Below are 56906 nucleotides of genomic sequence, written 5' to 3' on the forward strand. Positions count from 1 at the left end.
GGGCAGCACCACCGTGCGCACGCCGGCCGGCAAGGAGGCGATCCGGGCGGCGTACCCGCGCACCAGCTCCTGCCCCTCGGGGCTCGCGGCGTCCGGCGCCCACTGGTACCGCGTGGCGGCGAGCACCGCCACCCGCCGCAGCACCGCGTCGCCGGCGCCGGCCAGCCGCCAGGCCCCGAACGCGAGCGTCAGCGCGCAGATCACGCCCGCCACCACCCCGACCCGCAGCCGTGCCCGCGTGGACAGCAGCGCCGCCACCGCGCACGGCACCATGAGCACCAGGAACTCCACGCCCCACGCCCCGGTCACCGACGCGATCTGGGTCACCACCGGCACCTCGGCCTGGTTGGTGGCCAGCGGCCAGATGATGCCCGACGGGTTGGCCAGCGTGGTCAGGTGCATCGCCGCCACCCACGCCGCCGGCGCCGCGAGCACCGCCGTCAGCGCCCGGCCCCGCCGCAGCAACGCGCGGAAGAACGCCACCACGAGGCCGAACAGCAGCGAGCTGCCCGCCACGATCGCGATCCCGATCGGCAGCGGCACCGACGGCGTGCGCAGGAAGAACTCGAACTGCCCCGCCTGCCCGAGCAGGTAGGCGGCGGACGCCGCGCCGAACGCGGCCCGCCCGCTCACGCGTGGCGCGAGCCACAGCACCGGCAGAGGCGCGAGCCAGGTCAGCGCGGGGATCGGGGCGAACCCGGTGCCGAGCAGGAACAGCACCGCCGACGCGAGCAGCGCCGCTGGGATCTTGACCATGTATACACCGTAAACGTGCATTGTTTACGGCGTCAACAACGAATTCCAGGGTTACGATCACGGGATGGCACGCCTGCGCAGGACACCCCCGCACGAGCTGGACCCGGAGGCCAGGGCGCTCTACGACAAGATCACCTCAGGGCCGCGCGGCCGGTTCATGGTGGACGGGCAGGGCGGGCTCACGGGGCCGTTCAACGCCATGCTGCTCAGCCCGCCCCTCGGCGATCCGCTCCAGGAGCTGGGGGCCGCCGTCCGCTACCGCTCCACGCTCACCGACCGGGCGCGGGAGCTGGCGATCCTCGTGGTGGCCGGGCACCACGACAGCGCCTTCGAGCGGGCCGCCCACGAGCCGATCGCCCGGGAGCTGGGCTTCAGCGAGGAGCAGCTCCAGGCGTTGCGCGACGGCGCGCCCCTGACGCTCGACGACCCGGCCGAGTCGGCGGTGCTCGGCGTGGCCCGCGCGCTGGTCGCGAAGGGGGATCTGGACGACGAGGAGTACGCGGCGCTGGGGGAGCGGGTGCTGTTCGAGCTGACCACGCTGGTCGGCTACTACTCGACGCTCGCCCTCCAGCTCCGCGTCTTCCGCGTGTAGCGCCGCGACCAGCGGGTCATGCCGATGGCGCGGGATCAGCGCGTCATGCCGCTCGGGTCGCGCAGCCACGTCTCCAGCACCGCGCGGGCCTCGCCCGCCCGTTCGGGGAAGCGCAGCGCCCTGGCCAGCACCCACAGCGTGCCCTGCAGCCCCCGGGCCGCCACGAACGCCCGCAGCGCCGGATCGCCCGGATCGGCCCCGTAGGCCCGCACGGCGGCGCGCCCGTCCAGCCGGGTCGTCCGCAGCAGGACCGCCAGGTCCCACGCGGCGGGCGCCGCCATGCACTCCTCGAAGTCGTTCCACAGGAGCCCGGCAGGGGTGGCGAGCAGGTTGCCGGGATGCGCGTCACCGTGCACGGCCTGCACCCCGGCCGGCCCGTCCAGCCGCTCCCGCAGGGCGGCGTGCGCCTCCCGCAGGCGCGCCAGCTCACCGGCCCCGACCAACTCGGGGCCCGCCCCCGCCAGCAGGTCCAGCAGCCGCGCCGGCTCGTCCAGCACCGGCCCCAGGTACGGCAGCTCGCCCGGGAAGCCGCGCAGCGCCGCGTGCAGCTCCGCCAGCATCCGCCCGGCCTCGCCGGGCGTCACCACGCGGGCGGGATCGTGCCGGACGTGCGCCCAGAACGTCACCGCGATCCCGTCGTGCACGTGCGGCCCGGCGGGCAGCAGGTCGCTGGGCGGCACCACCGGCGCCCCCGCCGCGCGCAGGAACGACACGACCGCCATCTCGCGCCCCAGCGCGTCGGCGGGGCGCGGCCGGCCGAGGGCCGTGGTGGTGGGCACCCGCGCCACGACCGGCGCGGGCCGCAGCAGGACCCGGAGGCTGAACGAGTCGTGCAGCACCTCAGGCTCCGCCACGCGCACCCCGTGCTCCTCGGCCACCGCGACGGCGGCGGCCACGGCGGCGCTCCGCGACGGCATGGGCTAGGCCGACTCCCTGATCACCAGCTCGGTGGGCAGGATGATCGGCTCGGTGGGCCCGCCCTCGAACAGGTTGAGCAGCAGCCTGACCATGGCCGCCGCCTGCTCGGCGATCGGGTGCCGCAGCGTCGTCAGCGGCGGCTCGGTGTACTTGGCCGCCTCGACGTCGTCGAACCCGACCACCGCCACGTCGTCGGGCACCCGCCGCCCGGCCTGCCGCAGCGACTGCAGCGCCCCGACCGCCATCATGTCGTTGGCCACGAACACGGCGTCGAGCCCCGGGTCGTCGCCGAGGAGCTGCCGCATCGCGATCGCGCCCGACTCGCGGGTGAAGTCGCCCACCGCGACGATGGAGCGGCGGTCGGAGTCGCGCAGCACGTTGCGGTAGCCGGCCAGCCGGTCCTGGCCGGCGATCATGTCTTGTGGGCCGGCGATGGTGGCGATCCGGCGCCGCCCCGTCTCCACCAGGTGCCGCACCCCGGCCTCGGCCCCGCCGACGTTGTCGTTGTCGACGTACGGGATGTCGACCGGCACGGCCGGCCGCCCGTAGGAGACGACCGGCACGCGTAGCCGTGAGAGCGCGGACGGCAGCGGGTCGGCGCCGTGCATGGACAGCAGCATGACGCCGTCGACGTGCCCGCCGGCGATGTAACGCTCCACCCTGGCGTGACTCTTGGGCGAGGACGCCAGCATGAGCACGACCTGCTTGTTGATCGCCTCCAGCTCCACCGAGGCGGACCGGATCGCCGTGGAGAACAGCGGGTCCTCGGAGAAGACCCGGGTGCCGGGCTCGCTGACGACCAGGGCCACCGAGTCGGTGCGCTGGGTGACGAGGCTGCGCGCGGCGGAGTTGGGGACGTAGCCCAGCTCGTCGATCGCGCGCAGCACGGCGTCGCGGATGTGCGGCGCCACCGTCGTCTGCCCGTTGACCACCCGGGAGGCGGTGGCGCGCGACACGCCGGCGCGGGCGGCGACCGCCTCAAGGGTCGGGCGTCTCATGTCTGCACCAGGAGGGAGAGCACGTCCAAGAATCTACAGGCCGTTCCTGCCGATCACGTCCCGGTACCACAGCGCGCTGTCCTTGAGCACCCGCTCCTGCGTCGAGTAGTCCACGTGCACGATGCCGAAGCGGCGCCGGTAGCCCTCGGCCCACTCGAAGTTGTCCAGCAGCGACCACACCAGGTAGCCCCGCAGGTCGGCGCCCGCCTCGATGGCGCGGTGCACCTCGCGCAGGTGCCCGTCCAGGTACGCCACCCGCTCGTCGTCGTGCACGCGGCCGTCCTGGACGACGTCGTCGAAGGCGGCGCCGTTCTCCGTGACCATGAGGCCGACCTGCGGATAGTCCTGCGAGAGCCGCACGAGCAGCCGCGACAGGCCGTCGGGCACGATCGGCCAGCCCATCGCGGTGGTGGGCGCGTCCGCGGTGGCGAACCTGACGTCCTCGGATCCCGGCCAGGCGGCGTCGGCCGGCAGGCCGGGGCCCGACTCGACGACGCACGGGTTGTAGTAGTTGACGCCGATCAGGTCGAGCGGCGCGTTGATCAGCTCCAGGTCGCCGTCCTGGATGTGCTCCGTCCCGCCGTTGCGGGCCGCCGCCTCCAGCACCTCCCGCGGGTACGTCCCGTACACGGCCGGGTCGAGGAACTGCCGGGTCAGCAGCGCGTGGATGCGGTGCGCCGCGGCCGCGTCCGCCTCGTCCGGCACCGCCGAAGGGTCGTTGACCTGGGCGGGGGTCAGGACGGGCGCGGAGTTGACGACCAGCATGAGGGTGCGGGCGCCGGCCGCGCGCAGCCGCCGGGCCGCCAGGCCGTGGCCGAGCAGCAGGTGGTGGGCGGAGCGCAGGGCGTCGGCGGGGCTGCGGCGGCCGGGCGCGTGCACGCCGTTGCCGTAGCCGAGGAAGGCGGCCACCCAGGGCTCGTTCAGCGTGGCCCAGTTGTCGACGCGGTCGCCGAGCCGGGCGTGCACGGCTTCGGCGTAGTCGGCGAAGCGGGCGGCGGTGTCGCGGTCGGTCCAGCCGCCGCGGTCTTCGAGCGCTTGGGGAAGATCCCAATGATAGAGCGTGACATAAGGCGAGATTCCGGCGGCTAGCAGCTCGTCCACGAGCTGGTCGTAGAACGCCAGGCCGCGCGGGTTGACCGGGCCCGCGCCGTCCGGCTGGATGCGCGGCCACGCCACCGAGAACCGGTAGGCCGCCAGCCGCAGCTCGCGCATCAGGGCGATGTCGTCGCGGAAGCGGTGGTAGTGGTCGCAGGCGACGTCGCCGGTGTCGTCGCCCGCCACGTTCCCGGGGGTGTGGGAGAAGGTGTCCCAGATCGACTGGCCCCGCCCGTCCTCCTTGACCGCCCCCTCGATCTGGTAGGAGGCCGTGGCGGCGCCCCAGACGAAGTCCTCGGGAAACATCATCCCTTAACAGCTCCTTGCATGATTCCACCGATGATTTGCTTGCCGAACAGGGCGAAGACGGCCACGAGCGGCAGCGTCCCGATCGCCGTCCCGGCCAGGCCGAGGACGTAGTCGTTGACGTACCCGCTGGCCAGGGTCGAGAGCGCCACCTGGACGGTCGGATTGTCCGGGTTGAGCACGACCAGCGGCCAGAAGTAGTCGTTCCAGGCCGACATGAACGTCAGCATGCCCAGCACCGCCGCCGCGGGCCGCGCGGCGGGCAGCACGACGTGCCAGAACAGACCCCACGTGGAGCAGCCGTCCACCCGCCCGGCCTCCAGCAGCTCCGTGGGCAGGGCGCGTGAGAGGTACTGGGTCATGAAGAACACGCCGAACGCGTTGACCAGCGCCGGCACGATCAGCGCGTAGGTGGTGCCGGTCCACTCCAGCTTCACCATGAGCATGTAGAGCGGGATGATGCCGAGCTGGGCGGGGACCATCATGGTCGCGACCGTGATCACCAGCATGACGTTCCTGCCCCTGAACGCCAGCTTGGCGAAGGCGAACCCGGCCAGCGTCGAGAAGAACATCACCGCGATCGAGATCGACCCCGCCACGATGACCGAGTTGACCAGCGCGAGCCCGAACGGCACCGTGTCGAAGACCCGGGCGACGTTGGCGAAGAAGTTCCCGCCGGGGATCAGCGGCGGCGGCACCTCGGCCAGCGCCGAGTTGTGCCGGGAGGCCACCACGACGCTGTAGTACAGCGGGAACGCCGAGAAGAACGCCACCGCGGTCAGGGTCAGATAACGCAGTCTCACACCAGGCCGCCCTTCACCCTGCGCGTGATCAGGAAGTTGATCCCGGCCACGACCACCACGGCCACGAACATCAGCCACGACGCCGCCGAGGCGTAGCCGAAGTCGAACGTCGAGTTCGCGAAGCCCTGCTCGTAGACGAACAGCGCCAGCGTCTGGAACTGCCGGTCGGGGCCGCCCGTGGCGATGCCGCCACCGCCGCCGCTGCTCTGCCCGAACAGCATCGGCTCGGCGATGATCTGCATGGCGCCGATCGTGGAGACGATGACCACGAAGATGATCGTCGGGCGGATCATCGGGATCGTGATCCGGCGCAGCTGGGTGAGGTTGCTCGCGCCGTCCAGGGTGGCGGCCTCGTACAGCTCGCGCGGGACGGCCTGCATGGCGGCCAGGAAGATGAGCGCGTTGTAGCCCGTCCAGCGCCACATGATCATGACCGAGAGCGCGACGTGCGAGGTGGCCGTGCCCGCCGCCCAGTCGATGTGGCCGACCCCGAACCACGACAGCATCCAGTTGATCAGGCCGAAGTCCCGGCCGAAGAGCTGACTGAAGATCACCACGACCGCCACGACGCTCGTGACGTTCGGCAGCAGCAGGGAGATCCGGAACAGGGTCTGGAAGCGCAGCCGCCGGTTCAGCAGGTGCGCCAGCCAGATGGCCAGCGCCAGTTGCGGCACCGTCGACAGCACGCCGATCGACAGGGTGTTGAAGGTGGCGTTCCAGAAGTACTCGTCGGCGAGCAACGTGGAGTAGTTGCCCAGGCCGACGAACTCCTGGGTGTCGGACAGCAGCGTCCACTCGTGCAGGCTCACCCAGGCCGTGTAGACCAGCGGGAACAGCCCGAAGGCGCAGAACAGCAGGAAGAACGGGGCCACGTAGGCGTACGGCGACACCCTCACGTCGAGGGTGTGCCGCACGCTGCGCCTACGCCGTCGCGTGACCGCGAGGGGAAGGGTGCTCATTTGATCTTCTTGACGTCCTCGAGCACCTGCGCCCACGCCTCGTCCGGCGTCTGCTTGCCCTGCTCGACCCGGCCGAGCCCGTTGCCGATGGCCGTGCGCACGTCGGCCTCCTTGGGGCCGAGGTGCTGCGGCTTGAGCGCCTTTGCGGCGTCGGAGTAGATCTTGCCGATGGGGGCGTCGCCGAAGAACGGCTTGGTGAAGTTCTGGATCGACGGGTCGTCGTACAGGGCCGGGATCGACGGGAACGTGCCCTCCTCCTTGAAGACCTTGGCCTGGTTCTCCTTGGAGGTGAGGAAGTCGATCAGCTCGGCCGCCTCCTTCGGGTGTTTGCTCTGCTTGGGCACCATCAGGTGCGAGCCGCCGCTGTTGCCGGAGCCGCCGGGCACGGAGGCGATGTCCCACTTGCCGGCCGAGTCCTTGGCCTGCTCCTGGATGAAGCCGGTCATCCAGGCCGGACAGATGATCGTGGCGAACGAGCCCTTGGCGAAGCCGGTGTTCCACGGCGGCGAGAAGGCGGCCAGCTTGGCGGTCAGGCCGTCGGCGGTGAGCTGGTTCGACAGGTCCCACGCCTTCTTCACGTCGGGGTTGGAGGCGACGATGATGTTGTCCTGGGCGTCGTACAGGCCGACGGGCGCCTGGTTGACCATCGCGCGGAAGATCTCACCGGGGGAGTCCACGAACTTCGCGCCGGCCACGTTCGCCGCGGCGAACTTCTTGCCCGTCTCGATGTACTGCTCCCACGTCGGCCACAGCGCCGACACCTCGTCGCGCTTGTCGGGCAGGCCGGCCTTCTTGAACAGGTCCTTGCGGTAGCACATGGCCAGGCCGCCCACGTCGGTGCCGAGGCCGAGGACCTGCGTGCCGTCCTTGCTGAGGCCCTGCTGCCACTTCCAGTCGAGGTAGTCGGCCTGGCGCTTGTCGAGCCCGTACTGCTTGAGGTCGACGAACTTGTTCGGCTGGGCGGTGAACGTGCTGATGTAGCCCACCTCGACCGCCGCGACGTCCCCCGCGCCGGCGTTGGTGGCCAGCCGCTTGACCAGGTTGCTGTGGTGGTCGTTGAACTGCGTGACGTTCTCGACGATCTCGATGTTCGGGTGGGTCTTCTTGTACTCCTCGTAGAGCGGCTTGAAGCCGAAGTCGCCGAACAGGTCGACGGTCAGCTTGATCTTCTCTCCGGGCTTGGCGCTCGACTCGGTGGTGGTGCCGCCTGCGCCGCCACCTCCTCCGCCGCACGCCGTCGCCAGGGCGAGGACGGACGCGGTGAGCAACGGCAGGCCGAGCCGCCGGATGCGAGGGGCCATGGGAAACCCTCCTGGGTCGTGCTTGGGGGATGACTGAGAGAGCGCTCTCTCACGAGAGTCGTGGTGCTCCCCTCCTGCTGTCAACGGGGGTCAAATAACGATCAGCGTTATCTAAGAGAGCGATCTCTCAACGCGCGGTCGCACGGGGAGGCGTCAGCCGGTGAGGGCGCGGCCGGCCATCCGGGCGTACATACGGCCCGGGCTCGGCTCCCGCGTCAGGAAACCCGGCAGCATCGGCAGGTTCACCGCGAACGGGTCGAGCCGCTCGTACAGCTCGTCGGCGTCGGCGGGCCGGTCGTCCGGCTGCTTCTCCAGCAACTGCGCCAGCAACGCGCTCAGCGGCTCCGGCAGCCCCGGAATCTCCGGCGGGCGCTCCTTGACCTGCTTCTCGAAGACCACGTAGTCGGTCGGGCCGGTGAAGAGCTGCCGGCCGCTCAGCATCTCGTGCAGCACGCAGCCCAGCGCGTACAGGTCGCTGCGCGGCTCCGCCACGCCGTGCTGGATCTGCTCCGGAGCCATGTACGCCGGAGTGCCCAGGATCTGGCCGATCCTCGTGAACGTCGTGACCTCCGACTCCCGGAGCATGGCCAGCCCGAAGTCGAGCACCTTCACGCTGCCGTCGGGGCAGAGCATGAGGTTCGTCGGTTTGAGGTCCCGATGGCAGATCGCCAGCGCGTGCGCCGCCGACAGCACCGCGCACGCCTGCGCCGCGATCGCCGCCGCCCACGGCACCGGCAGCGGGCCGTGCTCGTGCACCAGGTCGGCCACCGTGACGCCCTCGATGAACTGCATCACCTGGTAGAGCCGCTGCTCGTGGGTGCCGAAGTCGTACAGGACGGGCGCCCCCGGATGCTCCAGCCGGGCCAGGATCCGCGCCTCCCTGATGAACCGGCGCTCCAGCTCGTGATCCGGCCCGCTGGGCAGCCGCAGCAGCTTCACCGCCACCCGCCGGTCGAGGTGGCGGTCGTGGCCCGCGTAGACCGCTCCCATGCCGCCCTGCCCAAGAGGAAGGTCGTCGAGCTCATAGCGGTCACCGATGACCATCAACGCCCCTCCCGCAGCCTTTCGGGGAAAAACTACACCGTCAGGACTGCGGGTGCAGGTGGCCGTCCGCGAGGCCGTCGAGGCCCAGCCGGATCAGCGTCTGCCCCAGCGTCGAGGTCTCCCGGATGGCGTCCTCCAGCACGGCCAGTTGCCTGAACGCCTCGCCGTACGCCTTCTGCTCCTTCAACGACAGCCGCGGCAGGCGGGTGCGCCGCACGTCGAACCTGCTGGAGCCGGTCGTCACCCGCCCGCCGGCCGCCCGCAGGAAGCCGGCCAGGAAGTCGGGGTCGAGCCGGCGCGCGTCCACTCGGTAGAGCGTCAGGTGCGGCCCCAGCACGGCCCCGCCGCCGTCCTCCACCACCCGCACGGCCGAGTACGAGGCCACCACGTCACCGGGCTGGACCGGCACCAGCCCCTGCTGCATGGTCGTCAGCCCGGACGGCGCGCCGCCCGACAGCACGTCGTCGGAGGTCAGGACCGGCACGTCGCCGCCGTCGGCGGCCATCTTCGGCGGAGCCTGCGACGTCGTCACCAGCCCCTCCTTGATCAGGTCGCCCAGCGTCGTGGCCGGCTGGTCGAGCGGCTGCTCCAGCACCTTCAGGTCGGGCGGCACGGCCGCCGCCGCCAGGAACCGGTCGCGGGCCTCGGCGAACGCCCGGCCCACATCGTCGCGCCGCTGGTGTCGCGCCGGGGTCATGTCGACCTCGTCGGCCAGCAGGTCGATGATGCGTACGGTCTGGTCGGAACGGTCCTCCAGGTACGCCTGCCAGGCCGGCTCGACCACCGACAGGTCGGCCGTCGCGTCGAGGATCAGCACCTCCGACGGCGGCCGCTCCCCGGCCGCCGGGCGGCGCAGCAGCCACAGGTCGGAGCCGGGCAGCGCGACGACCGCCCGGAGCGCGCCCGCGCGCAGCAGGTTCGCGCGGATGCGGCGGCCCGCCTTGCGGCTCGCGGCGGCCGGCGGCATCAGGATCGCGACCAGGCCGCGCGGCTTGACGTGCGTGAGGCAGTGCTGCACCCAGGCCAGCTCCGGCTCGCCGCGCGGCGGCAGGCCGTACTCCCAGCGCGGGTCGCCGGTCAGCTCCTCGTAGCCCCAGGCCCGCTCGTTGAACGGCGGATCGCACACGACCGCGTCGGCCCGCTCGCCCGCGAAGCCGTCGTTCCTCATGGAATCGCCCGCCACGATCCTGGCCTCCACGCCGCGCAGCACCAGCCTGGAGGCGGTGATGGCGGCGGAGGTCTCGCTGAGCTCCTGCCCGAGCACCCTGGCGCCCTGCTCCAGGGCGGACGGGGCGAGCAGCAACGTGCCGACCCCGCAGGCGGGGTCGAGCACGGTCGCGCCGGGCGCGCCCACGAGCCGCACCATCAGCGCGGCGACGTCGTCACGGGTGACGGAGAGCTGGCGGGAGTGGGCTTCGAGGTAACGCTCGCACAGGAACTCGTACGCGGTCAGCGCGCCGTGCTGCTCACCCAACTCCCGCACGAGCTCGGCGAGCTCGTCATCAAGCCCACCACCGGTTGATGAGGGGTTTTCAGCATCGACCGACCTGGTCAGCAGGGCTCCGGCCTGGGCCACCAGCTCGCCCAGCCGCAAATCCCCCGCGGCTTTCAGGCGTTGCCAGACCCGATCTCCCAGCGATACCTGGTAGGACTTCCCATAGCGCCGCAGCCAGGACTCGACCTGCCGCAGCGAGAACAGCGGCTGGTTGGCGGTGCCGCCGATGGGCTGGGGGAAGTCGTCGTGGCGACGTCGCCAGTTGCTCACCGCGGCACGCCCGACACCCGCGAGCCGGGCGATGTCCCCGGCGTTCACGGTCGGGTCGTGGCTCATGGTGCCCACAGTAGTTCACATCGAGTCTTCAGCGCATCTGCTTGTGAAGTCTTTCAACCAATGATTTACTGCTGGGTATGAAGCACAACATCCGCTATGCCGCCGGATCAGACGTGGGCCGCCGCAGGGAGCAGAACGAGGATTCTGGCTACGCGAGCGGCCGGTTGCTCGTGGTGGCTGACGGGATGGGTGGACACGCGGCCGGCGAGCTGGCGAGCTCGGCGGCGATCGCCGTCATGCGCGAGCTGGATGCCACGCTTCCCGAGACGGGCTCCGACCTGGAGGCGGCCCTGGAGGGCGCCGTGCACGAGGCGGCACGCAGGCTGGTCGAGCTGGCCGACATCGACCCCGCCCGCAGGGGCATGGGGACCACGGTGACCGCCATGCTGTGGGATGGCTACCACTTCGCCCTGGCTCATCTCGGTGACTCCCGCGGATACTTGCTTCGTGATGGCGCGCTCTACCAGATGACCAAGGATCACACACTTGTGCAGTCGATGGTGGACGAAGGCCGGATAACGGAGGATCAAGCCGCCGTGCACCCCCGCCGTTCGATGGTGCTGCGGGTGCTGGGCAGCGAGGGCAGGGCCGAGCCTGACATGGCGCTGCGCGAAGCCGAGCCTGATGACCGCTACCTCCTCTGCTCCGACGGGCTCACGACCGTGCTCGGGCCCGAGATGCTGCACGAAGTGCTGACCACGGTGGCAGACCCGGCGGCGTGCGTCCAGCGGCTCATCGACCTGGCGAACGAGGGAGGTTCGCCGGACAACGTGACCGTGATCGTCGCCGACGTCGTCGGGCCCGGCATGGGCGACGAAGGCGTCTACCGGGTGGGTGCAGGCTCCTAGTACGGGCAGTGGCTCGTCCCATCAGTCCCAGGAATCACACGACCGCAATTTATCCTCATAATTGAACATTTTCCCGGTGATACGCGCAATTCCGCGATGGCGCTACTACAGTCCATCGTGATTTGTCGGTTTTCTGGGAGGAGTCACCCTGGACCCGATCGCGGACGAGCTGCTGAAGACGGTGCGGCAGGAACTCGGCTACAAGGAGAAGAGCGGCCAGTTCACCAAGTTCGGCCAGTGGTACGCGGATCGCGTCCAAGACACCCAGTACCGCGACGCGCCATGGTGCGACATGTTCCTCTCCTGGGCCGCGAACAAGTCCGGCCTCTCCGACTACGTCGGCGAGTTCGCCTGGACACCCTCCCACGCGGCCTGGTTCATCCAGCAGAACGCCTGGAGCCGCCGCCCCGAACCCGGGGCGCTCGTCTTCTACGACTGGCGCGGCGGCAAAAGCTACAAAGGCATCGACCACGTCGGGATCGTCGAACGGGTCGAAGGCCGCAAAATCCACACCATCGAGGCGAACGTCGACCGCGTCTGGCTCAAACGCAAAACCAGAGAAACGGACAAGGTCGTCGGGTACGGCATCCCGCGCCTGGTCAAGGCCAACCTGGAACGCCTGGACGAGATCCGCTCCACCGAACGCCCCTTCATCTCCCCGCCTCGCTCAGGCGACGCCCACGGATCCCCTCTGGACCTCTTAGGCACACCACCCGCGCTGCTGGCCGCCATGGTCCTCATGACCATCGTCCTCTCCCTCCGCGTCACGGGCCGCCGCCGCGGCACCCACCGCCGCCTCCCCTGGCTCCCCGGCCCCACCGCCCCTCCACCACCTTCGCCACCGACCCCCCGCGTCCCCTCCCCCCGAAACCCCCTCACGCCCCTTCGCCACTCGGCTCCGGCTGGGGAAGGAGCGCTGCCTGCTTCGGGGGCTGCGGTCCGAGACGGTGCACCACCTGCCGAGCGGGCGCCGGAACATGGCGACGCGTCACTGACGGAGGCGTCGCTGACGGACCAGGCAAAGGCACAGCCCCAGCCCCGCACGGTCGCCCCCACCGACCGCTCCGGGATGGCAAGGGTCCCGGCAGGCGCCGGCCGCTCCACCCCAAAGCCACACCCCACCACAAAGCCGCGCCCCACACCGAAGCGCCGCAAACCCTACGACGCAAGCTGACCACCGCACGGCTCGCCGGCCGGCCACCGCACGCCTTGCGCCGGGTTCCGTCGTCCACCCCCTCGCCGACCCGGCGCGGTTGCGAGCCCGCGGGTCGGCGGCGGGCTTCCCGCCCTTCCGGCGCCGGGTCGGCGGGAAGGTGTGCGGTGGAGTTCGGCGGAAGGTGCGCGGTGGCCCGCGCGGCGCATGTCGTCCCAGGGTGTCGGACGCCGTGAGACGGTGTAAGGCGGACGGGTCAGTAGGTCAGGTCGATGACGGCCTTGACGTCGTTCTCGGCGGGCTGGAACGCGTCCAGAGCGCGCGAAAGCGGAACCCGGCGCGTGATCAACCGCTCCAACCACCCCCGATCCGCCTGAGCCAAAGCTCCGGCGGCGTCCCGGTAGTGGCGGAGGTTGGCGTTGACGGTGCCGAAGATGGCGTCGTTCTCCAGGACGATGTCGCGGTTGATGACGCCGGCGTCCACCCGGTGGGTGCGCCCGCCGGGCGCGAGCCCGCACAGGCAGACGATGCCCGTGGCGGCCGTGGTGATCATGGAGTCGATGACGAGCTGCCCGGCTCCGGTGCATTCGATGATGATGTCGGGTTTGGCGTGGGAGAACGATTCCAGGGATGAGGCGGAGTGGTAGGTGCCGCCGAGTGCTTCGACGAGGTCGGATTTGAGCCCGCGGGGTGCGCGGTCGAGCACGTGGACCTCCATGCCGCGTTGCCGTCCGAGCAGGGCCGCGAGGAGGCCGATGGGGCCGGCGCCGGTGACGAGGAGGGTGTGGGGGTCGAAGTAGGCGCGTGAGCCGATGCGTTCGATCTGCTCCCAGGCTTTGGCGACCACGGACGCGGGTTCGACGAGGACTCCGACGTCGGCGAGTGCGGGGTCGAGGCGGACGGCGTAGGCGGCTTCGACGGTCCAGGTCTCGCTGCCGTAGCCGTCGATCTCCTTGATGCCGCGTTCGGTGTAGCGGCCGTTGCGGCACATGTCGAACTCGCCGTGCGCGCACGCCCCGCACGGCTCGGGGTCGGGCCGGCGGACGACGCCGACGACGAGGTCTCCGGGTGAGAACGCGGACCCGTCGGGAGACCGCAGGACGCGGCCGAGCGATTCGTGGCCGATGACCATGCGGTCGCGGCCGGGCGGCGGCCAGCCGTATTCGGCCTGGTCCAGCTCGCGGTCGGTCCCGCAGATGCCCAGGGCCAGTCCTTGGACGAGCAGTTCGCCGCGGGCCGGCTCCGGGTCGGGCACTTCTTCCACGTCGAGCGTGCCTTTCTGGCCTGGCACGAACGTCAGCGCGCGCATCGGCGTCACCCCCTTGGTAGGGCCTCTACCCCGGACACCCTTGGGAAATAGTAGGACGTCCTAGTATCTTCGGAAGGAGAGGCCTCCACGAAGGAGTGATCAGGCGTGCACGTCCCGGTTCACCCAGTACGGTTCGTGACCGCCGCGGCCCTGTTCGACGGGCACGACGCGGCGATCAACATCATGCGGCGCATCCTCCAGACCCAGGGGGCCGAGGTCATCCATCTGGGGCACAACCGTTCGGTGGACGAGATCGTCACGGCCGCCATCCAGGAGGACGTCCAGGCTGTGGCGATCAGCTCCTACCAGGGCGGCCACGTGGAGTTCTTCTCGTACCTGGTGGAGCTGCTGCGCGAGCGCGGCGCCGGGCACGTCAAGGTGTACGGCGGCGGCGGCGGGGTGATCGTCCCCGAGGAGATCGAGCTGCTGCACTCGCGCGGCGTGACCCGCATCTTCTCGCCGGAGGACGGCCAGCGGTACGGCCTGCCCGGCATGATCAACAAGCTGATCGAGGACTGCGACGTCGAGCTCGGCGACCCGCCGTCGGTGGAGGCCGTGGTCTCGGGCGACCAGGCGGCGCTGGCCCGCGCGATCACCCTCATCGAGTCGGGGCGGGCCCCGGAGGCCCTGGTGGCGGGCCTGCGCCAGGCGAAGGCGGGCAGGCAGGCCCCGGTGCTGGGCATCACCGGTACGGGCGGCTCCGGCAAGTCCTCGCTCACCGACGAGCTGGTGCGCAGGTTCCGCGTGGACAACGACGACAAGCTGCGCATCGCGATCATCGCGATCGACCCGACCCGCAGGCGCGGCGGCGGCGCGCTGCTCGGCGACCGCATCAGGATGAACAGCCTGAGCCCCCAGACCTACTTCCGCTCGCTGGCCACCAGGGGCGCGCCGAACGAGGTGCCGGCCTGCCTCGACGACGTGATCACCGCGTGCCGGGCGGCCGGCCACGACCTGGTGATCGTGGAGACGCCGGGCATCGGCCAGGGCGACGCGGGCATCGTGCCGCACGTGGACGTGCCGATCTACGTGATGACGCCGGAGTTCGGCGCCGCCTCCCAGCTCGAGAAGATCGACATGCTGGACTTCGCCGAGGCCGTGGTGATCAACAAGTTCGAGCGGCGCGGCGCCGAGGACGCCCTGCGCGACGTGCGCCGCCAGCTCGTACGCAACCGCGAGGCGTTCGGCGCCGCCCCCGACGACATGCCGGTCTTCGGCACGATCGCCGCCCGCTACAACGACGCCGGCGTCACGGCCCTCTACCACCACCTCAAGCCGCTGCTGCCGACCGGCGCGGAGAGCCCGGGGCTGCTGCCGCCGGTGGAGGGCCGCACGTCGAAGGTGTCGGCCGCGATCGTGCCGCCCGCCCGGTCCCGCTACCTGGCCGACATCGCCGAGACGGTGCGCGCGTACCACGCGGAGACGCTCGCGCAGGCGGAGGTGGCGCGCCGCCGCCAGCAGCTCGCGGCGGTCCGTGACCTGCTGAGCGAGGAGGGCGCGCGGGAGGCCGAGCGGGTGGAGGGGGAGCTGTCGGAGGAGAGCCGGGCGCTGCTCGACGGCTGGCCGGCGGTCAAGGAGCGCTACAGCGCCGACGAGCTGGTGGTGAAGGTACGCGACCGCGAGATCCACACGCCGCTCTGGCGCGAGACGCTGTCCGGCAACCGCATCCCGAGGGTGGCGCTGCCCCGCTACACCGACCACGGTGACCTGCTGCGCTTCCTCAGGAGCGAGAACCTGCCGGGCTCGTTCCCGTTCACGGCGGGGGGGTTCCCGTTCAAGCGCGACGACGAGGACCCGACGCGGATGTTCGCGGGGGAGGGCGATCCGTTCCGGACGAACCGGCGCTTCAAGCTGCTGTCGGAGGGGCAGCCGGCGACGCGGCTGTCCACGGCGTTCGACTCGGTGACGCTGTACGGGCACGACCCCGACGTGCGGCCGGACATCTACGGGAAGGTCGGTACTTCGGGGGTGTCCATCGCGACGCTCGACGACATGAAGGTGCTCTACGACGGGTTCGACCTGTCGGCGCCCAACACGTCCGTCTCGATGACGATCAACGGCCCCGCCCCGACGATCCTGGCCTTCTACCTCAACGCCGCCATCGACCAGGCCAGAGACCGCTTCCGCGCCGAGCACGGCCGCGACCCCGACGAGGCCGAGGACCGTGAGCTGAGCGCCCGCACGCTGGCCACCGTCAGGGGCACCGTGCAGGCCGACATCCTCAAGGAGGACCAGGGCCAGAACACCTGCATCTTCTCCACCGAGTTCTCGCTGCGCATGATGGCCGACATCCAGGAGTGGTTCATCGAGCACGGCGTCCGGAACTTCTACTCGGTCTCCATCTCCGGCTACCACATCGCCGAGGCCGGGGCGAACCCGATCAGCCAGCTCGCCTTCACGCTGGCCAACGGCTTCACGTACGTGGAGGCGTACCTGGCCAGGGGCATGAAGATCGACGACTTCGCGCCGAACCTGTCGTTCTTCTTCTCCAACGGCATGGACCCGGAGTACAGCGTGCTCGGCCGGGTGGCCCGCCGCATCTGGGCGGTGGCGATGCGCGAGCGCTACGGCGCCGGCGAGCGCTCGCAGAAGCTGAAGTACCACATCCAGACCTCGGGCCGCTCCCTGCACGCGCAGGAGATGAACTTCAACGACATCCGCACCACGCTCCAGGCCCTGATCGCCATCTACGACAACTGCAACAGCCTGCACACCAACGCCTTCGACGAGGCCGTGACCACCCCGTCGGCCGACTCGGTGCGCCGTGCGATGGCCATCCAGCTCATCATCAACCGCGAGTGGGGCCTGGCCCGGAACGAGAACCCGTTGCAGGGCGCGTTCATCGTCGAGGAGCTGACGGACCTCGTGGAGGAGGCGGTGCTGAGCGAGTTCGAGCGGCTGTCGGACCGCGGCGGCGTGCTCGGCGCGATGGAGACCGGCTACCAGCGCGGCAAGATCCAGGACGAGTCGATGCTGTACGAGATGCGCAAGCACGACGGCTCGCTGCCCATCGTCGGCGTCAACACGTTCACCAAGGACACCGACGAGCCGGCGCCGCACAAGCTGGAGCTGGCCAGGGGCACCGAGGAGGAGAAGCAGTCGCAGCTGCGGCGGCTGCGCGACTTCCACGAGCGGCACCGCTCCGAGGCGCCCGCCCAGCTCGCCCGGCTGCGCGAGGCCGCGATGTCGGACGGGAACGCGTTCGCGGTGCTGATGGAGGCGGTCCGGCACTGCTCGCTCGGCCAGATCACCGACGCGCTGTTCGAGGCGGGCGGCCAGTACCGGCGCAACGTCTGACGGCGGGCGCCCGTCGTGACAGGGCCTGACAGGGGACGCCGATAGGATCGCGATGCTGGGAGAACATCGCGTATCAGGAGGCTTTGCATGTCCGTGACCTTCAAGGGCAACCCCATCACCGTGGGCGGCACCTTCCCGCAGCCCGGCGACAGCGCCCCGGCGTTCCGGCTGGTGGGCGCCGACCTGGCCGAGCGCACGCTGGAGGACTTCGGCCAGAAGACCAAGGTGCTCAACATCTTCCCGAGCCTCGACACCGGCACGTGCGCGGCCTCCGTGCGCCGGTTCAACGAGATCGCCGCCGAGCACCCCGACGTGGCGGTGCTGTGCATCTCGGCGGACCTGCCGTTCGCGCAGAAGCGGTTCTGCGGCGCGGAGGGGCTGGAGAACGTGACCACGCTGTCGCTCATGCGGGGGCGCGAGTTCCTCCAGGACTACGGCGTCGCCCAGGAGTCGGGGCCGCTGGCCGGGCTGGCCGCGCGGGCCGTGGTCGTGCTCGACGGTGCCAACAAGGTCGTGTACTCGCAGCTCGTGCCGGAGATCGGCCAGGAGCCCGACTACGACGGCGCGCTGGCCGCGCTCAAGAAGTAGGCCGCACTCAGGAAGCAGGCCGCACTCAGGAAGCAGGCCGCACTCAGGAAGCAGGCCGCACTCAGGAAGCAGGCCGCGCTCAAGAAGCAGGGCACGGGCGGGGCGCCTCGTCGAGGTGCCCCGCCAGCTCGGCCTGGAAGGCCGCCGCGAGGTCGAGCAGGTGCTGGTCGCCGGTGGCGGTGTGCTGGAGGTCGAGGATGACCTCGTGCACCCCGGCCCGCGCCGCGTCGGCCAGGTAGGCGGAGATCTCGGCGACCGTGCCGCTCCTGGGCGGCGTGCCGTGCTCGGTGACCACGGGGTTGGAGCGCAGGACCATCCGCAGCGCGCCGGGGTCGCGGCCCGCCTCCTCGGCGGCCCGGCACACGGTGCGCCACATCGAGGTGAGCGCGGGGATCGGCAGCGCCGCCGTCAGCCAGCCGTCGCCCCTGCGCCCGACGCGGCGCAGCGCCGCCTCGGAGAAGCCCGCCAGGTAGAGGGGCGGGCGCCGGGCGGGCTTGGGCTCGATGTGGCTGGGCGCGATCGTCCACAGCTCGTGCTCGAACGACACCGGGTCGGTGGTCCAGATGGCCTCCAGCGCGTCGAGCGTGGCGTCGTAGCGGCGGGCCCGGCCCCGCCAGGGCACGCCGGCGGCGGCGTACTCGTCGGAGGACCAGCCCAGCCCGAGCCCGGCGTCGAGCCGTCCGCCGCTGAGGTGGTCGATCGTGGTGAGGGAGCGCGCCAGCACGGCGGGGGCGCACCAGCAGGCGTTGAGCGCGCTGGTGCCCAGCCGCACGGCGGAGGTGGCCGACGCGGCCACCGACAGCACCGCGAACGGGTCGAGGAACACCCGGTGCGCCTCGGGGATCGTGCCGTCGCCGGCCGGATAGCGGTCTTTCGGCTCCAGCGGGGTCAGCAGCCGGTCGCCGGCCCACAGGCTGTGCAGGCCCATCGACTCGGCCTCCCGCGCCACCCGCAGCACGCTGGACAGCGCCGCGAACCTGCCGTACTGCGGGACGGCCAACCCGAGTCTCATGGTCTCAGCCCTTTCTGCCCACGCCGCACAGGATCAGCGACTTCTGCGGGCCGTCGACGAAGTCGATCAGGTCGGCCTGCTCGGGCCGCCACTCGGGCAGCCACACCAGGCCCGGGTCCACCAGCTCGAATCCCTCGAACAGCCCGGCGATCCGGTCGCGCCCGCGCAGCGTGAGCGGCGCGTCGGCGCCGCAGTAGACCTCGGTGGCCCGTTCGGCGAAGGCGGCACCGGCATCGCCGGTGGCGTGGGACAGGACGAGGTGGCTGCCGGGCGCCAGGGCCTCGCGCAGGGTCGCGACGATCTCCTCGGGGCCGTCGGCGTCGGCGACGTGGTGCAGGACCGCCGTCAGCAGCACGCCCACGGGCCGGTCGAGGTCGAGCGCCCGCAGCACCTCAGGGTCCTTCACGATCGTGTCGGGCTCGCGCAGGTCGCCGCGCACCACGGTGGTCGCGCCCTGGCCGGCCAGCAGCGCCCTGGCGTGCACGAGCACCACGGGGTCGCGATCGACGTAGACCACCCGGGCCGAGGGCGCCAGCTCGTGCACGTGGCCCCGGGCCGGCAGGCCCGTGCCGATGTCGAGGAACTGGTCGATGCCGCGCTCCGCGAGGAAGCGCACCGCCCGGCCGAGGAAGGCGCGGTTGGCCCGCACCGCCGCCCGCAGCTCGGGTGCCACCTCGAGGATCCGCTCCGCCGCCGCGCGATCGGCGGGGAAGTGGTCCTTGCCGCCGAGACAGTAGTCGTAGATGCGGGCCACGCTGGGCGTCCGAGGATCGAAGCCGAGCGACTCACGCTGCAACCGGGGCCCCCGATCACCAGTCGACGATCTTTGCCAGGAGTCTACGGCCCCGTACCGACAGATGATCATCAAATCGGCGATCTAGGCTTGCCGATGTGGACGACACCGGAGTGCCCGTGCCGATCCCCGCGACCGTGCGGCGGATCGTCTCCCTGGTGCCCTCGCTGACCGAGTCGGTGGCGGCGACCCTGCCCGGCGCGCTGGTCGGCGCGACCGACTGGTGCTCGCACCCGGCCGACCTCGACGTGGTCCGGGTCAGGGGCACCAAGAACCCCGACCTCGACGCGATCAGGCGCCTGGCCCCCGACGTGGTGCTGGCCAACGCCGAGGAGAACCGCCCGCCCGACATCGAGGCCCTGCGCGCGTCCGGCGTTCCCGTCTGGGTGACGCGCATCGAGACGGTGGAGGAGGCGTTCACGTCGCTGGAGCGCATGTTCGCCGAGGCGTGCCGCGTGGAGCCGCCCGCCTGGCTCGCGCGGGCCCGCGAGGCGTGGCGGGAGCCGCACACCGGGCCGAGACGCACGGCGATCGTGCCGATCTGGCGCCGCCCGTGGATGGTGGCGGGCCGCGACACGTTCACCGGCGACGTGCTCAGGCGCCTCGGTGTGGACAACCTGTACGCCGCCCACCCCGAGCGCTACCCCAAGATCCCCCTCGCCGAGCTGAACGAGCGCCGGCCCGACCTCGTGGTCCTGCCCGACGAGCCGTACGCGTTCAGCGCGAGCGACGGCCCCGAGTCGTTCCCCGGGCTGACCTGCGCCCTGGTCAGCGGCCGGCTGCTCACCTGGTACGGCCCCTCGCTCGCCGAGGCCCCCGCCCTGCTGCGCCGCGCGCTCAGGTCGTGAGCTCAGGTGGTCAGCTTCGCCTGGGCGGCCAGCGCCGCGTCCACGGAGGCGGGGGAGAGCACGTGCTCCATGACGATCACCGCCATCCCGACGATCCCGGCGCGGTCGCCCAGCGAGCTGGTGACGATCTCCAGGTTCCTGGTCGTGTACGGCAGGCTCCGCCGGTACACCAGCTCCCTGATGCCCGTCAGGTAGTGCTCCCTGGTCTCGGCCATGTCGCCGGCCAGCACCAGCACGCCGGGGTTGAGCAGGCTGACCGCGGTGGCCGCGACGACGCCGAGCGTGCGGCCCGCCTCCTGGACGCGGGCGATGGCCTCCGGGTCGCCGGCCTGCACGAGCCGGACCACGTCCCGGCTGGTGGCCACGCCGAGGTCGCCGGCCAGGGCGTGGCCGCTGGCCAGCGAGGCCACGCAGCCGCGCGAGCCGCAGGTGCAGACCCGGTCGTCGGTCTCGCGCAGCCGGACGTGCCCGATGTTGCCCGCGGCCTCCTCGACGCCGCGGTAGATCTGCCCGTCGAGGATGATGCCGGTGCCGATGCCCGTGGACACCTTGATGAGGATCAGCGAGTCGGTGTCGCGCCAGAACGACCACCATTCGCCCAGCGCCATGGCGTTGGCGTCGTTCTCGACGAGGATCGGCACGTCGAACGTGGCGCCGATGGCCTCGCCCACGGGGTGGTCGTCCCAGCCCGGCATGAGGAACGACCTGATCACCCGGCCGGTCGTGTGGTCGACCGAGCCGGGCAGGTCGATGCCGATGCCGCACACCTCGCCGGCCGGCCGCCCCACGCGGTCGAGCATGCGCTGGAACGCCTCCCGCACCCACGACAGCACGGCGTCGGGGCCGAGCTCGATGCGCATCTCGGTGCGTTCCTCGGCGATGGGCCGGGCGGCGAGGTCGGTGAGCGCCACCCTGGCGTGGGTGGCGCCCAGGTCGGCCACCAGCATCAGGCGCCTGGTGGCGTCCACGTCGAGCACCGAGGGCGGTCGCCCGCCCCCGGAGGTGCCGACGCCGGACTCGTGGATGTAGCCGGCGTCGATGAGCCGGTCGAGCCGGTCGGTGATGGTCGACCGGGACAGGCCGGTGAGCTCGATCAGGTCCTTGCGCGTCCGGCAGGAGCCATCGCGGATGAGCTGGAGGATCTGCCCTGCCGTCAGCATGGTCTATCCCTTCTCCGCTCCTGCGGTGAGGCCCTCCGTCAGCAGCCGCTCGCTGGCGAAGAACACGATCACGATGGGCAGCGTGAGCACCACCGACCCTGCCATCAGGACCGTCGTCGGGATCTCGATGCTCCCCGCGAGCTGAGAGAGCCCCAGGGACACCGTCCAGCTCTCTCTCCTGTCCACCAGGAAGAGCAGGGCGAACAGGAACTCGTTCCAGGCGATCATGAACGCGTAGAGGCCGGTGGCCATCAGCGCGGGCTTGGACAGTGGCAGCACCACCCGCCAGATGGTCGACAACCTCGTGCACCCGTCGATCGCCGCCGCTTCCTCCACGCTTTGCGGCACGGTCTCGAAGTAGTTGCGGAGCATGTATACCGTGACAGGCACCGTTTGCGCGATATACACGAGGATCAACCCGATCAGCGACCCGCGCAGCCCGATCATGGTGAACAGCACGAACAGCGGGATGGCCAGCACGATCGCCGGGAACAGGTACACGGCGAGGAACAGGAAGTGCACCTGGCGCCGGCCGAAGAAGCGCAGCCGCGCGACCGCGTACGCGCCCGGGATCGAGATCAGCAGCGTGACCGCCACCGACGCGACCGCGACGACCGCGCTGTTCCTGAGGAAGGTCAGGAAGCCCTGCCGGGTCAGCACGTCCACGTACGTGTCGAGGGTGAAGGCGCGCGGCCAGAGCGAGCCCGGGTCCAGGATGAGCTCCTGGATGTCGCGTACCGACAGCATCACCATGTAGAAGAACGGGAACGCGGTGATCAGGAACAGGAAGGCGATCACCAGCGGCTTGAGCACCCTGAGCAGGCCCCGCTCGAACCTATCCCTGGTCACTGCGCTCACCTCCGGCGAAGAACCTCAGGTAGACGGCCAGGAACAGCACGAGGAAGACGGCCAGCACGATGGCCTGGGCGGCGGAGGCGCCGATGTCGTCGCGCGAGGTCAGGAAGTTGTAGACGCGCACGCTGACGACCTCGGTGCCGGCCCCGCCGCCGGTCAGCAGGTAGACGTCGTCGAACTTGGTGAAGGTGAACACGAACCGCAGCACCGACAGCAGCGCGATGATCCGCCAGAGCTGCGGCATGATCACGTAGCGGAAGCGCTGGGTGGGCGTGGCGCCGTCCACGACCGCGGCCTCGTCCAGCTCGGCCGGCAGCGCCTGGAGGCGGGCCAGGATGAACAGGAACGCGAACGGGAAGTACCGCCACGCCTCGAACGCGATCACCGTGAGCAGCGCCACCGGCACCTGGACGCCCAGGAACTCGCCCTTGGCCTGGGTGAGGAACGCGATCGGCTCGCTCAGCCAGGTGTTGACGATGCCGTACTGCGGGTTGAGCATCGTCTCCCACAGGAACGCCACGGCCACCACGGGAGCCACGTACGGGATCAGGATCGAGGCCCGCACGAGTGTCCTGCCCTTGAACCTGTCGCGCAGCGCGAGCGCGGTCACCAGGCCGAGCGCGATCGACAACGCCGTCCCCGCGACGGTGTAGACGAGCGTGTTGACCAGGGACGACCAGAAGCCCGGCTCGGACATCACGTACGAGAAGTTCTCCAGCGTGTAGTGCCCGAAGACGCCCACGCGGCGGATGTTGATCAGCCGCGCGTCCTGGAACGCCAGCATGATCGCCCACAGCAGCGGCAGCACCACGACGACCAGCGTGATGATCAGTGTGGGGGAGATGAGCGTGAGCCCGGCCCGCTCCTCCTGCTGGCGCAGTGTCCGGCCGTGCCGCGTCGGCCTGCGGTGCTGCGGCGCCTGCGGCTTGCTCGCGGTCGTGGTCACTGCCGGATCCCGCGCTTGATGGTCTCGACGTCGGCCTTGGCCTGGGCGGCGGCGGCCTGCGGGGTCAGGGTGCCGTCGGCGACGGCGCTGACCGCCTTGGGCACGGGCAGCTCGCCCATGGTGGCGCCGACCAGCTTGCCCTGGCCCTGCGGGATGCCCCACCTGGCGAAGGTGTCGGGGCTCTTGCGCAGCGCCGTCAGCACGTCGGCCGGGTAGACGTCGGCGAGCGGCTTCTTGGAGTCGACCCCGGCGGGCAGTTTGTCCCACTTCTCGGCGAAGCCCTTGCGGGTGGGGAACTTGCCCTCCGGCGCCATCCCGATCCAGCGCTCGTAGCCCTCGTTCATCATGTACGAGACGAACTTGGTCGTCGGATCCTTGGCGGCGTCACGGGTGACGATCCAGGAGACGATCTCGCCGTACTGTGCGGGAGCGCTCCCGTCGGGGCCCTTCAGCGCCGTCACCACGCCGGTGTTCTTGGCCAGCCACTCAGGGTCCTCGCGGCACTCCTGGCAGCTCGGCAGCGCGTCCTTGCGCAGCCCGGCCAGCTCATCGAGGATGAACGACGACCAGATCGTCATGGCCGCCTTGCCCGAGAAGTAGGTGGCCCTGGTCGAGTCGACGTCCTGCTTGCCCTTGACCGAGTAGTTCCTGGCCAGGTTCCCGTAGAACTCGAAGGCCCGGGCGCACTGCGGCGAGTCGAGGGTGACGTTGCCCGAGTTGTCCACGAGCTGGCAGCCGTTCGCCAGCGCCACGTGCTCGAAGCTCTGCGCGGTGAAGGAGTCCTTCTGCGCGACCGCGAGCGTGATGCCCGCGACCCCGCCCGTGTTGAGCTTGGCCGCGGCCGCCTGCAGCGCCTCGTACGTGTCGGGCGGCCGCAGCCCGGCCTTCTCGAACAGGTCCTTGCGGTACAGGATGAGCTGTGCCCAGCCGTCGCTGGGCACCGCGAGCAGCTTGCCGCCGGAGGTGTCGAGCTCCAGCGCCCGCGGCGAGAACGTGTCGCGGCCGAGCTGGTCGACGATCCTGCCCGGCGTCTCGGTGTCGAGCAGCTCGTTGGCCTCCATCTCGCGGACGGACGACAGCGGCAGCGCCCCGATCGCGTCGGGCAGGTCGTCGGCCGCCGCGGCCGCGGTGAGGGTCTGGCTGAACTGGTCCTCGCCGACGCCGACCAGCTTCACCTTGATCCCGGTCTTCTTGGTGAAGTCGGCGACGATCGTGTTCTGCACGGCCATCCGCGCGTCGAGGTCCTCCAGGGTCCAGACGGTGATCTCATTGCTCGTCGACGATTCCTCGCCACCGCCGCCCGAGCAGGCGGCCAGGGCGGCGGCCAGCAGGGCGGCAGAGAGGACGGCGGTCACCTTCGTCGGCATGGCACGCTCCTCTGGTTGGGGATATGCCGCCCTTACCCGTGCACAAGAGGCCGCAACGTGCGGTAGGCGATACCGAGACCGGTCTGTACCCTCTCCGTGCTTCCGCTCCAGACGGCGTCCTCGTGCTCGACGGAGACCACTCCGTCGTATCCGCCCTCGTAGAGCGCGTCGATCACCCGCGTCCAGTCGACCTGCCCGAGCCCCGGCACGCGGAAGCGGTACCAGCCCTTTTCTCCGCTGATCGGGCCGTAGAAGCCGTAGCGGTCGATCTGCCCGGGAAGGAGCTGCGTGTCCTTGGCCTGGACGTGCGCGATGTTGTCCACGTAGGGGACGAGCGCCGCCACCGGATCGATACCGAGCGCCACGAGATGGGACGGGTCGTAGTTGAGCTTGAGGCCCAATGAGAACATCCATTCCCATAGTTCGGGAGAATAGGCCAAATTGCCCGGATATCCATCGGGGTGCCAGCTTTTCATCACGCAGTTCTCGATGACGATGTCGACGCCGCGCTGCCGGGCGTACTCGACGAGGGGGCCGAAGACGTCAGTGGCCCGGTCCAGGCTCTCCTTGACCGGCAGGCCCGGATCGCGGCCGACGAAGGTGCCGACGGTGGGGCAGCCGAGCGCGGCGGCGGCGTCGATACACCGCCTGACGTGGGCGTTCACCTCTTTCCCTGCCGTAGGGTGGAGATTGTTCTCGTAGTAGGCGATCGAGGAAAGCGTGAGTCCGGTCTCCGTGAAGATTCGCCTGACTCGATCGCATTCGGCGCTGTCGAAACGATCTACTCTGATGTGATTTCGGTCATCTGGAGAGGGCCAACCGGCCACCTCCAGTGCTTCGAAGCCCTGGGTGGCGGCCCAGCGAGCAATGTCGGTAAGGTCGCTTTCCGGAAGACACGCTGTCAGAAACCCCAATTTCATCAGTCACCTCCGACGGAAGTCGTAGACTTAAGAGTGTTACGAGCGCAACTATGGTGTGCAAAGTAGCGTTAAATCTTCGACTTTTGATTGATCAAAAAACATAAGTTGTGGGGAATGCGCGTCATCACCTTCGAAGAGCCAGGCAGTGTCCGCGTCAGCCTGGAGTCGCCCGCGAAGCTAGAGCCGGGCACAGTGCGGGTACGCACTCTCTATTCAGGAGTCTCAGCGGGCACCGAACTCACCGCCTACCGCGGTACCAACCCCTATCTCACTCGCAAGTGGGACACCGAGCGCCGGCTCTTCGTCGAAGGCCAGACGCATGCCTACCCACTCAGCGGCTGGGGCTACCAAGAGGTGGGCGAGGTGGTGGAGGCCGCGCCCGATGTGGCCGACCCGCCCGTCGGCAGCCTGGTGTGGGGCATCTGGGGCCACCGCGCCGAGGCCGTCGTCCCGGCGGACAAACTCGTCGGCCACGTCCTGCCGCCCGGCGCCGACCCCCTGACCGGCGTCTTCGCCCGCGTCGGCGCCATCGCGCTCAACGCCGTGCACGCCGCCGACGTGCACCTCGGTGACCAGGTCGCCATCTTCGGCCAGGGCGTCATCGGCCTGCTCGCCACCCGGCTGGCCGTGCTCAGCGGCGCCCGCGTGGTCGCCGCCGACGCCATCCCCGACCGCCTGGAGCTGGCCAGGAAGTTCGGCGCCGCCGAGACCTTCGACGTCGCCTCCGGCTCCGTCGCCGAGTTCATGCGCAAGCGCATCGTCGGCGCCGACACCGTCATCGAGCTCAGCGGCAGCCACCTCGCCCTGCACGAGGGCATCAGGACCGTTCGCAAGGGCGGTCGCGTCGTCGCCGCCGGGTTCTACCAGGGCGACGGCATCGGGCTGCGGCTCGGCGAGGAGTTCCACCACAACCAGGTGCAGCTCGTCTCCTCCCAGATCGGCGGCGTCGCCTCGTGGCTGGCCCACCGGTGGGACGTCGAGCGGCTGCAGCTGACGTTCATGGAGCTCGTGCACCGCGGCGAGATCGACGCCCGCGAGCTCGTCAGCCACATCATGCCCGTCGACCGGGCCGCCGAGGCCTTCGACCTGCTCGACAAGCACCAGTCCGAGGTGCTCCAACTCGTCTTCGAATTCAAGGAGTAGACAGTGAAGCTCGCCGTACAGGAGCAGCTTCTGCCGGGTCGTTCGCTGCAGGAGAAGTTCGCGTTCGCGCTCGACGCCGGTTTCGACGCCATCGAGCTGCGCGGCAAGGGGGACTTCCACTTCGCGGGCCGGCTGACCGAGCTCAAGCGGGCGCTGGCCGACGGCGTGGAGATGCCGACGGTCTGCGTCGACATGCCGCACTTCATCGGCGACTTCGACCCCGCCAAGCGCAAGGACGCCATCCAGCAGCTGCGCTCCCAGCTCACCGTCATCGGCGAGCTCGGCGGCATCGGCGTCATGACGCCCGCCTCCTGGGGGCAGTTCTCCCGCCGGCTGCCGCCGTTCGAGCCGCCGCGCAGCCCCGAGGAGGACCGCGAGGTGCTGACCGAGGCGCTGGGCATCCTCGGCGAGCACGCGCACCGCAACGGCGTGCTGATCATGCTGGAGCCGCTCAACCGGTACGAGAACCACATGGTCAACACCCTGGCCGAGGCGGTCTCCTACTGCTCCATGGACTCCATCAGGATCGTCGGCGACACCTACCACATGAACATCGAGGAGGACGACCCCTGCCGCTCGCTGATCGAGGCAGCCCCGTACATCGCCCACATGCAGATCAGCGAGTCCAACCGCAACCAGCCGGGCACCGGGCACCTCGACTGGGCCGCGCAGCTCGCCACCCTCGACGCGGCCGGCTACGACGGATACCTCGCCCTGGAGTGCCGCCTGCGCGGCGAGCCCGAGATCGTTCTTCCCCAAACCGCAGCATTCGTGAGGAAGTACCTATGATCCTCCGCGACGCCGTGCGCGTCCTGGTCAGCAACTGGGACGGCAGCTACACGGTTCCCTCCCGTCGCCTCTACCCGCACCAGTGGAGCTGGGACTCCGCCTTCATCGCGATCGGCAACGCCCGCTGGTCGCCGCGCAGGGCCAGGACGGAGCTGCTCAGCCTGTTCGGGGCCCAGTGGTACGACGGCCGGGTGCCGCACATCGTCTTCAACCCGGCGGTGCCCGAGGACGCCTACTTCCCCAGCTCCGACTTCTGGCGCACGGCCGCGCCCTCCGGGGTGCGCACCTCCGGCATCGTGCAGCCGCCCGTGCACGCGCTGGCCGCGTGGAAGACGTACCAGGCCGAGCCCGACCAGGCATTCCTGCGCCGGATCTACCCCCGGCTGGTGGCGCAGCAGGAGTTCCTGCGCGAGCAGCGCCGCTCCGCCGAGGGGCTGATCTCGATCGTGCACCCCTGGGAGTCGGGCATGGACAACAGCCCGGCCTGGGACCTGCCGCTGGCGGCCGTGGAGACGACCGCGACCGGGTTCGTCCGCCGTGACCTGCAGAGCGTCAGCGCCGACGAGCGGCCCACCGACCGCGACTACGTTCAGTACGTCGAGATCGCCCAGGCCTACCGCGAGTCCGGCTACCGCGAGCCCGGACCGTTCCACGTCGAGGACCCGCTGTTCAACACCGCCTACGGCGTGGCCGAGTCGACGCTGGCCGCGATCGCGCACGAGCTCGGCCTCGACCCCGAGCCGCACCGGCGCGAGGCCGCGGCGATCACCAAGGCCATGGTGCGGCACCTGTTCGACGGCAAGCTGTTCCAGCCGCGCGACCTGCACAGCGGCACCCTGATCGAGTCCAGCAGCGCGGCCGGGCTGACGCCGCTCATGCTGCCCGACCTGCCGCCCGAGGTCGCCGACACGCTGATCGGCACGGCCATCGACCGATTCGGCCTCAAGAAGCTGCCGCTGCCCAGCTACGCCCTCGACGCGCCCGAGTTCGCCCCGGCCCGCTACTGGCGCGGCCCGAGCTGGATCAACCTGAGCTGGCTGATCTGGCACGGGCTCAAGGACCGCCGCCCGGAGCTGGCCAGGGCGGTCGCCGACACGATGATGCGCGCCGTCAGCGTGTCGGGCTTTCGCGAGTACTTCAACCCGCTCACGCTGCGCGGGCACGGCTGCCGCGACTTCAGCTGGTCAGCCGCGCTCGTCCTCGACATCGTCGCGGAGCACAGCCTGAACGGACTGAAGCCGTCGTGCCGCGAGTCCGGTCAGGAATCCGGGCGCCTCAGAAAAGCCGACGACATCAGTGATCACGTGCTCGCGTAGCGCGTCGCCGTGCTCCCTGAGCAGGCCGATCGTCTCGTACGAGAGCCGCTCCCTGTCCCAGGCGTGGGCCAGGCCGCGCGGCACCCGGCCGATCTGGGCGCAGCGCAGGGTCAGCCCGTTGTGGTGGAACTCCTCGCCGAGCCGCACCTCCTGGGCGCCCTGCGTGTAGAAGGCCAGGTCGATCAGCGTGCCCTGGGGGCGGAGCAGCCGTAGCCCGAGCGCCAGCGCCCTGGCCTGGCCCCGGCACTGGAAGACCGCGTCCGCGCCGCGGTCGTTCTGGCCGTGCCGCCAGCGGCGCTTGAGCGTCACGGCCGGGTCGTCGCCGGCGGCCAGCACGTCCATGCCGAGCGCGGCGGCGATCTCCAGCCTGGCCGGGGTCTCGTCCACGACCACGACCTCCGCCGCGCCGCCCGCGCGCGCGAACAGGGCCGTCAGCAGCCCCACCACGCCCGCGCCCACCACCGCGACGCGCCGCCCGCGCACGCCGTCGCCGAGGTCGCGCACGGCCGGGCCGTGCAGGTCGTGCGCGGCGTGCAGCAGGCCGTTGGCGCAGATGGGGCCCATGTGGGCGACGTAGATGCCGAGCATGGGGTCGAGGTCGCCGGGCAGCTCCACGAACCGGTCGGCCATCGGATCGGCCACGTACGCCGTGCGGTGCCCGTAGCACATGGCGACCAGCGCGCCCTCGCGCGCGGCCCGCGTCCGGCTCTCGATCACCCTGCCGACCTGCATGTACCCGATGCCGCGCACCGGGTACGACACCGACGGCGCGCCGTCCAGGAACAGTCCGAGCGCCGGGTCCCACGTCGAACCGAGGTAGGGGTTGGTGCCCTTGACGAAGGTCAGCTCGGTGCCGGCCGAGATGCCGCTGTAGACGGTCTTGACCAGGAAGCCGCCCTCGGGCACGTCGGGCAGCTTCTCCTCGACGAGACAGACCTCGCCCGGCTCGTCGATGCTGAGCACGCTACTGGTCATCATCGAGCATCACCGGCTTCCGTTCGGCGGCGGATCGCGCGAGTGCCAGCGCCAGGCGGTGGGTGCGCAGCGCCTCCCCGTACGGTACGCGCACATCGGCCTGCTTGCCCTGCACGGCGTTGATGAACTCGCGGTCCACCCGCACCTTCGCCTGGCCGTCGTCCTCGATCACGCGTTCGCCGTCCACGAGCAGGCGGGTCTCGCTGAGCTCCAGCGCGATGCCGTCGGCGCACACCTCCAGCCCCACCCGGTGCTTGTGGGTGAGCAGGCAGGAGGTGGCGAGCAGCCCGGCGGCGCCGCCGGTGAAGCGCAGCACGGCGGCGGTGGCGCGGTCCACCTCGCCGTCCACGGTGTTCTCGGCGGGGACGGCGTGCACCATGGAGATCTCGCCGACCAGCAGCCGCGCCAGGTCCAGCACGTGGACGGCCTGCTCCACGATCTGGCCGCCGGACATGTCGGGGTTCAGCCACCACGCCACCGGGGGCACCTTGTCCAGCCAGTGGCCGAGCGCGAGCCGGACGGGGCGGCCGTCGAGCAGGTCCTGGGCCTGCCGGACGATGTCGAGGTAGCGCCAGTGGTGGCCGACGGCCGAGGGCAGAGATCTCCGCTCGATTTCGGACGCGATGTTTTCTGCGGTTTTGAGATCTAGAGAAAGCGGTTTTTCCACGAAAAGCGGGAGATTACACGACAGAACATCATGTTCCGGGTTACCGTGCGCGAAAGGAGGCACACAGACGTAGACAGCATCAAGACCGCCGGCACTGAGCAGGTCGGCATGGCCGCCATAGGCGGGGGAGCCGTGCTTCGAGGCCAGCGCCTCGGCCCTGTGGGGATCCGTGTCGGCGATCCCAGCGATCGTGACATCGGGGAACCCGGACAGGACGTCAGCGTGGCGAGCGGCGACATTTCCGGCACCTACGATGCCGACTCGGGTCATAGGGGACACAACCCGGCATATGCCACGTCTAGGCCGAATCAAACAAATAGGTTCAAGCGCCTATAGATCGGGCAGATGCCGTGACCTCATGAGATCGGGGCTGATGCATGGAGACGGATATGCGAGCCTTGGCCAAGGCCCAGGAGTGGTACGGCCCGCACTCGAGCACCGCCGCCGAGTGGCCGGCGGACGCCTTAGTGCCGGCCAAGGAGGACACCACGATCAGCGTGGTGCTTCCCGCGCGTGACGAGGAGAGCACGGTCGGCGACATCGTCGCCGCGATCCGCCGCGACCTCGTCGAGCGCACCCCCCTGGTCGACGAGATCCTCGTCGTCGACTCCAACTCGACCGACGCCACCGCCGAGCGGGCACGGGAGGCCGGCGCCCGCGTCGTGGCACAAGCAGAGGTGCTGCCGCACCTCCCACCCCTCACCGGCAAGGGCGAAGCCCTGTGGAAAGGGCTTGCCGCCGCTACCGGCGACATCATCGTCTACATCGACGCCGACCTGCGCAGCTTCGGCGCGCACTACGTGTCAGGGCTGGTCGGCCCCCTGCTGGTCAACCGCGACACGCACTTCGTCAAGGCCACCTACGAGCGGCCCTACATCGGCTCCGACGGCGTCGCCCAGCAGGGCGGCGGCGGGCGCGTGACCGAGCTGGTGGCCCGGCCGCTGCTCAACATGTTCTGGCCCGAGCTGGCCGGCTTCGCCCAGCCGCTCGGCGGCGAGTACGCCGCCCGCCGCGAAGTCCTCGAACAGGTGCCGTTCGTCACCGAGTACGGCGTGGAGTTCGGGCTCCTCGTCGACCTGCTCCAGCTCGTCGGGCTGGACGCGATGGCCCAGGTGGACCTGGGGCACCGCACCCACACGCACCAGTCGATCCCCGCTCTCGGCCGCATGGCCGGGCAGATCATGCTCACCGCCTGGTCCCGCCTGGAACGCCAGGGCCGCGTGCTCGCGTCGGAGCCTCCGGCGCACACGCTCCTGCAGTTCGGGCTCGAAGGGGACGCGGGTCTGGTGGACGTGGGAGTGGCCGAGCGACCTCCGCTCGCCTCCCTCGTACTGGAGGAGGATCTGGCATGAAAGTCCTGATGAACGCGGGGCCGTGGCTCGCGGTCCCGCCCGCCGGATACGGCGGCATCGAGAACGTCGTGGCCACACTGGTGCCCGAGCTGCGCGCCCGCGGCGTGCACGTCGTGCTGGCCTCCGTCGGCACCAGCACCCTCGACGTGGACGAGCTGATCAGCGCCTACGACGAGGAGCAGTTCACCGAGCTGCAGAAGCCCTACAACCAGGTCATGGGCATCACCCACGCCCACCTGGCCAGGGTCGTGTCCGAGCTGCGCGGCCGCGACGACATCGACCTCGTGCACGACCACGTCGAGGTGGTGGGCCCGGCCACGCTGTCCGCGCTGGGCGGCCCGCCCGTCCTCCACACCCTGCACTGGGACCTGCGCAAACACCCCGCCTTCTACGGCGCGTTCCCGCCGTCGATCGCGGTCAACGGCGTCTCGGAGTCGCAGATCGCCCGCGCCCCCGACGCCCTGCGCGCCGCCTCGCTCGGCGCCGTCCACCTCGCCACCCCGCTCGCCGGCCCTGTCGCCGGCCCTGTCGCCGGCCGGGACCCGCAACCGGAGCGGGGCGAGCACCTGGTCGTCATGGGCCGCATCTGCGGGCTCAAGGGCCAGCACGTGGCCGCCCGCATCTGCCAGAAGCTCGGGCTGCCGCTGGTGCTGGCCGGCCCCGTGAGCGGCCGCAACACGGCCGCCGAGCTCGACGTCGTCGCCCAGAACCCCTACCACCCGCTGCACAGCCACCCCGACGTGCGCTACCACCTCGACCAGGTCTCCCCCTACCTCGACGGGGACCTGGTCCGCTGGGTCGGCGCGGTCGGCGGCCAGGAACGCGACGACCTCTACGCCTCGGCCCGCGCCGCCCTCTTCCCCATCCAGTGGGACGAACCGGGCGGCACGGCCGTCGTGGAGGCCCTCGCGCTCGGCGTCCCGCCCGTGGGCCTGCGGCGCGGCTGCCTCCCGGAGATCATCGACCACGGCCGCACCGGCTTCCTCGCCGACACTGAGGAGGAGCTGGCGGAGTGGGTGCTCCGGGTCGACGAGATCGACCCGGAGGAGTGCCGCCGCGAGGCCCGCCGCCGCTTCTCACCGTCGGTGATGGCCGACCGGTACCTGGACCTGTACGAGCAGGTCCTCTCACGTCGATGACACCGTTTCCGCCGGGCGCGTCCTGAGCGCCAGGCGGGCGGGGACGGTGGTGGAGAGCAGGGCCAGGACGGTCGCCGCGGCGACCACCAGCCCGTACGCCGCCGGCGGCACGGACGGCACCGCCGATCCCGTCATCCCCGCCCCGAACGCCGCCAGCGTCACCAGCGCCACGGCGGTGCCCGTCACCACGGCGGCCAGCACCGCCGCCAGCGTCTCCAGGCGCAGCATGCGCAGGACCTGGCGGCGGGTGGTGCCCGCCAGGCGGAGCACGGCCAGCTCCCTGGCCCGGCCCGACGTGGCCATGGCCAGGGTGTTGACCACGGCGATGGCCGTGAAGGCGATGATCAGGCCGAGGGCCACGAAGGTGACCTGCGGGTTCGCGGAGCTGATCGTCGCGGTCGCCGGTGCGGCTCCCGGCAGCGTGATCCCGGGGGCCGCGACCAGCAGGGTGCCCGACGGGTCGTCCACGTGGCCGGCCACCAGCTCGTACGGCAGCGTCACGTCCCCGAAGCCGAGGCCGCGCGAGTAGACGGCGGCGACCTTCAGCGTGGCGGGGGTGCCGTCGCCGAGCGTGAGCGCGGCCCGGTCACCGGGGGCGAGGCCGAGGTGGGCGGCGGCGGTGCCGCTCAGGGCCACCGCGCCGGGGCCGAAGCCGTCCATCGTGCCGGCGACCACGCCCAGGTCCAGCGTGCGCCGGTCGTAGACGACGGCCTGGGCCGGGTACTTGTCCAGGCCGAACCGGACCGACGTGCGCAGCACCGGCGTGACGGCCTGGACGCCCGGCACGCGCCCGACCTCCCCGGCCGAGGCGGCGGCGCCGGGCAGCACGTGGTCCGCGCGGGTGCCGGCGGCGGCCTGCTCCTGCGCGGCGGCGCCCATCGTGGTCTGGGTGAACAGGATCGTGCAGGTCATCGCCACCATCAGGGTGAGCGGCGACAGCACGGCGGCCAGCGCCTTGGGGGTGGCGCGCAGGTTCCGCGCCGCCAGGAAACCACTGGCCCCCTTCGCCGGCCGGGACGCGCCGGCCGGCGTCCTCTTCCAGGACGGGACCAGGCGCGACGCGCCGGCCAGCAGCGGGCCGAGGACGGCGACGGCGAGGCGGGCGGCCAGGGGGCCGAGCACCGACACGGCGACCGTCCAGAGCAGCGCGGTCAGCAGGGTCACCGGCGTGGCGGCGGCCTCCGTGTCCAGCCCCGACAGCACCAGGGTGAGCGTCACGGCCCCGGCCACCAGCACCGGCCCGGCCACCAGCCGCCACACGGGCAGCCGGCCGTCGTCGAGCGCGGCCTCCCCGAGCGCCTCCACCGGACGGATCCGGGCCAGGCGGCGGGCGGAGACCCGGGCCGCGGCCCACGCGGCGGCGACCGTGGCGAGCAGCGCGAGCAGGGGCGGGAACGGGCTGACGACCAGCGGCAGGTTCGCCGGGGTCGCGCCCAGCGCCACGAAGGCCGCGTGCAGCAGCAGGCCGAGCCCGACCCCGGCCGCCGCCCCCGGCACCCCCGCCAGCACGCCCACCACCAGCGCCTGGCCGCCCACCAGCCGGCGCACCTGCCGCGGCGTGGCGGCCACCGCCCGCAGCAGCGCGAGCTCGCGCTGGCGCTGCTGGATCGACAGCGCGAACGTGCCCACGACCACGAGGATCGCCACGATCAGCGAGGTTCCGGCCAGCGCGCCGCCCATGCTGATCAGCTTGACCCTGGCCTGCTCGGCGTCCAGGAACTCCAGCCTGCCGCGCTCGTCCCCGGTGTAGAGCACCGCGCCCTGGGGCGCCCGCGCGAGGCCGGGGAAGACGCCGGCGGCGCTGACCATGCCGGGCCGCCCGGCCAGGCGGCGGGCCTGCGCGGTGCTGAAGAACACGGTGTCCTGGCTCGGCAGGGCCTGCGCGGTGACCCCCACCACGCGGTAGCCGCGCAGCCGCGCCCCCACCTCCAGCCCGGCGCGGGCGTCCACCACGATCTCGCCGGCGCCCCGCGGCTCGCGTCCCCGCGCGATCGTGAACGGCGTGAGCGCGGCCGACTCCCAGCCGTGCCCCGTGTACGCGCCGAACGGGAACGTCACCTCGGCCACCACCTTCGACACGCCGGGCGTGCGCCGCAGCGTTTCAACGACCGTCTCGGGCAGCCAGGCGCGCTCGGCCAGCGGCTTGGCCTTCGTCTTGATCTCGCCGTCGCCCTTGCCGACGGTCTGCCGGACGAACTGGTCGGCGGCCACGACGGCGGGTGCGCCCGCGTACCGCTCGGGCGAGACCGCGCCGCGCAGCCCGGTCTCCAGCAGCATCAGGCACGCGCACACCAGCGCCGCCGCGCACAGCAGCGCCACGAACGCCCCCGCGAACGCGCCCTTGCGCTCCCGCAACAACTTCCACGCGAACCCGGTCAACACGCCCACACCCCCGACTTCCAGCCGAACCCGTCCCTCACGTCCCGATCGCCGAACCCGGCCCTCGCGCTCCGATCGCCGAACCCGGCCCTCACGTCCACGCCCCCAGCCTGGTCATCCGCTCGGCCACCTTCTCGGCCGTCGGGCCGGACATGGAGTCCACGATCCGGCCGTCGGCCAGGAACAGCACGGTGTCGGCGTACGAGGCGGCCAGTGGGTCGTGCGTCACCATCACGACGGTCTGGCCGAGGCCGTCCACCACCTCGCGCAGCAGCCGCAGCACGTCCCTGGCGGTCATCGTGTCCAGCGCCCCGGTGGGCTCGTCGCCGAACACCACCTCAGGGCCGGTGATCAGCGCCCTGGCGATGGCGACGCGCTGCTGCTGGCCGCCCGAGAGCTGCGCGGGCCGGTGCCCGGCGCGGCCCTCCAGGCCCACCCGGCGCAGGATGTCCTCCAGCCGGCCGCGCGGCACCCGGGCGCCGGACAGGCGGAGGGGGAGGGTGACGTTCTCGACCACGTCGAGCGCCGCGACCAGGTTGAACGCCTGGAACACGAAGCCGACCCGCTGCCTGCGCAGCTCGGTCAGCTCCGTCTCGCCCATCCCGGTCAGCTCGGTGCCGCCGAGCCGCACGGAGCCGGACGACGGCACGTCCAGCCCCGCCGCGCAGTGCAGGAACGTGCTCTTGCCCGACCCCGACGGCCCCATCACGGCGGTGAACGAGCCGCGCGGGATGACGGCCGACACCTCCCGCAGGGCCGCCACCGCGCCCTGGCCCTTCCCGTACACCTTGCTCACGGCGTCCAGCCGCACTGCTTCTGTCATGCCCGGCTCTGTCATGTGTTCCAGCGTGCCGACCAGCGCGTACGCGTCCCAGAGATGCCGTCACCCACCACCCATGACGTCATCATGATCCGGACATTGGTGGACAATAGGCTGCGTGATTCGCATTCTTCTGGCCGAGGACCAGGCCGTCATCAGGGGCGCGCTCACGGCGCTGCTCGGCCTGGAGCCGGACCTGGAGGTGGTCGCCGCCGTCGAGTCCGGCGCGGCCGCCGTCGCCTCGGCCGCCGTTGAGCTGCCCGACGTGGCCGTCCTCGACATCGACATGCCGGGCGAGCTCGACGGCCTGGAGGCCGCCGCCCGGATCGGCGCCCGCGTGCCGTCGTGCCGGACGCTCATGCTCACCGGGCACGGCAAGCCCGCGCACCTCAAGCGGGCGCTGGCGGCGCGGGTGGGCGGGTTCATGCTGAAGACGGCGCCGCCCGAGGAGCTGGTGGAGGCGATCCGCGACGTGGCCGCGGGCAAGCGGGTGCTGGACCCGTCGCTGGCCGTCACCGCGTGGGACCTGGCCGACAACCCGCTCACGCCGCGCGAGGCCGACGTGCTACGGCTCGTCGCGGGCGGCCTGGACGCCCCCGACATCGCGGCCCGGCTGCACCTGACGGCCGGCACCGTGCGGAACTACCTGACGGCCATCGTGACCAAGCTAAACGCGCGCAACCGCACCGACGCCGTCCGCCTGGCCACCGAGGCGGGCTGGATCTAGCGGCGCCGTCGCGTCGAGCACGAACCAGCCGTCGTCCGCGCCCGTCGTGAGCCGCCCGTCCAGCGCCGCCAGGCGGGTGGTGAGGTTGCCCAGCCCGGACGAGCCGCGCCGGGCCTCGCCGGCGCGGGCGCCGTCATTGCGCACGGTCAGGCGCACCCGCCCGCCGCCGGCGGACGTGCGGATCACGCAGTGGCGGGCGGCGCTGTGGCGCAGGACGTTCGTGACGGCCTCGCGCAGGACGGCGCTGAGCACGGTCTCCACCTCGGCCGGCAGCGGCGGGTGCGCCAGGTCGGAGGCCACCTCGACGCCCGCCGCCCGCAGGACGGACGCGGCCGAGCCCGCCTCCGCGGCGAGCGACAGGTCGAGCTGCCCGCCCGAGACCGAGCGCAGGTCGTGCCCGGCCCGCTCGGCCATCTCCAGGACCTCCGCCAGCTCCGCCCGCGCGGCCTCCGGCGGGAGGCGGCGGGCCAGCTCGCACTTCAGCAGGATCGCGGCCAGGTCGTGGCCCAGCAGGTCGTGCAGGTCGCGGGCGGCGCGCAGGCGCTCCTCGACGACGGCCGAGCGGGCCAGGCCCTCCCTGGCGGCCTGGAGCTCCTTCGCGATCCCGGCCAGCCGCAGCAGGCTGTAGATCACCAGGCCGGTGACGAGGTTGCTGACCGTGACGTTCGCCGCCGCGGCCAACGGCAGCTCGAACGAGGCGGCGAGGGCGGCCGTGGCGGCCACGATCGCCGCGACCAGCGGCCAGGCCGTGCGCGGGCGGAAGGCCAGCAGCACCGGGCCCGCCAGGAAACCGCCCACGCCCAGCCAGATCGGGCCGAACAGCGGGACCGGCGCGAACGCCAGCACCGCCATCACGCCCAGCGCCGCCATGTGACGGCCATGGACGGACCTGAGCTGCATGACCACGATGACGGCCAGCAGCCCGACGGCGTGGGGGAGGAGGCCCGTCGGGATCTGCAGCAGGGCCTTGAGGCTGAAGCCGACCAGCACGGCGGCCAGGATGAGCACGGACAGGTCGGCGCGCGGCCGCTCCTCCGGCCGGCGGCGCGGGGCGGGGAGCGTCGCCTCCACCGTGTGGCGGCCCTGGTCCGACAGGCCCGCTCCCAGCGTGCCGCCGGCCGCCCTGACCTGGGCGGCGAGCTCGCTCAGCGCGTCGTCCTCGGCGGTGCGACGGCCGTCGTCGGTGATGCGCAGGGTGACCGTGCCGGGGCCTTCCTCGGTCTCGACCAGGCAATGGCGGGCCGTGCCGCGGCGTACGACGTCGGTGACGGCCTCGCGCAGCACGGTCGCGAGCAGCGCCCCCGCCGGCCCCAGCGGCTCGGCGTGCCCGGCCCGCACCTCCACCCGCACGCCGGCGGCCTCCAGCATGCCCCTGGCCGTGGTCAGCTCCGGCGTCAGCGACATCGCGCGGTAGCCGGCCGCGGCGGCCCGCGCGTCCGCCAGCGAGCGCCGCGCCGCACTGACCGCCTCGCCCAGGTCTGTGGCCGTGGTGTGGTTCATGGCGCGCCGCACCCCGTCGGTGATCGTGGCGAGGCCGCGCCCCAGGCCGTCGCTCAGCTCGGCCGCGATGCGCAGCCGCTCCTCGCCCACCGCCGCCGCGGCCAGCGCCTGCCGGGTGGCGTGCAGCTCGTCCACGCGCTCCACCAGCCGGATGAGCCCGAGGACGATCAACGTCATCAGCACCGTCGTGATCGCCAGGTCGAGCGTCGAGGCGAGGCCGCCGCCCCGGGCGTACGCGATCACGACCGCGCTGAACGCCACGGCGGGCGCCACCGCCCACAGCCGCGTCACCAGCAGCGACCCCGCCAGGAAGCCCAGCACGACCACGGACGAGCCGGCCCCCAGCGTCACCCAGAAGACGAGCACGGCCTGCGCGGCCAGCAGCCACCACGCCCGCGACCAGAGCGTGTAGAGGCACTGCACCGCGAACACCAGCACCGCCCCCGGCGCGCCGGCCAGCACGTACACGCCGGCCAGCGCGGCCAGCACCGCCACCACGATCATCCGCGTCACGAACACACGGGCAAGCCTAGGAGAACCCCCTCGGCAGCACCGTGACCGGGCAGGAGGACGCCCGCAGCACCTTCATGGCCAGCTCGCCGAGGAACACTCGGTGCGGCTGGGCGTCTTCACTGGCCGCGCACACCAGCAGCTCGCCCGGCAGCCACTCGACGCCGGCCAGCGCGGCCGTCACGTCGTGCCCCTCGGCCACCTCCGACTCCGCCTCGATGCCGGTCGTCTCCCACGCCAGCCGCACGGCCAGCGCCAGGTCGTCCCTGAGCTTGCCCTGGTCCTCGGTGCGCAGGTCGAGGGTGATCAGCCGCAGCGGCACGCCCAGCCGCAGCGCCGCCTGCGCCACCTGCCCCACCGCCGCGTCGCACTGCGGCCGATGCACGTAGGCCAGCGTGAGGCGGCCGGGCTCGGCGGGCGGCAGGTAGCCGGCCGGCGCCAGCATCACCGCCTCGGACGACAGGTGCAGCAGGTGGTCGGCCGCCGAGCCGATCGCGATGCGGCCGTGCTGCCCGCCGGCCGCCGAGCCGACCACGATCAGGTCGGCCCTGATCCGGCTCGCCAGCACCGACAGGCCGCGCCCCGTGCCCCGGCTCTCGTACGTGATGTACTCGGCGGGCACCGGTCCCAGCGCCTCGGCCGCGTGCGCCAGGTTGGCCTGCGCCTCGACCGCCAGCCCCGGGCTGCCCGGCGGGTAGATCGTGGCGATCGTCAGCTCCCCGCCGGTGACGCGGGTGATCGCGGCGCCGAGGGCGAGAGCGTCTCTCCCGCCCGCGTCGTTCGCGTATCCGACGATCACGTGCGCTCCGATCACGATTGCCCTCTTACCCGCTCTGAACTGGGAATACGCCGCCTTCTTCCGAACGTTTCAAACCTGTGGAGGCGCAAAGAAAGTGAAGATCACACTTGATACCCGGTTCAACGGGTCGCTCGGTCCCATCACCCTTCGTGAAGCGGTTCAGCAGCTCCGCGAGCGCGACCTGGCCTGCACCGTCGCGGCGGACGCCGTCGAGCAGAAGGTGTCCGTCTTCTCCGACTGCGTGGAGCGCGGGTTCACGCCCCTGCGCAGCGAGATCATGGCCGCCTACTACATGGCGGAGCGCGACGCCACCACCGAGGCGTTCGACCGCGGGCTGATCACCCGCGCCGAGCTGGAGACGAAGCAGGCAGCGCTGGCGCGGCAGTTCCTTACCTAAGGAGCGGGGCCTTACCTAAGTAGGAGGGCTTTTCAGCCGATAGGTCGAGGCATTCGACGCGTTCAGTCCGTAAGGTCGTGTCCATTGGTCGTTCACGGATTGGACACGCGTGTACCAGGACATCGTCGGCTTCGCCCTCACCACGCCCGCATGGCTGCACACCTTCGCCGAGGTCGGCACCGACGCCGGGTTATTCCTCTTCGCGGCGCTGTTCGTGGTGGCCGCCGTGCGAGCGTGGCGGGCGCCGGCTCGTGACCTGGCCCTCGTGATCGCCGGGCCCGCCGGGATCGTGCTGGCGTACATCGTGAGCGAGGTCGTCAAGACCCTCGTCAGGGAGGACCGGCCGTGCCGGGGCGGCGTGGCGACGATCGCCGCCTGCCCGCCCCTGGACGACTGGTCCTTCCCCAGCAACCACTCGGTGATCGCGGCCGGCGCCGCCGCCACGCTCGTGCTCGCCTGGCGCGGCCTGGCCTGGGCGGTGTTCCCGCTGGCCGCCGTCATGGCGTTCTCGCGGGTGTTCGTGGGCGTGCACTACCCGCACGACGTCGCCGCGGGCTTCCTGCTGGGTGCGGTGCTCGCGCCGCTGTTCACGCTGCTGCTGGTGGGCGCGGTCACCCCGGCGGTACGGCTGGTCCGCGCCCGCCTGGCAGGTGAGGGCGCGGCCCACCTGCCCGCTTCGGGCTTCGGCCGGCAGCCTGGTTTCGGGCAGCAGCCGGGCCCTGGCTTCGGCCAGCAGCCGAACCTGGGCCTTGGTCAGGATCCGAACCGGTCGGTCGCCTCTATGAGCCGATCCACGATGCCCGGCTCCGAGTAGGCGTGCCCGGCGTCGTCCACCACGTGGAACTCCGCCTCCGGCCACGCCTTGTGCAGATCCCACGCCGTCGCCATGGGCGTACAGGCGTCGTAGCGGCCCTGCACGATCACGGCCGGCAGGTGCCGGATCCGGTCGACGCCCCTCAGCAACTGGTCGGCGGGCTCGAACCAGCCGCCGTGGCGGAAGTAGTGGTTCTCGATCCTGGCGAAGCAGACGGCGTGCTTGTCCTCGCCGAACTCCTCGACCAGCGCCGGGTCGGGCAGCAGCGTCACCGTGCCGCCCTCCCACTGCGACCACGCCTTGGCCGCCGCCAGCCTGGCCTCGTCGTCCGCCCCCTCCAGTCTCCTGCCGAACGCTTCGATCAGGTCGCCCCGCTCCTCCTCGGGGATCGGGGCGACGTACCGCTCCCACAGGTCGGGGAACAGGTAGGAGGCTCCCTCCTGGTAGAACCAGCGCAGCTCGTGGGGCCGCAGCAGGAAGATGCCGCGCAGCACGATCTCGCTCGTCCGGTCGGGGTGCGTCTGCGCGTACGCCAGCGCCAGCGCGCTGCCCCACGACCCCCCGAACACCTGCCACCGCTCGATGCCCAGATGCTCGCGCAGCTTCTCCATGTCCGCCACCAGGTGCCACGTGGTGTTGGCCGCGAGATCGGTCGCCGGGTCGGAGGCGTGCGGCAGGCTCCGCCCGCAGTTGCGCTGATCGAACAGCACGATGCGGTACCGCTCGGGGTCCCACTGCCGGCGATGCTTGGCGCTGCACCCGCCCCCCGGGCCGCCGTGGATCATGACGGCGGGCTTGCCGTCGGGGTTGCCGCAGACCTCGTAGTAGATCTGGTTACCGTCACCGACGTCGAGCAGGCCGGAGTCGTACGGTTCGATGGGCGGATACAGGGTTCTCATACGCCCCGATCCTGCCGCATGCCGGCCCCTGCGTCGTCATACGTCGCCTAAGCCCACTGGTGGCGGCTGAGGAAGCCGCGTTCGCCCGTCGCGTACTCGTTGAACGCCTGCCGCACCTCTTCCAGCTCCGCCACCATGGCCCTGACCAGGTTTCCTTCCTTGTACTCCAGCTCGAACCCGGGCGAAACCTGCAAGAAGTGCTGCCCGAAGTTCACCAGCGCCACGAACGGGTTCTGCGCCGACATGGTTCCCAGCACGTCGTGGATCAGCCCCAGGTCAGGATCATGGACGACCATCCCGTCCCCGGTGTGCAGCTGCATCCCTTCGTACACGCCCAGCGGGGCCACGTTGTGCACGAGGTCCCGCTGGGGGTCGTAGCAGACCAGGCCGTGGGCGCGCGCGACCGTGAACACCTGGGCCGACAGCTCGTCCATCGTGTCGAGGTCCATCGAGACGAGCACGTGCCCGGGGTAGAGCGTGACCTCCCCGGGCAGTTCCTTGGCCACGTCGGGTGCGGTGCCGGTGCCGGGCGGGGTTCGCTTGACCGCCAGGTACGTCGCCCGCGCCTGGTCCCTGCTGATCGGCACCGGCTCGTCCCAGACCATCAACTCAACGCTCATCGGTCCATCTTGACGGACGGGCCGCGCGGTCGCGCGTCATGGCCTGGGTTTTTCCGAATCCGGCACCAGTTCCACCGTGCAGTGCGCGCAGCGGCGGGCCTCGGTCGGGATGTCGGACAGGCATTCGGGGCACTGCTTGGTCGCGGCCGTCTTGTTCCGCTCGAGGAGGCTGATGAGCCGGGTCATGGGGGCCACGACGAGCCAGTAGACGATGGCCGAGATGATCAGGAAGGTGAGCAGGTGGTTGAGGAAGTCGCCGTACTTGAACCGGCTGCCGTTGATCGTGAAGGAGTATTCGGCGAAGTTCGGCTGGCGGCCGCCCGTCACCGCGCCGATCAGCGGGGTGATCAGGTCCGCCACGAACGCCTGGACGAGGCCGCTGAACGTGGCGCCGACGATCACGGCGACGGCCAGCTCGACGATGTTGCCACGGAGTAAGAACTGTTTGAAACCGCCCATGGAGTCGGCACATTGCCGTACAAGACGGTCCGAAACCGGTGACGTAAGGGATGCTGAGTGCGTGAGCCGCTTCCGATACCGCGCCGTCGGGGCGGCTCACCCGTTTTGACCTCGGAAGAAGCGAGGCGGAGTAATGACGCCCTCAGCGTGGGAAGGAACAGAGTGATCTAGCTGGGGCCCGGGGTTGTCCGGTGGAGCGGGGGAACGGAACATGGGGAGAGACCGTAAGGGAGCCTCGATGATCGAGATCTGGCCGGGAGACCCTTATCCGCTCGGGGCTACCTACGACGGGGCCGGCACCAACTTCTCGCTCTACACCGAGGTGGCCGACCAGGTCGAGCTGTGCTTGTTCGACGAGGACAACGTCGAGTCGCGGGTGCCGCTGAGCGAGGTCGACGGGTTCATCTGGCACGGCTACCTGCCGGGCATCGGGCCTGGTCAGCGCTACGGTTACCGCGTCCACGGGCCTTACGAGCCGGCGCACGGCCTGCGGTGCAACCCGAGCAAGCTGCTGCTCGACCCGTACGCCATGGCCATCGAGGGCGGCGTCAAGTGGAACGAGGCCGTCTACGGCTACCGGTTCGGCTCGCCCGACATCAGGAATGATCGCGACTCCGCTCCGTACGTGCCGCGTTCGGTGGTGATCAACCCGTTCTTCGGCTGGGGCCACGACCGGCCGCCCGCGACGCCGTACCACGACACCGTGATCTACGAGGCGCACGTGCGCGGGCTCACCATCAGCCACCCCAAGATCCCCAAGCACCTGCGCGGCACGTACGCGGCGCTCGGGCACCCCGAGATCCTCGACCACCTGACCAGGCTCGGCGTGACCGCGCTGGAGCTGATGCCGGTCCACCAGTTCGTCACCGACCACATCCTGGAGCAGCGCGGGCTGTCCAACTACTGGGGCTACAACTCGATCGGGTTCTTCGCGCCGCACAACCGCTACTCCAGCCAGGGGCAGCGCGGCGGCCAGGTGCTGGAGTTCAAGGCGATGGTGCGCTCGCTGCACGAGGCGGGCATCGAGGTCATTCTCGACGTCGTCTACAACCACACCGCCGAGGGCAACCATCTCGGGCCGACGCTGGGGTTCCGGGGGATCGACAACATCAACTACTACCGGCTGGTCGCCAACGACAAGCGGTACTACGTGGACACCACGGGCACCGGCAACAGCCTGCTCATGCGCTCGCCGCACGTCCTGCAGATGATCATGGACTCGCTCCGCTACTGGGTCATCGAGATGCACGTCGACGGGTTCAGGTTCGACCTCGCCTCGACGCTCGCGCGCGAGCTGCACGAGGTCGACCGGCTGAGCGCCTTCTTCGACCTCGTCCAGCAGGACCCGGTGCTGTCGCAGGTCAAGCTCATCGCCGAGCCGTGGGACGTGGGGCCCGGCGGCTACCAGGTGGGCAACTTCCCGTCCCGCTGGACGGAATGGAACGGGCGATACCGCGACACCATCCGCGACCTGTGGCGCGGGCAGGCGGCCACCCTGCCCGAGTTCGGCTCCCGGTTCACCGGGTCCAGCGACCTCTACAAGGACGACAGCCGCCGCCCCGCCGCCTCGATCAACTTCGTGACCTGCCACGACGGCTTCACCTTGCAGGACCTCGTCTCGTACAACCACAAGCACAACGAGGCGAACAAGGAGGGCAACCGCGACGGCACCGACGACAACAGGTCCTGGAACTGCGGCGAGGAAGGCCCTGCGGGCATCGCCATCGAATCGCTGCGCGAGCAGCAGAAACGCAACTTCCTCACCACCTTGTTCCTGTCGCAGGGCGTGCCGATGCTCTCGCACGGCGACGAGCTCGGCCGCACCCAGCGCGGCAACAACAACGGCTACTGCCAGGACAACGAGCTGACCTGGGTCGACTGGTCGGACGTCCGCGAGAACTGGCTGCTGCTCGAATTCACCCAGAGCCTGGCCGAGCTGCGCAAGAAACACCCCGTCTTCCGCCGGCGCCGCTTCTTCTACGGCAAGCCGGTACGCGGGCTGCGCGACATCGCCTGGCTCACCCCGTCCGGAGAGGAGATGACCGACGGCGACTGGACGGTCGGCTACGCCAAGTCCCTGGCCGTCTTCCTCAACGGCGACGCCATCACCGAGCCCGACCGGCGCGGCCGCACGATCAGGGACGACTCGTTCCTGCTGCTGTTCAACGCCCACCACGACACGATCAAGTTCACGATCCCCAAGGACTATGGCGAGATGTGGCATACGGAGATCGACACGGCCATGCCGATCAGGCTGGACGCCCGGATGGTGAAGGCGGGCGACGCGATCGCCGTGCCCGGCCGCAGCATGCGGGTGCTGCGCCGTGTCTAGCCCCCCGACCCCGCTGTCCAGGCCCTTCTCCACCTACCGGGTGCAGCTCACCCCCGACTTCGGCTTCGCCCAGGTCGCCGAGATCGCCGGCTACCTGCGCGACCTCGGCGTGAGCCACGTCTACCTCTCGCCGATCCTCCAGGCCACGCCCGAGTCGCGGCACGGCTACGACGTCACCGACCACTCCAGGATCAGGGAGGAGTTCGGCGGCGCCACCGGCTTCAGGGAGATGGCGCAGCAGCTCGCCGCCCACGACCTCGGCATCGTCATCGACATCGTGCCGAACCACATGAACACCGTGAACGCGCAGTTCTGGTCCGTCCTCAAGGACGGGCCGGCCTCGCCGTGCGCCTCCTGGTTCGACATCGAGTGGGTGGACGGCAAGGTCGCGCTGCCCGTCCTGGGCGACGACACCCCGCCCGTCGTGGACGGCGACGTGCTGCGCTACCACGAGCATGCCTTCCCCCACCCCGGCCACTACCGGCTCGTCGACTGGCGCGAAGGGCCCGGCTACCGGCGCTTCTTCGACGTGTCGACGCTGATCGGGCTGCGCGTCGAAGACCCGTCCGTGCTGTTCGCCACGCACGAGGTGATCTTCTGGCTGCTCGACGAGGGCCTCGTGGACGGGCTGCGCGTCGACCACCCCGACGGCCTCGCCGACCCGCGCGGCTACCTCGAACGCCTGCGCGCCCGCGCCGGCAGCGCCTGGACCGTCGTCGAGAAGATCCTCATCGGCCCCGAACGGCTGCCCGCCGACTGGGCCTGCGACGGCACCACCGGCTACGAGGTGCTCAACCGCGTCAACGGCCTCTTCGTCGACCCCGCCGGCAAGGAGCCGCTCATCCGGCTGTTCACCGAGCTGACCGGGCAGCCCGCCGACTACCGGCCCGTGATGGCCCAGGCCAAGCAGGACGTGCTCGACCTGTTCTTCGGCGCCGAGGTGGACCGGCTGGCCCGCGCCACCTCCTGCGACCCGGCCGCCGTCCGCGAGCTGCTCGCCGCCATGCCGGTCTACCGCGCGTACGTGGTGCCCGGTGAGCCCCCGCCGCCCGTGGCGGTCGAGACCGTCGAGCTGGCCGCCGCCTCCTGCTCACCCGCCGTCCGCCCCCTCGTCCACGAGGTCCTGTACGGCTCCGCCGAGTCGATCGTCCGCTTCCAGCAGACGTGCGGGCCCGTCATGGCCAAGGGCGTGGAGGACACCGCGCTCTACCGGTGGTTCCCCCTCGCCTGCCTGAACGAGGTGGGCGGCGAGCCCGACGTGTTCGGCATCTCGGTGCAGGAGTTCCACGAATTCTGCGGAGAAATGTCCCCCTACACCATGACCACCCTGTCCACCCACGACACCAAACGCTCCGAGGACGTGCGGGCCCGCCTGTCGGTGCTGTCGGAGCTGCCCGGCGAGTGGGCCGCGGCCGTGGCCGAATGGTCGGCGCAGGTCAGCTTCGACCCCCACCTCGACTACCTCGCCTGGCAGAACCTCATGGCCGCCTGGCCCATCTCCGCCGAACGCTTCACCGAATACCTGCTCAAAGCCGCCCGCGAAGCCAAGACCGCCATCTCCTGGGTCAACCCGGACCCCGACTACGAACGCCGCCTGCGCGCCTTCGCCGCAGCCGCCGTCCGCCTCCCCATCGGCGGCTTCACCGAACGCATCGACCGGTACGCGATGTCGAACTCCCTCGGAGCCAAGCTCGTGCAGCTCATGATGCCCGGGGTGCCGGACGTCTACCAAGGTAACGAGACCACCGACTTCTCCCTCGTCGACCCCGACAACCGGCGGCCGATCACCTACCCCCGCAAACCCGAAACCTCCTGGGACTCCGCCAAACTCCTGGTCACCACCCAGGCCTTGCGCTTGAGGCGGCGGCTGGGGGGCGCCGCCGCATATTCGCCTCTGTACGCGGACGGCCCTCAGGCCGACCACGTGATCGCCTTCGCCCGCACCACGCCCGACACCACCACCCCCGCCCCTCCGCGGCCCGCCACCTGGACCTTCACCGAGGAAGAGACCATCTGGGCCCCGGAGCACGACCCGGCCACCGATCCCGGGGCTCGCCCGGCCCCGGAAGCGGGCACCGCCTGGACCCCGGAGGCCGGCCCTGGGGCTCGCTCGGCACTGGGGACGGGCGCCCCCTGGTCTCTGGAGGCCGGCCCGGCGGCCGGCCTCGGAGCACGCCCGCCGACACAGGACCCCACCGGCATGCCGGGCCCCGGCACGCCGGGCCCCAGCACGCCGGGCACTGGCACACCGGATGACGGCGCATCCGGGGGCGATGCGGCGGACGCTGGTGTGCCCAGCGTCGACGCACCTCGGTCCCGAGCCGCCGCCACGGCTGACACCGACCCTGGGGCAGGTGCCGCCACCTGCGGCGAGGCCAACGCCGCCGCGCACGGTGACGCCCGCGAGCGAGCGCGCACCCATGCCGCACAGGGCACGCGGCCTGCCGATGCGTATCGGGTGCGGGCCGATGTCGGGTATGGTGCGCCGCCAGCGGACGAGCACGGGGCCCACCTCGATGGCGTGGGCGGCGCCCGGACGGACGACGTCCATGGTGTCCGGCCGGACGGCGAGCACGCCGGCCAATCCCGTGGCGAGCACGGCGACCACCCCGACGGCGAGGGTGTCCGGCCTGACGGCGAACGCGGAGGTTCCGTCGAGCCCGAGCAGCGAGCGGGGGCTGTTGCCGAGGAGCAAGGCGGGGGCGTTGCTGGGGTTGGGGGGCGGCCGCGGGCGGTTGTGGTGGCGACGCGGTTGCCCGTGGGCCTGGCCGCCGCGGGCGGGTGGGGGTCCACCACGTTGACCTTGCCCGCGGGCACCTGGCGGGACCTGCTCACCGGTGGCCTGTTCACCGGGCGGATCCCGCTCGCGCACCTGCTCGGTCAGTATCCGGTCTCACTCCTGGAGAGACATGATCTTTGAGGTCTGGGCACCGAAGGCCACGTCGGTCGAAGTGGACGTCCTGGGCGGGCGCCGGGCGATGTCGCCCCGGGAAGGGGGCTGGTGGTCGGTGGAGGTGGAGGGTGCCGGGCACGGCACCCGGTACGGCTTCGTGGTGGACGGCGACGGCCCGTACCCCGACCCCCGCACCCACCGGCAGCCGGAGGGGATCTTCGGGCAGAGCGCGGTGTACGACCATGCCCGCTTCACCTGGTCCGACCACGACTGGAAGGGCCGCGACCTGCGTGGAGCGGTGATCTACGAGCTGCACATCGGGACGTTCACGCCGGAGGGCACGTTCGCCGCGGCCATCGAGAAGCTGCCGCATCTGGTGGAGCTCTGCGTCGACTTCGTGGAGATCATGCCGGTCGCGCCGGTGCCGGGCGGCCGCAACTGGGGCTACGACGGCGTGGACCTCTACGCCGTGAACGAGACGTACGGAGGGCCCGACGGGCTCAAGTCGCTCGTGGACGCCTGCCACCGGGCCGGGATCGGGGTCATCCTGGACGTGGTCTACAACCACCTCGGACCGTCGGGGAACTTCCTGCGGCCCTTCGGCCCGTACTTCTCCGGCTTTGACGGCAGCTACTGGGGCGAAGCGGTCAACCTGGACGGGCCGGACTCCGACGAGGTGCGGCGCTACTTCATCGGCAACGCCCTGCAATGGCTGCGCGACTACCACATCGACGGCCTGCGCCTCGACGCCGTGCACGCGCTGCACGACAAGCGCGCCAAGCACCTGCTGGCCGAGCTGTCGGAGGAAGTGGACGCGCTGGCCTGCTTCGTCGGACGCCCGCTGTCGCTGATCGCCGAGTCCGACCTCAACGACCCGCGCATGGTGCGCCCGCTCGACGCCGGCGGGCTCGGCATGACCGCGCAGTGGGACGACGACGTGCACCACGCCCTGCACTGCGCCGTCAGCGGCGAGAGCCACGGCTACTACCAGGACTTCGCCCACCTCCCGGCCCTCGCCAAGGTGCTCACGCATGGGGTCGTGCACGACGGCACCCGTTCCAGCTTCCGGGCTCGCACGCACGGCAGCTCGTACGCGGGCGTGCCCGGATACCGGCTCGTGGCCTGCCTGCAGAACCACGACCAGATCGGCAACCGGCCCGCCGGCGACCGGCTTCCCATGCCGGCACTCAAGCTCGGTGCCGGACTGCTCCTGACCTCGCCGTTCACCCCCATGCTGTTCATGGGCGAGGAGTGGGGGGCGCGTACGCCGTTCCTCTTCTTCTCCGATCATGTCGAGCCCGAGCTGCGCGACAGCGAAGGGGTGCGGAGGGAGCGGGAGTTCGACGGGTTCGGGTATGTGTGGGAGGCGCCGAATCCGTCGGACGAGGAGACGTTCCTCAAGTCGAAGCTCGACTGGGGCGAGGTGAAGGAGGAGGCGCACTGGTCGCTGCTGTGCTGGTACCGCGACCTGATCGCCCTGCGCAAGGCCCTGCCCGAGCTGTCGGACCCGCGGCTGGACCGGGTGCGGGTGGAGATGGATCCGCTGGAGAAGTGGCTGCTGGTGTGGCGGGGGGAGCTGGCGGTGGCGGTCAACTTCTCCCAGGAGTCGGTGACGGTGCCCGTGTCGCCCGGCACGGTGCTGCTGGCCTCGGACGAGCCGGTGGCGACGGACGACGAGGGGCTGCGGCTCCCCGCCCAGTCCATGGTCATCTGCCGCCCTCCATCCCCATGAGGTAGCTGGTCCTCGTCAGAGTGGCGCGTGCGGGGAGTCGCCGCGGTTGGGTGTGGGGGTGCGCCTCGCATGCGGGCGGGAGAGGGCGGCTCGGGGTGTTCAGGGGAGGCGGGGCCCTGCTCGCGGCGTCGTGTTGCGGTGGGTGCGGTCGGCATGCGCGATGGTTCCCGTTCGGTTGGGGGTGAGGGGTGGGGTGGGCCGTCGGTGCGGGGACGGCCCGGGTCATGCCGCCAGGACGCGGGCCGGGTCTGGGGAGTGGAAGTCGATCGAGGTCAGGGTGGCGTGCTGGGAGGCTTGGGTGGCGCAGAGCCAGTCGTTCAGAGAGCCCGTGAAGCCTGAAGGTGGGCCGACCTTGAGGCAGGTGATCTGGCCGGTGCCGGGGGCCGGGCCCACCTTGAGGCGGCGGATGCTGCCCGTGCGGCCCAGCTCGCCGGCGTCCGCGTCGTACGGGGTGAGGCGGACGCCGAAGGGGAGGCCGCCGTCGGGCTGGTCGGCGGGCTGGATGTGGAGGAAGTCGTCGATCTTGTGGGTGGTCGCCTCCGGGTGCCGGGCCAGGTAGGAGAGGTGGTCGGTCAGCAGGCGGCCGGCGACCGTGCGCAGGAGGTTGGTGGCGCACAGGTTGTGGGCGCAGGCGGCGCCGTCCAGAGTGATCTCGGGCAGGGCGAAGCGGCGCAGGCCCCGGGAGGTGACCCGCAGGCAGTCGCACGCGCCCATGTCGGACGGGTCCCACGGCGGGCAGGTGGCGGCGTCGTGGACCTGGACGTCCCAGGACAGCCAGTCGTCGTCCAGGCGGAAATGGGTGGGCTCGCCCGCGCACCTGCCGCACGTCAGGATCGTCGAGTCGGTCAGCGGGTCGATCAGCAGGCCGTCGCTCTCCCTGGCCAGCGCCCTGGCCGAGGCGCGGGCCACCTGCACGGCGGTCGGGAGCTTGTGCGGGGGTGCGGTGGCGGAGACCACCACGTGTTGTCTCGTGCGGCGCAGTCGGCGTCTTTCGTCGTCGGTGAACGTGGTGGTGGTCGGCTTCCACGGGGTCGGGTGGTGGGTCACCGACAGGGTGCCGTGGGCTGCCGCCGTGATGGCGGCTCGTTTGAACGGGCCGCCCACGCGCCATGGGACGAACGACTCGACGTCGAAGGGCACTTGCTCCATGGCGACGATGAAGTGGGAGGTCATGGTGGTGGGCAGGGGGATCGTGATCTTCATGGTGGGCCTCCGTGCATGGCTGGGTCGTGATCGGGAGGCACCCAGGATCTGGGAGGAGGGGTGGAGGGCGAGGGGTCGAACGGCGTTCTGTGGATAACTGTGCGGGTGGTGTGTTGGGCCTATGACTGACGTGCGTGTGTGGGCGCGCTGAGGGGTGGGGGAGGCGTGTTCGGCGCAGGCGACGGGCGACGCAGGTGAAGGTTGCGGCGGCGGCGGCCCGGGCCGCACGGGCCTGAGGTGCTGAGGTGCGGCGCAGGCGCGCGGTGCAGGTCGAGGGCGGGCGCGAGCACAGGCGCAGGTGGGGGCTGGGTTGAGGGGGCGGCCGGTGCGTGGGGCGCCGGCCGTGGGGGCGCTGGCCCGTGAGGGGATTCGGTGGGGTGGTCAGTGGAGGGTGAGGGCTGCGTCGGTGGCTTCGGTGATGGCTGAGGGGATGTCCAGGACCGGGAAGATGACGTGGCGGATCGTTCGGGAGCGGTCGATCACCAGGATGAGGCGCTTGAGCTTCAGGTCCTGGCCGGCTCGGAACGTGGGCAGCCGCAGGGCCGCTGTCAGGTGGAGGTCCATGTCGGAGAGCAGGGGGAAGGGGATCGATTCCGCGGTGGCGAAGGCGGCCTGTTCGTCGGGGCGTTGGGTGCTGACGCCGTGGACGGTGACGCCGGCGGTGGTGAGAGCCGGGAAGCGGTCGCGGAACAGGCGGTTTTCCAGGGTGCAGCCGACTGCTCCCGGCACCTGGTCCCAGTCCGGGGGGAGGGAGGTGGCCACGCCTGTTGACGGATAGGTGAACAGGATGGTGGCGGTGGCGGTGTCGGCGACCACGTCGAGCTGGGGTGGGTGGGTCACATCGGCGGAGGTGGTCGGACCAGCGCTTGGGGAGGTGTTGGAGGTGGTGGGCTCGAGGGTGGCGGGGAGGAGGAGAGAGGTGGGGACAGGGGTGCCGAGGAGGGCGCGTACGCGGGCCTGCTCCGTTCCGCCCTCCCGGGGCGCGCCCGTCGCCGACCCGTCACCCAGGAGCCAGCGGTCGGCCCAGTCCTGCATGCTGACCAGTGTCGGCGCCAGTGCCCAGCCGGTCTCCGTCAGGACGTACTCGTGCCGCACCGGCCCCGCCTGATACGGCCGCCGCGCCAGCACCCCGTGCTCGACCAGGTGTCTGAGGCGTTCGGTCAGGACCTTCCGTGAGATGCCGAGCTCGCGCAGAAGGTCGTCGAAGCGGCGGTGGCCGCGGGTCACCTCGCGGACGATCAGCAGGCTCCACCAGTCGCCGATGACAGAGGCGGCCTGGGCGATGGAGCACTGGGCGTCCTGCTCGCGTAGCTCTCTGACCATGACGTGACTTTACCCGATCGTGAGTCTCTGATAGAAACTGAGTCAGTTCCCAAAGGAGACTTATGGTGGTGGCGTGGGCGACCCTGCGGCGGTCGTGGCTGGTGACGAGACGGGCCTACCCGTGGACGTACTTCGTGGGCAACCTCCTGCTCGGCGTGCTCACGATGGGCCTGGCCTATCTCGGGCTGCGGGTGCTGGGCGGAGGGGAGGTGGGCGCGGAATTTCGCGAGAAGTCGGGGACGGGGGATTACCTGGCGTACATCGCCGTCGGCGCGGCGGCGCTCATGTTCGTCAAGCACTGCATCCTGTGGACCGGCAAGGCCATGATCCAGGAGCAGCGCGAGGGCACCATGGGCGCGCTGATCGTGGCGCCCGCCCGGCGCCTGCCGTACCTGGCCGGGTTCTCGATGTTCTCGTTCACGGCCGTGGCGCTGGAGGTCGCGGTGCTGTTCGGCTGCGCCACGCTGCTCGGGGTGCGGCTGGCCCCGACCGGCTGGGGAGACGGGCTGCTGGCGGTGGCGGGGCTGGCGCTGGCCGTGTTCGGGATGTCGGTGGTGCTGAGCAACGTGATGATCGTCGCGGGTGAGGCGCACATCACCCAGAACAGCGTCTTCTACGCCATCGCCGTGCTGTCCGGGTTCACGTTCCCGAGGCCGTACCTGCCCGAGGCGCTGCAGTGGCTCGGCGAGGTGGTGCCGGTGACGGCCGCCATGGACGTCGTACGGGGCGTCTTCAACGCCGGCACCGGCGTCGACCCGGGACGCCTGGCCGCCACCCTCCTGATCGGCCTGCTCTACACGACCGCCGGGTTCCTCGCCATGCCGTGGGCTGAGCGCAGGGCCATGGAACGGAGTTACTGATGATCGAGACTCACGACCTGCGCAAACGGTTCGGCGCCAAGACCGCCGTGGACGGCCTGAACCTGGTCGTCCCCCAGGGCCGCGTCACGGGCCTGCTCGGGCTGAACGGCGCCGGCAAGACCACCACCATCAAGATCCTGGCCACGCTCCTCAGGCAGACCGAGGGGACGGTGCGGATCGGCGGGCTCGACCCGGTCAGGCAGCCGCACGCCGTACGGAAGCGGATCAACCTGATCGCCGGCGGCGAGCGCATGGTCTACGCCCGCATGACCGGCCGCGAGAACCTCTGGTACTTCGGCCAGCTCTACGACATCCCCAGCCGCGTGCTCAAGCCGCGCATCGACGAGCTGCTCGACCTCGTCGGACTCACCGACGCGGCCGGCACCAGGGTCGAGCGGTACTCGCGCGGCATGACCCAGCGCCTGTCGATCGCCCGCGGCCTCGTGAACGACCCCGACTACCTGCTGCTCGACGAGCCCACGCTCGGCCTCGACGCGCCGATCGCCCGCGACCTGCGCAAGGTGGTGGCCGAGCTGGCCCGCGGCGGCAAGGCCGTGCTGCTGACCAGCCACTACCTCGCGGAGGTGGAGCAGCTCTGCGAGCACGTGTACGTGATCGGCGACGGCCGCCACCTCGCCGAGGGCACTCCCGCCGAGCTGATCGCCCAGACCGGGTGCCATCGCACGGTACGGGTGGAGGTGTCCGGCCTGACGCCGGAGGTCGAGGCCGCCGCGCTCGCCTTCGACCCCGCCGTGCGCGTCGACAGTGCCGCTGGGGTGGTCGAGCTGTCCCGTCCTGGGGACGTGGCCGGCGCGCTCACCATGGCGATCGTCGCGGCGGGCGGCACACTGACCGGTCTGGAGATCGCCGAGCCCTCCCTGGAGGACGCCATCCTGGCACTGAACGACCGCAGCGCGGTGGCGATGGCGCAGGTGGCCAGGTGAGGCATGCGTTGCGGGTGCTCAGGGCCGAGGCGCTCAAGCAGCACCGGCAGATCTTCGGCAGCAAGCTGGTGCTGTTCTCGATGCTGGTCTGGCCGCTGCTGCAGCTCGCCGAGGCGTACTACATGCTCCACCCCCTCCAGGGCGGCGACTCGGGCGGGCAGCGGCTGCTCGCCTTCCTCGCTACAGGCACGATGGGGTTCACGTTCTTCTTCTCGCTCGTGCAGTCGTCCTGGCACTTCTCGATGGAGCGGCAGTCGGGGACGCTGGAGCTGCTGTTCCTGTCGCCGGCCAACCGGCTCGTGGTGGTGATCGCGAACGGGTTCGGGGCGCTGGTGCAGAACGTCTGGTTGTTCGTGAGCTTCTCGGTGGCCATGTTCTGGTGGCTCGGGGTGGTGAATGTGGCGCATCCCGGCATGTACGCCGTGGTCTTCCTGGCGCTGCTGGTGCCGGCCGTGGCATGGGGCGCGTTCCTGAACAGCCTGCTGATCTTCTCCAGGGACTCGGCGTTCGTCTACACGCTGCTGGACGACCCGATGTGGTTCGTGAGCGGGGTGCGGCTGCCGACGTCCGCGCTGCCGGAGCTGGTGCGGGCGGCCGGATCCGTGCTGCCGCTGACCGGGAGCCTGGCGATCGTGCGGGGCGCGCTGCTCGACGGGCAGGGGGTCGGCGACCTGGCGGGGGAGCTGGCGATGCTGGCCGGGCTGTCGGCGGCGCTGCTGCTGGCCGCCGTCGTGGCGCTGCGGGTGGGGGAGGCGCGGGCGCAGCGGACGGGGCAGCTCAGACTGTTCTAGGGGGCCCTCTCGGGATCCATCCCAAGGGCTAAGCGGGCCGGCTGAGGATCTGGCGGAGCACGTGCTCCAGCGTGGCCGCCGGGTCCGTGACCGGCCCCGGTGAGCGCCAGGCCACGTACCCGTCCGGCCGCACGAGCACGGCGCCGCCCCCGCTGACGCCGTACCGCTCCTCGAAGCGTCCCTCCACGTCCAGCAGCTCGTCGTCCATGGGCAGCCGGGTCAGCCGCACCCCGAGCCGTTCCTTGACCTGCCGCCCCGCCTCCATCCACGCCTGCGACCCCCGCTTGGCCGCCATGAGCACGAACCCGGACCCGAACAGGTCGATGGTGGACAGGCGCTGCCCGTCCCAGTCGAGCACGACGTGCGGCGCCCGGCTGCCGGGCTTGCCGCCGGCCAGGCGCGGGTCCTCCAGGATGGAGCCGTCGTCGCCGGGCTCGTCGAGGATGGCGGTGGAGTGGTAGCGGTGCACGAGCAGGGCGTGCAGGGGATCGGGGAGCCGTTCGGGGTAGCCGATCCTGGCGGCGGGCGGCATGCGGGCGCCGAGCTCGGCGAGCTGCGCGTCGGCCGTGAGCGTCCCGACGGGGCGGCGTTCGGCGTCGTACGTGTCCAGGAACGCGGGCCCGGCCTGCCCCGTGAGCACCAGCCACAGCCGCCAGGCGAGGTCGGCGCCGTCCTGGAGCGCGGTGCTGCCGCCCTGCCCGCCGGTGGGCGGCATGGTGTGGGCGGCGTCGCCGGCGAGGAACACGCGCCCTGCCCGGTAGCTGCCGGCCAGCACGTGCGCGATGCCGAACGTGGCCCGGTCGAGGATCCGCACGTCCAGGCCGGGCCGGCCGGTCGCGACGCGGACCAGCTCGACGCAGCGCTCGGCGGTGAAGGGGCCCTCGTCGGCGGCCTGGTGGACGCCGAGCACGTGCGCCCCGGCCCCGGCGCCGGTCACGAGGGCGCCGGTGAGGGTGTCGTTGCGGACGTACCACAGGGTGACCTCGCGCTCGCGCACCAGCTCCGACAGGTCGGCGTCGAACATGATGGAGCACATCCGGCTCAGCGTGCCGTGGCCGGAGGTGGGCACGCCCAGCGCGGTACGCAGCTCGCTGTGGTGCCCGTCGGCGGCCACCACGTAGTCGGCCCGGATGACGCGGTCGCCGTCCTTGCCGCGGACGAGGGCGGTGACGCCGTCGTCGTCCTGCTCCAGGGAAACCAGCTCGGTGGAGAAGCGCAGGTCGGCGCCCAGCTCCTCGGCCTTGACGCGCAGCACGCGCTCGACGTCGGCCTGCGGCGCGCCGACCGGCGCGGCGGGGGTGAGCTCGGCGAGGGCGGCGTACTCGGCCTGCCCGCCGTCGCTGATCAGGTGCGGCTCGGGGTCGGCGAGGTCGCGGGCGATCGCGATGCGCATGCCGTCGCCGATGCCCGCCCAGATGCCGGCGAGCTCGTCCTCGATCCCCGGCAGGGGGCGCAGCAGCTCGATCGCCCGCGGCCCGACCCCGAATGCCTTGGGTTGCACGGAGGTGCTCGGACGCCGCTCGACGAGCGTCACGGGTACCTCCCGCCAGGCCAGCAGTGCCGCGGCGCTCAGGCCCGCGTAGCCGCCGCCGACCACCAGGACGGGCACTCGTTCCATGGAAACCACCTCCGAGCACGCGTAGTATCGCGTTTGCGACGAGCAACACGATATGACGCGTCCAAGGAAGGGTCAAGATATATCGCGAAATGTCAGGAGAGGTGGCGCTCCAAAGACTCGATCTTGGACGTCATGCCGTCCGTGACCCCCTCGCGCAGATCGGCCTTCAGCACGAGGCTGACCCGGGGAGCGACCTCGGCCACGGC

General features: G+C 71.2%; 49 protein-coding genes and 1 pseudogene (2 of these 50 cut by a window edge). 20 read left to right on the forward strand and 30 right to left on the reverse strand.

The window, feature by feature from the left end; all coding sequences use genetic code 11:
- Positions 1-756, reverse strand: partial view of a nitrilase-related carbon-nitrogen hydrolase gene (locus HCN51_RS08675; RefSeq protein WP_168008488.1) — the 5' portion only. 708 nt of this gene lie to the left of the window's left edge; 756 of the gene's 1464 nt are visible here — the first part of the coding sequence; its start codon is at positions 754-756; its stop codon lies off the left edge, out of view.
- Between the two features lie 64 nt (positions 757-820).
- On the opposite strand from HCN51_RS08675, the gene HCN51_RS08680 reads away from it, so the two are divergent.
- The gene (locus tag HCN51_RS08680; protein ID WP_168008490.1) at positions 821-1348 is read left to right on the forward strand and encodes a carboxymuconolactone decarboxylase family protein; all 528 of its coding nucleotides are present in this window, start codon (positions 821-823) and stop codon (positions 1346-1348) included.
- Between the two features lie 35 nt (positions 1349-1383).
- Here HCN51_RS08680 and HCN51_RS08685 read toward each other — a convergent pair whose 3' ends face one another.
- The 8 genes from HCN51_RS08685 to HCN51_RS08720 all read right to left on the reverse strand — a co-directional run bounded on the left by HCN51_RS08685 (position 1384) and on the right by HCN51_RS08720 (position 10603).
- On the reverse strand, positions 1384-2265 hold the full coding sequence (locus HCN51_RS08685) for a phosphotransferase (RefSeq protein WP_168008492.1): 882 nt from the start codon (positions 2263-2265) through the stop codon (positions 1384-1386).
- A 3-nt stretch (positions 2266-2268) separates the two neighbouring features.
- Positions 2269-3264 (reverse strand): LacI family DNA-binding transcriptional regulator, encoded by a 996-nt coding sequence (locus HCN51_RS08690; protein WP_080042577.1) that lies wholly within the window; start codon positions 3262-3264, stop codon positions 2269-2271.
- Positions 3265-3297: 33 nt separating this feature from the next.
- Positions 3298-4668, reverse strand: coding sequence for a GH1 family beta-glucosidase (locus HCN51_RS08695; protein ID WP_168008494.1), 1371 nt, complete (start codon positions 4666-4668; stop codon positions 3298-3300).
- On the reverse strand, positions 4665-5468 hold the full coding sequence (locus HCN51_RS08700) for an ABC transporter permease subunit (protein WP_168008496.1): 804 nt from the start codon (positions 5466-5468) through the stop codon (positions 4665-4667). The genes HCN51_RS08695 and HCN51_RS08700 overlap by 4 nt, the downstream gene beginning before the upstream one ends.
- Positions 5465-6427: a carbohydrate ABC transporter permease gene (locus tag HCN51_RS08705; protein ID WP_168008498.1), complete on the reverse strand. Its 963-nt coding sequence runs from the start codon at positions 6425-6427 to the stop codon at positions 5465-5467. The genes HCN51_RS08700 and HCN51_RS08705 overlap by 4 nt, the downstream gene beginning before the upstream one ends.
- The gene (locus HCN51_RS08710; protein WP_168008500.1) at positions 6424-7728 is read right to left on the reverse strand and encodes an ABC transporter substrate-binding protein; all 1305 of its coding nucleotides are present in this window, start codon (positions 7726-7728) and stop codon (positions 6424-6426) included. The genes HCN51_RS08705 and HCN51_RS08710 overlap by 4 nt, the downstream gene beginning before the upstream one ends.
- Positions 7729-7881: 153 nt before the next feature.
- Positions 7882-8772, reverse strand: coding sequence for a serine/threonine-protein kinase (locus HCN51_RS08715; protein ID WP_168008502.1), 891 nt, complete (start codon positions 8770-8772; stop codon positions 7882-7884).
- Positions 8773-8812: 40 nt separating this feature from the next.
- Positions 8813-10603, reverse strand: a complete 1791-nt coding sequence (locus HCN51_RS08720) for an N-6 DNA methylase (protein ID WP_168008504.1) — start codon at positions 10601-10603, stop codon at positions 8813-8815.
- Positions 10604-10680: 77 nt separating this feature from the next.
- Here HCN51_RS08720 and HCN51_RS08725 point away from each other — a divergent pair, with 77 nt between their 5' ends.
- A complete protein-coding gene (locus tag HCN51_RS08725; protein WP_080042572.1) occupies positions 10681-11451 on the forward strand; it encodes a PP2C family protein-serine/threonine phosphatase in 771 nt (256 codons plus the stop codon).
- Positions 11452-11632: 181 nt separating this feature from the next.
- On the forward strand, positions 11633-12625 hold the full coding sequence (locus tag HCN51_RS08730) for a CHAP domain-containing protein (protein ID WP_168008514.1): 993 nt from the start codon (positions 11633-11635) through the stop codon (positions 12623-12625).
- 235 nt (positions 12626-12860) lie between these two features.
- On the opposite strand, the gene HCN51_RS08735 is transcribed toward HCN51_RS08730, so the two are convergent.
- A complete protein-coding gene (locus HCN51_RS08735; RefSeq protein ID WP_168008516.1) occupies positions 12861-13913 on the reverse strand; it encodes a glucose 1-dehydrogenase in 1053 nt (350 codons plus the stop codon).
- Positions 13914-14018: 105 nt separating this feature from the next.
- Between HCN51_RS08735 and icmF the strand changes: the two genes are divergently transcribed.
- Both icmF and tpx read left to right on the forward strand, forming a co-directional pair.
- Positions 14019-17210, forward strand: coding sequence for a fused isobutyryl-CoA mutase/GTPase IcmF (gene icmF / locus HCN51_RS08740; RefSeq protein WP_168008518.1), 3192 nt, complete (start codon positions 14019-14021; stop codon positions 17208-17210).
- 87 nt (positions 17211-17297) lie between these two features.
- Positions 17298-17798: a thiol peroxidase gene (gene tpx / locus HCN51_RS08745; RefSeq protein ID WP_168008520.1), complete on the forward strand. Its 501-nt coding sequence runs from the start codon at positions 17298-17300 to the stop codon at positions 17796-17798.
- Between the two features lie 79 nt (positions 17799-17877).
- Here the strand turns inward: tpx and HCN51_RS08750 are convergent, their stop codons facing one another.
- Complete coding sequence (locus HCN51_RS08750) at positions 17878-18810, reverse strand: TIGR03619 family F420-dependent LLM class oxidoreductase (RefSeq protein ID WP_168008522.1); 933 nt, start codon at positions 18808-18810, stop codon at positions 17878-17880.
- Positions 18811-18814: 4 nt separating this feature from the next.
- A complete protein-coding gene (locus HCN51_RS08755; protein WP_240972595.1) occupies positions 18815-19606 on the reverse strand; it encodes an SAM-dependent methyltransferase in 792 nt (263 codons plus the stop codon).
- 95 nt (positions 19607-19701) lie between these two features.
- On the opposite strand from HCN51_RS08755, the gene HCN51_RS08760 reads away from it, so the two are divergent.
- Complete coding sequence (locus HCN51_RS08760; RefSeq protein ID WP_168008526.1) at positions 19702-20451, forward strand: helical backbone metal receptor; 750 nt, start codon at positions 19702-19704, stop codon at positions 20449-20451.
- Positions 20452-20453: 2 nt separating this feature from the next.
- Here HCN51_RS08760 and HCN51_RS08765 read toward each other — a convergent pair whose 3' ends face one another.
- From HCN51_RS08765 to HCN51_RS08785, 5 genes are read right to left on the reverse strand one after another with little or no spacing between them, the layout of a single operon-like run.
- Complete coding sequence (locus tag HCN51_RS08765) at positions 20454-21611, reverse strand: ROK family transcriptional regulator (protein ID WP_080042564.1); 1158 nt, start codon at positions 21609-21611, stop codon at positions 20454-20456.
- Between the two features lie 3 nt (positions 21612-21614).
- A complete protein-coding gene (locus HCN51_RS08770; protein ID WP_080042563.1) occupies positions 21615-22460 on the reverse strand; it encodes a carbohydrate ABC transporter permease in 846 nt (281 codons plus the stop codon).
- Entirely contained in the window at positions 22447-23412 is a 966-nt protein-coding gene (locus HCN51_RS08775; RefSeq protein ID WP_168008528.1) for an ABC transporter permease subunit, read from the reverse strand. The genes HCN51_RS08770 and HCN51_RS08775 overlap by 14 nt, the downstream gene beginning before the upstream one ends.
- On the reverse strand, positions 23409-24779 hold the full coding sequence (locus HCN51_RS08780; RefSeq protein ID WP_168008530.1) for an ABC transporter substrate-binding protein: 1371 nt from the start codon (positions 24777-24779) through the stop codon (positions 23409-23411). Before HCN51_RS08780 ends, HCN51_RS08775 begins: the two co-directional genes overlap by 4 nt.
- A gap of 32 nt (positions 24780-24811) precedes the next feature.
- Positions 24812-25699, reverse strand: coding sequence for a sugar phosphate isomerase/epimerase family protein (locus HCN51_RS08785; RefSeq protein ID WP_168008532.1), 888 nt, complete (start codon positions 25697-25699; stop codon positions 24812-24814).
- 114 nt (positions 25700-25813) lie between these two features.
- Here HCN51_RS08785 and HCN51_RS08790 point away from each other — a divergent pair, with 114 nt between their 5' ends.
- The 3 genes and pseudogenes from HCN51_RS08790 to HCN51_RS62920 form a co-directional block, all read left to right on the forward strand.
- Positions 25814-26842, forward strand: coding sequence for a zinc-binding dehydrogenase (locus tag HCN51_RS08790; protein WP_168008534.1), 1029 nt, complete (start codon positions 25814-25816; stop codon positions 26840-26842).
- Between the two features lie 3 nt (positions 26843-26845).
- Positions 26846-27631: a sugar phosphate isomerase/epimerase family protein gene (locus HCN51_RS08795; protein WP_080042558.1), complete on the forward strand. Its 786-nt coding sequence runs from the start codon at positions 26846-26848 to the stop codon at positions 27629-27631.
- Positions 27628-28806, forward strand: a pseudogene (locus HCN51_RS62920) (MGH1-like glycoside hydrolase domain-containing protein); the annotation flags it as partial. The gene HCN51_RS08795 and the pseudogene HCN51_RS62920, both read left to right, overlap by 4 nt.
- 9 nt (positions 28807-28815) lie before the next feature.
- On the opposite strand, the gene HCN51_RS08805 reads toward HCN51_RS62920, so the two are convergent.
- On the reverse strand, positions 28816-29925 hold the full coding sequence (locus HCN51_RS08805; protein WP_240972596.1) for a zinc-binding dehydrogenase: 1110 nt from the start codon (positions 29923-29925) through the stop codon (positions 28816-28818).
- Positions 29912-30859, reverse strand: a complete 948-nt coding sequence (locus HCN51_RS08810; RefSeq protein WP_168008535.1) for a Gfo/Idh/MocA family protein — start codon at positions 30857-30859, stop codon at positions 29912-29914. Before HCN51_RS08810 ends, HCN51_RS08805 begins: the two co-directional genes overlap by 14 nt.
- Positions 30860-30978: 119 nt before the next feature.
- On the opposite strand from HCN51_RS08810, the gene HCN51_RS08815 reads away from it, so the two are divergent.
- Together HCN51_RS08815 and HCN51_RS08820 are read left to right on the forward strand one after the other, a co-directional pair.
- Positions 30979-31941, forward strand: a complete 963-nt coding sequence (locus tag HCN51_RS08815) for a glucosyl-3-phosphoglycerate synthase (protein ID WP_168008537.1) — start codon at positions 30979-30981, stop codon at positions 31939-31941.
- Positions 31938-33080 carry a glycosyltransferase gene (locus HCN51_RS08820; RefSeq protein ID WP_168008539.1) on the forward strand — a complete coding sequence of 381 codons (1143 nt, stop codon included), beginning with the start codon at positions 31938-31940 and terminating at the stop codon, positions 33078-33080. The genes HCN51_RS08815 and HCN51_RS08820 overlap by 4 nt, the downstream gene beginning before the upstream one ends.
- Here HCN51_RS08820 and HCN51_RS08825 read toward each other — a convergent pair.
- The gene (locus HCN51_RS08825; protein WP_168008541.1) at positions 33069-35462 is read right to left on the reverse strand and encodes an FtsX-like permease family protein; all 2394 of its coding nucleotides are present in this window, start codon (positions 35460-35462) and stop codon (positions 33069-33071) included. The two genes, HCN51_RS08820 and HCN51_RS08825, sit on opposite strands and share 12 nt — an antisense overlap.
- 88 nt (positions 35463-35550) lie before the next feature.
- Complete coding sequence (locus HCN51_RS08830) at positions 35551-36282, reverse strand: ABC transporter ATP-binding protein (RefSeq protein ID WP_168008543.1); 732 nt, start codon at positions 36280-36282, stop codon at positions 35551-35553.
- 115 nt (positions 36283-36397) lie between these two features.
- Here HCN51_RS08830 and HCN51_RS08835 point away from each other — a divergent pair, with 115 nt between their 5' ends.
- On the forward strand, positions 36398-37006 hold the full coding sequence (locus HCN51_RS08835) for a response regulator (protein WP_168008545.1): 609 nt from the start codon (positions 36398-36400) through the stop codon (positions 37004-37006).
- Here the strand turns inward: HCN51_RS08835 and HCN51_RS62190 are convergent.
- Together HCN51_RS62190 and HCN51_RS62195 are read right to left on the reverse strand one after the other, a co-directional pair.
- The gene (locus HCN51_RS62190) at positions 36947-39025 is read right to left on the reverse strand and encodes a histidine kinase (RefSeq protein ID WP_206066720.1); all 2079 of its coding nucleotides are present in this window, start codon (positions 39023-39025) and stop codon (positions 36947-36949) included. The genes HCN51_RS08835 and HCN51_RS62190 overlap by 60 nt on opposite strands.
- Positions 39026-39035: 10 nt before the next feature.
- Positions 39036-39830 carry a universal stress protein gene (locus HCN51_RS62195; RefSeq protein ID WP_346433580.1) on the reverse strand — a complete coding sequence of 265 codons (795 nt, stop codon included), beginning with the start codon at positions 39828-39830 and terminating at the stop codon, positions 39036-39038.
- A 79-nt stretch (positions 39831-39909) separates the two neighbouring features.
- Between HCN51_RS62195 and HCN51_RS08850 the strand changes: the two genes are divergently transcribed.
- Both HCN51_RS08850 and HCN51_RS08855 read left to right on the forward strand, forming a co-directional pair.
- A complete protein-coding gene (locus HCN51_RS08850) occupies positions 39910-40212 on the forward strand; it encodes a hypothetical protein (RefSeq protein ID WP_168008547.1) in 303 nt (100 codons plus the stop codon).
- A gap of 109 nt (positions 40213-40321) precedes the next feature.
- Positions 40322-41026, forward strand: coding sequence for a phosphatase PAP2 family protein (locus HCN51_RS08855; protein WP_168008549.1), 705 nt, complete (start codon positions 40322-40324; stop codon positions 41024-41026).
- On the opposite strand, the gene pip is transcribed toward HCN51_RS08855, so the two are convergent.
- From pip to mscL, 3 genes are read right to left on the reverse strand one after another with little or no spacing between them, the layout of a single operon-like run.
- A complete protein-coding gene (gene pip / locus HCN51_RS08860; protein ID WP_168008551.1) occupies positions 40966-41925 on the reverse strand; it encodes a prolyl aminopeptidase in 960 nt (319 codons plus the stop codon). The genes HCN51_RS08855 and pip overlap by 61 nt on opposite strands.
- A 47-nt stretch (positions 41926-41972) precedes the next feature.
- Positions 41973-42545: a hypothetical protein gene (locus HCN51_RS08865; RefSeq protein ID WP_240972597.1), complete on the reverse strand. Its 573-nt coding sequence runs from the start codon at positions 42543-42545 to the stop codon at positions 41973-41975.
- Between the two features lie 36 nt (positions 42546-42581).
- Positions 42582-43004: a large conductance mechanosensitive channel protein MscL gene (gene mscL, locus HCN51_RS08870; protein ID WP_168008553.1), complete on the reverse strand. Its 423-nt coding sequence runs from the start codon at positions 43002-43004 to the stop codon at positions 42582-42584.
- Positions 43005-43242: 238 nt separating this feature from the next.
- On the opposite strand from mscL, the gene glgX reads away from it, so the two are divergent.
- Genes glgX through treZ form a run of 3 tightly spaced genes read left to right on the forward strand, consistent with a single transcriptional unit; the run spans position 43243 to position 49961 of the window.
- Positions 43243-45336: a glycogen debranching protein GlgX gene (gene glgX, locus HCN51_RS08875; RefSeq protein WP_080042545.1), complete on the forward strand. Its 2094-nt coding sequence runs from the start codon at positions 43243-43245 to the stop codon at positions 45334-45336.
- Positions 45329-48256 (forward strand): malto-oligosyltrehalose synthase, encoded by a 2928-nt coding sequence (treY, locus tag HCN51_RS08880; RefSeq protein ID WP_346433581.1) that lies wholly within the window; start codon positions 45329-45331, stop codon positions 48254-48256. Before glgX ends, treY begins: the two co-directional genes overlap by 8 nt.
- Positions 48246-49961, forward strand: coding sequence for a malto-oligosyltrehalose trehalohydrolase (gene treZ / locus HCN51_RS08890; protein ID WP_168008555.1), 1716 nt, complete (start codon positions 48246-48248; stop codon positions 49959-49961). Before treY ends, treZ begins: the two co-directional genes overlap by 11 nt.
- A gap of 222 nt (positions 49962-50183) precedes the next feature.
- Here treZ and HCN51_RS08895 read toward each other — a convergent pair whose 3' ends face one another.
- Both HCN51_RS08895 and HCN51_RS08900 read right to left on the reverse strand, forming a co-directional pair.
- Entirely contained in the window at positions 50184-51164 is a 981-nt protein-coding gene (locus HCN51_RS08895; RefSeq protein WP_168008557.1) for a hypothetical protein, read from the reverse strand.
- A 381-nt stretch (positions 51165-51545) separates the two neighbouring features.
- A complete protein-coding gene (locus tag HCN51_RS08900) occupies positions 51546-52487 on the reverse strand; it encodes a winged helix-turn-helix transcriptional regulator (protein WP_168008559.1) in 942 nt (313 codons plus the stop codon).
- Positions 52488-52549: 62 nt separating this feature from the next.
- On the opposite strand from HCN51_RS08900, the gene HCN51_RS08905 reads away from it, so the two are divergent.
- From HCN51_RS08905 to HCN51_RS61205, 3 genes are read left to right on the forward strand one after another with little or no spacing between them, the layout of a single operon-like run.
- Complete coding sequence (locus tag HCN51_RS08905; RefSeq protein ID WP_080042542.1) at positions 52550-53347, forward strand: ABC transporter permease; 798 nt, start codon at positions 52550-52552, stop codon at positions 53345-53347.
- On the forward strand, positions 53347-54291 hold the full coding sequence (locus tag HCN51_RS08910; protein WP_168008561.1) for an ABC transporter ATP-binding protein: 945 nt from the start codon (positions 53347-53349) through the stop codon (positions 54289-54291). Before HCN51_RS08905 ends, HCN51_RS08910 begins: the two co-directional genes overlap by 1 nt.
- Positions 54288-55082 carry an ABC transporter permease gene (locus HCN51_RS61205; protein WP_168008563.1) on the forward strand — a complete coding sequence of 265 codons (795 nt, stop codon included), beginning with the start codon at positions 54288-54290 and terminating at the stop codon, positions 55080-55082. Before HCN51_RS08910 ends, HCN51_RS61205 begins: the two co-directional genes overlap by 4 nt.
- A gap of 28 nt (positions 55083-55110) precedes the next feature.
- Here the strand turns inward: HCN51_RS61205 and HCN51_RS08920 are convergent, their stop codons facing one another.
- Together HCN51_RS08920 and HCN51_RS08925 are read right to left on the reverse strand one after the other, a co-directional pair.
- A complete protein-coding gene (locus HCN51_RS08920; protein WP_168008565.1) occupies positions 55111-56700 on the reverse strand; it encodes an FAD-dependent monooxygenase in 1590 nt (529 codons plus the stop codon).
- Positions 56701-56792: 92 nt separating this feature from the next.
- Positions 56793-56906 carry the final stretch of an MTH1187 family thiamine-binding protein gene (locus tag HCN51_RS08925; RefSeq protein ID WP_168008567.1) on the reverse strand. Its footprint extends 177 nt past the window's final position, so 114 of the gene's 291 nt are visible here — the last part of the coding sequence; the start codon falls outside the window, past its right edge; its stop codon occupies positions 56793-56795.

Origin of the sequence: Nonomuraea composti (assembly GCF_012034275.1) — a bacterium.
GTDB classification, from domain to species: Bacteria; Actinomycetota; Actinomycetes; order Streptosporangiales; family Streptosporangiaceae; genus Nonomuraea; species Nonomuraea composti.

Coding starts and splice junctions, on each gene's coding strand:
- HCN51_RS08680 (WP_168008490.1), top strand. CDS start 821: ATGGCACGCCTGCGCAGGACACCCCCGCACGAGCTGGACCCGGAGGCC.
- HCN51_RS08685 (WP_168008492.1), bottom strand. CDS start 2,265: ATGCCGTCGCGGAGCGCCGCCGTGGCCGCCGCCGTCGCGGTGGCCGAG.
- HCN51_RS08690 (WP_080042577.1), bottom strand. CDS start 3,264: ATGAGACGCCCGACCCTTGAGGCGGTCGCCGCCCGCGCCGGCGTGTCG.
- HCN51_RS08695 (WP_168008494.1), bottom strand. CDS start 4,668: ATGATGTTTCCCGAGGACTTCGTCTGGGGCGCCGCCACGGCCTCCTAC.
- HCN51_RS08705 (WP_168008498.1), bottom strand. CDS start 6,427: ATGAGCACCCTTCCCCTCGCGGTCACGCGACGGCGTAGGCGCAGCGTG.
- HCN51_RS08710 (WP_168008500.1), bottom strand. CDS start 7,728: ATGGCCCCTCGCATCCGGCGGCTCGGCCTGCCGTTGCTCACCGCGTCC.
- HCN51_RS08715 (WP_168008502.1), bottom strand. CDS start 8,772: ATGGTCATCGGTGACCGCTATGAGCTCGACGACCTTCCTCTTGGGCAG.
- HCN51_RS08720 (WP_168008504.1), bottom strand. CDS start 10,603: ATGAGCCACGACCCGACCGTGAACGCCGGGGACATCGCCCGGCTCGCG.
- HCN51_RS08725 (WP_080042572.1), top strand. CDS start 10,681: ATGAAGCACAACATCCGCTATGCCGCCGGATCAGACGTGGGCCGCCGC.
- HCN51_RS08735 (WP_168008516.1), bottom strand. CDS start 13,913: ATGCGCGCGCTGACGTTCGTGCCAGGCCAGAAAGGCACGCTCGACGTG.
- tpx (WP_168008520.1), top strand. CDS start 17,298: ATGTCCGTGACCTTCAAGGGCAACCCCATCACCGTGGGCGGCACCTTC.
- HCN51_RS08750 (WP_168008522.1), bottom strand. CDS start 18,810: ATGAGACTCGGGTTGGCCGTCCCGCAGTACGGCAGGTTCGCGGCGCTG.
- HCN51_RS08765 (WP_080042564.1), bottom strand. CDS start 21,611: ATGCTGACGGCAGGGCAGATCCTCCAGCTCATCCGCGATGGCTCCTGC.
- HCN51_RS08780 (WP_168008530.1), bottom strand. CDS start 24,779: ATGCCGACGAAGGTGACCGCCGTCCTCTCTGCCGCCCTGCTGGCCGCC.
- HCN51_RS08785 (WP_168008532.1), bottom strand. CDS start 25,699: ATGAAATTGGGGTTTCTGACAGCGTGTCTTCCGGAAAGCGACCTTACC.
- HCN51_RS08790 (WP_168008534.1), top strand. CDS start 25,814: ATGCGCGTCATCACCTTCGAAGAGCCAGGCAGTGTCCGCGTCAGCCTG.
- HCN51_RS08805 (WP_240972596.1), bottom strand. CDS start 29,925: ATGATGACCAGTAGCGTGCTCAGCATCGACGAGCCGGGCGAGGTCTGT.
- HCN51_RS08810 (WP_168008535.1), bottom strand. CDS start 30,859: ATGACCCGAGTCGGCATCGTAGGTGCCGGAAATGTCGCCGCTCGCCAC.
- HCN51_RS08815 (WP_168008537.1), top strand. CDS start 30,979: ATGCGAGCCTTGGCCAAGGCCCAGGAGTGGTACGGCCCGCACTCGAGC.
- HCN51_RS08820 (WP_168008539.1), top strand. CDS start 31,938: ATGAAAGTCCTGATGAACGCGGGGCCGTGGCTCGCGGTCCCGCCCGCC.
- HCN51_RS08830 (WP_168008543.1), bottom strand. CDS start 36,282: ATGACAGAAGCAGTGCGGCTGGACGCCGTGAGCAAGGTGTACGGGAAG.
- pip (WP_168008551.1), bottom strand. CDS start 41,925: ATGAGAACCCTGTATCCGCCCATCGAACCGTACGACTCCGGCCTGCTC.
- HCN51_RS08865 (WP_240972597.1), bottom strand. CDS start 42,545: ATGAGCGTTGAGTTGATGGTCTGGGACGAGCCGGTGCCGATCAGCAGG.
- mscL (WP_168008553.1), bottom strand. CDS start 43,004: ATGGGCGGTTTCAAACAGTTCTTACTCCGTGGCAACATCGTCGAGCTG.
- glgX (WP_080042545.1), top strand. CDS start 43,243: ATGATCGAGATCTGGCCGGGAGACCCTTATCCGCTCGGGGCTACCTAC.
- treZ (WP_168008555.1), top strand. CDS start 48,246: ATGATCTTTGAGGTCTGGGCACCGAAGGCCACGTCGGTCGAAGTGGAC.
- HCN51_RS08895 (WP_168008557.1), bottom strand. CDS start 51,164: ATGAAGATCACGATCCCCCTGCCCACCACCATGACCTCCCACTTCATC.
- HCN51_RS08900 (WP_168008559.1), bottom strand. CDS start 52,487: ATGGTCAGAGAGCTACGCGAGCAGGACGCCCAGTGCTCCATCGCCCAG.
- HCN51_RS08905 (WP_080042542.1), top strand. CDS start 52,550: ATGGTGGTGGCGTGGGCGACCCTGCGGCGGTCGTGGCTGGTGACGAGA.
- HCN51_RS08910 (WP_168008561.1), top strand. CDS start 53,347: ATGATCGAGACTCACGACCTGCGCAAACGGTTCGGCGCCAAGACCGCC.
- HCN51_RS08920 (WP_168008565.1), bottom strand. CDS start 56,700: ATGGAACGAGTGCCCGTCCTGGTGGTCGGCGGCGGCTACGCGGGCCTG.